Source organism: Kocuria sp. UBA5001, assembly GCF_002398425.1.
GTDB lineage: Bacteria > Actinomycetota > Actinomycetes > Actinomycetales > Micrococcaceae > Kocuria > Kocuria salsicia.
This window is the reverse complement of sequence record NZ_DGYR01000012.1, coordinates 1-56,949: the sequence shown is the minus strand read 5'-3', so window position 1 is coordinate 56,949 and position 56,949 is coordinate 1. Positions and strand designations below refer to the sequence as shown.

General features: G+C 70.9%; 50 protein-coding genes and 1 pseudogene (1 of these 51 only partly in view). 14 read left to right on the top strand and 37 right to left on the bottom strand.

What is annotated here, in order from left to right; genetic code table 11:
• The 5 genes from B3G12_RS07400 to B3G12_RS07380 form a co-directional block, all read right to left on the bottom strand.
• Window positions 1-555: the 5' portion of a type 1 glutamine amidotransferase gene (locus tag B3G12_RS07400; RefSeq protein WP_144942870.1), read on the bottom strand. It extends 177 nt beyond the left edge of the window; only the first 555 of its 732 coding nucleotides appear in the window; it begins with the start codon at window positions 553-555; the stop codon falls past the left edge of the window.
• A 9-nt stretch (window positions 556-564) separates the two neighbouring features.
• On the bottom strand, window positions 565-1,878 hold the full coding sequence (locus B3G12_RS07395) for a Mur ligase family protein (protein ID WP_144942869.1): 1,314 nt from the start codon (window positions 1,876-1,878) through the stop codon (window positions 565-567).
• 51 nt (window positions 1,879-1,929) lie between these two features.
• The gene (locus B3G12_RS07390; protein WP_144942868.1) at window positions 1,930-2,502 is read right to left on the bottom strand and encodes an HIT family protein; all 573 of its coding nucleotides are present in this window, start codon (window positions 2,500-2,502) and stop codon (window positions 1,930-1,932) included.
• Window positions 2,499-4,733, bottom strand: coding sequence for a threonine--tRNA ligase (thrS, locus tag B3G12_RS07385; RefSeq protein ID WP_414672737.1), 2,235 nt, complete (start codon window positions 4,731-4,733; stop codon window positions 2,499-2,501). The genes B3G12_RS07390 and thrS overlap by 4 nt, the downstream gene beginning before the upstream one ends.
• Before the next feature lie 211 nt (window positions 4,734-4,944).
• Entirely contained in the window at window positions 4,945-5,823 is an 879-nt protein-coding gene (locus B3G12_RS07380) for a DUF2382 domain-containing protein (RefSeq protein WP_144942867.1), read from the bottom strand.
• 361 nt (window positions 5,824-6,184) lie between these two features.
• On the opposite strand from B3G12_RS07380, the gene B3G12_RS07375 reads away from it, so the two are divergent.
• From B3G12_RS07375 to B3G12_RS07365, 3 genes are all read left to right on the top strand, one after another.
• On the top strand, window positions 6,185-6,679 hold the full coding sequence (locus B3G12_RS07375) for an NfeD family protein (protein ID WP_144942866.1): 495 nt from the start codon (window positions 6,185-6,187) through the stop codon (window positions 6,677-6,679).
• Window positions 6,680-6,787: 108 nt separating this feature from the next.
• On the top strand, window positions 6,788-8,008 hold the full coding sequence (locus B3G12_RS07370; protein ID WP_244944797.1) for an SPFH domain-containing protein: 1,221 nt from the start codon (window positions 6,788-6,790) through the stop codon (window positions 8,006-8,008).
• A 116-nt stretch (window positions 8,009-8,124) separates the two neighbouring features.
• On the top strand, window positions 8,125-8,460 hold the full coding sequence (locus tag B3G12_RS07365; RefSeq protein ID WP_144942865.1) for an RNA polymerase-binding protein RbpA: 336 nt from the start codon (window positions 8,125-8,127) through the stop codon (window positions 8,458-8,460).
• A gap of 62 nt (window positions 8,461-8,522) precedes the next feature.
• Here B3G12_RS07365 and B3G12_RS07360 read toward each other — a convergent pair whose 3' ends face one another.
• The 15 genes and pseudogenes from B3G12_RS07360 to B3G12_RS07290 all read right to left on the bottom strand — a co-directional run bounded on the left by B3G12_RS07360 (window position 8,523) and on the right by B3G12_RS07290 (window position 27,133).
• The gene (locus B3G12_RS07360) at window positions 8,523-9,263 is read right to left on the bottom strand and encodes a polyprenol monophosphomannose synthase (RefSeq protein WP_144942864.1); all 741 of its coding nucleotides are present in this window, start codon (window positions 9,261-9,263) and stop codon (window positions 8,523-8,525) included.
• Between the two features lie 188 nt (window positions 9,264-9,451).
• Window positions 9,452-10,750: a hypothetical protein gene (locus B3G12_RS07355; RefSeq protein WP_145010792.1), complete on the bottom strand. Its 1,299-nt coding sequence runs from the start codon at window positions 10,748-10,750 to the stop codon at window positions 9,452-9,454.
• A gap of 43 nt (window positions 10,751-10,793) precedes the next feature.
• A complete protein-coding gene (locus B3G12_RS07350) occupies window positions 10,794-13,616 on the bottom strand; it encodes a DEAD/DEAH box helicase (protein ID WP_144942863.1) in 2,823 nt (940 codons plus the stop codon).
• Window positions 13,617-13,678: 62 nt separating this feature from the next.
• Complete coding sequence (gene tatC / locus B3G12_RS07345; RefSeq protein WP_144942947.1) at window positions 13,679-14,491, bottom strand: twin-arginine translocase subunit TatC; 813 nt, start codon at window positions 14,489-14,491, stop codon at window positions 13,679-13,681.
• Window positions 14,492-14,846: 355 nt separating this feature from the next.
• Window positions 14,847-15,092 (bottom strand): annotated as a pseudogene (tatA, locus tag B3G12_RS12455) (Sec-independent protein translocase subunit TatA); the annotation flags it as partial.
• Window positions 15,073-15,456, bottom strand: coding sequence for a hypothetical protein (locus tag B3G12_RS07335; RefSeq protein ID WP_144942861.1), 384 nt, complete (start codon window positions 15,454-15,456; stop codon window positions 15,073-15,075). The gene B3G12_RS07335 and the pseudogene tatA, both read right to left, overlap by 20 nt.
• A gap of 23 nt (window positions 15,457-15,479) precedes the next feature.
• Entirely contained in the window at window positions 15,480-17,657 is a 2,178-nt protein-coding gene (locus tag B3G12_RS07330) for a WYL domain-containing protein (RefSeq protein ID WP_290499828.1), read from the bottom strand.
• A complete protein-coding gene (locus tag B3G12_RS07325; RefSeq protein ID WP_126874796.1) occupies window positions 17,658-18,053 on the bottom strand; it encodes an FKBP-type peptidyl-prolyl cis-trans isomerase in 396 nt (131 codons plus the stop codon).
• A gap of 63 nt (window positions 18,054-18,116) precedes the next feature.
• A complete protein-coding gene (locus tag B3G12_RS07320; protein WP_222126497.1) occupies window positions 18,117-19,124 on the bottom strand; it encodes an FKBP-type peptidyl-prolyl cis-trans isomerase in 1,008 nt (335 codons plus the stop codon).
• Window positions 19,125-19,228: 104 nt separating this feature from the next.
• Window positions 19,229-20,638 carry a Pup--protein ligase gene (gene pafA / locus B3G12_RS07315; protein ID WP_145010795.1) on the bottom strand — a complete coding sequence of 470 codons (1,410 nt, stop codon included), beginning with the start codon at window positions 20,636-20,638 and terminating at the stop codon, window positions 19,229-19,231.
• Window positions 20,639-20,642: 4 nt separating this feature from the next.
• Window positions 20,643-20,849, bottom strand: coding sequence for a ubiquitin-like protein Pup (locus B3G12_RS07310; protein WP_055083727.1), 207 nt, complete (start codon window positions 20,847-20,849; stop codon window positions 20,643-20,645).
• A 150-nt stretch (window positions 20,850-20,999) separates the two neighbouring features.
• Window positions 21,000-22,667 carry a depupylase/deamidase Dop gene (gene dop, locus B3G12_RS07305; protein ID WP_290499827.1) on the bottom strand — a complete coding sequence of 556 codons (1,668 nt, stop codon included), beginning with the start codon at window positions 22,665-22,667 and terminating at the stop codon, window positions 21,000-21,002.
• On the bottom strand, window positions 22,664-24,523 hold the full coding sequence (gene arc / locus B3G12_RS07300; protein ID WP_290499826.1) for a proteasome ATPase: 1,860 nt from the start codon (window positions 24,521-24,523) through the stop codon (window positions 22,664-22,666). The genes dop and arc overlap by 4 nt, the downstream gene beginning before the upstream one ends.
• Entirely contained in the window at window positions 24,516-25,721 is a 1,206-nt protein-coding gene (locus B3G12_RS07295) for a tRNA (adenine-N1)-methyltransferase (protein ID WP_290499825.1), read from the bottom strand. Before B3G12_RS07295 ends, arc begins: the two co-directional genes overlap by 8 nt.
• A gap of 230 nt (window positions 25,722-25,951) precedes the next feature.
• Window positions 25,952-27,133, bottom strand: coding sequence for a site-2 protease family protein (locus B3G12_RS07290; protein ID WP_290499824.1), 1,182 nt, complete (start codon window positions 27,131-27,133; stop codon window positions 25,952-25,954).
• An 83-nt stretch (window positions 27,134-27,216) separates the two neighbouring features.
• Between B3G12_RS07290 and B3G12_RS07285 the strand changes: the two genes are divergently transcribed.
• Window positions 27,217-28,113, top strand: a complete 897-nt coding sequence (locus tag B3G12_RS07285; RefSeq protein WP_144942856.1) for a PAC2 family protein — start codon at window positions 27,217-27,219, stop codon at window positions 28,111-28,113.
• A 115-nt stretch (window positions 28,114-28,228) separates the two neighbouring features.
• On the opposite strand, the gene mshC is transcribed toward B3G12_RS07285, so the two are convergent.
• From mshC to B3G12_RS07270, 3 genes are all read right to left on the bottom strand, one after another.
• Entirely contained in the window at window positions 28,229-29,539 is a 1,311-nt protein-coding gene (mshC, locus tag B3G12_RS07280) for a cysteine--1-D-myo-inosityl 2-amino-2-deoxy-alpha-D-glucopyranoside ligase (RefSeq protein ID WP_290499823.1), read from the bottom strand.
• 125 nt (window positions 29,540-29,664) lie between these two features.
• Complete coding sequence (locus tag B3G12_RS07275) at window positions 29,665-30,498, bottom strand: undecaprenyl-diphosphate phosphatase (protein WP_290499822.1); 834 nt, start codon at window positions 30,496-30,498, stop codon at window positions 29,665-29,667.
• A 253-nt stretch (window positions 30,499-30,751) separates the two neighbouring features.
• Window positions 30,752-31,117 (bottom strand): primosomal protein, encoded by a 366-nt coding sequence (locus B3G12_RS07270; protein ID WP_144942853.1) that lies wholly within the window; start codon window positions 31,115-31,117, stop codon window positions 30,752-30,754.
• Window positions 31,118-31,157: 40 nt separating this feature from the next.
• Here B3G12_RS07270 and B3G12_RS07265 point away from each other — a divergent pair, with 40 nt between their 5' ends.
• Window positions 31,158-31,403 carry a DUF5703 family protein gene (locus tag B3G12_RS07265; protein WP_414672736.1) on the top strand — a complete coding sequence of 82 codons (246 nt, stop codon included), beginning with the start codon at window positions 31,158-31,160 and terminating at the stop codon, window positions 31,401-31,403.
• A 9-nt stretch (window positions 31,404-31,412) separates the two neighbouring features.
• Here B3G12_RS07265 and B3G12_RS07260 read toward each other — a convergent pair whose 3' ends face one another.
• On the bottom strand, window positions 31,413-32,597 hold the full coding sequence (locus B3G12_RS07260; protein ID WP_290499821.1) for an acyl-CoA dehydrogenase family protein: 1,185 nt from the start codon (window positions 32,595-32,597) through the stop codon (window positions 31,413-31,415).
• Between the two features lie 72 nt (window positions 32,598-32,669).
• Window positions 32,670-34,019, bottom strand: a complete 1,350-nt coding sequence (locus B3G12_RS07255; RefSeq protein WP_290499820.1) for a M20/M25/M40 family metallo-hydrolase — start codon at window positions 34,017-34,019, stop codon at window positions 32,670-32,672.
• Between the two features lie 141 nt (window positions 34,020-34,160).
• Between B3G12_RS07255 and B3G12_RS07250 the strand changes: the two genes are divergently transcribed.
• Window positions 34,161-34,664 (top strand): GNAT family N-acetyltransferase, encoded by a 504-nt coding sequence (locus B3G12_RS07250; protein WP_144942850.1) that lies wholly within the window; start codon window positions 34,161-34,163, stop codon window positions 34,662-34,664.
• An 88-nt stretch (window positions 34,665-34,752) separates the two neighbouring features.
• Here B3G12_RS07250 and B3G12_RS07245 read toward each other — a convergent pair whose 3' ends face one another.
• The 5 genes from B3G12_RS07245 to nrdF form a co-directional block, all read right to left on the bottom strand.
• The gene (locus B3G12_RS07245) at window positions 34,753-35,241 is read right to left on the bottom strand and encodes a pyridoxamine 5'-phosphate oxidase family protein (protein WP_290499819.1); all 489 of its coding nucleotides are present in this window, start codon (window positions 35,239-35,241) and stop codon (window positions 34,753-34,755) included.
• 130 nt (window positions 35,242-35,371) lie between these two features.
• A complete protein-coding gene (locus tag B3G12_RS07240) occupies window positions 35,372-36,193 on the bottom strand; it encodes an SOS response-associated peptidase (protein WP_145010801.1) in 822 nt (273 codons plus the stop codon).
• 25 nt (window positions 36,194-36,218) lie between these two features.
• On the bottom strand, window positions 36,219-36,947 hold the full coding sequence (locus B3G12_RS07235; RefSeq protein ID WP_290499818.1) for a lipoate--protein ligase family protein: 729 nt from the start codon (window positions 36,945-36,947) through the stop codon (window positions 36,219-36,221).
• 166 nt (window positions 36,948-37,113) lie between these two features.
• A complete protein-coding gene (locus B3G12_RS07230) occupies window positions 37,114-37,566 on the bottom strand; it encodes a hypothetical protein (protein ID WP_244944803.1) in 453 nt (150 codons plus the stop codon).
• 361 nt (window positions 37,567-37,927) lie between these two features.
• Window positions 37,928-38,908, bottom strand: a complete 981-nt coding sequence (gene nrdF, locus B3G12_RS07225; protein WP_144942847.1) for a class 1b ribonucleoside-diphosphate reductase subunit beta — start codon at window positions 38,906-38,908, stop codon at window positions 37,928-37,930.
• A gap of 289 nt (window positions 38,909-39,197) precedes the next feature.
• On the opposite strand from nrdF, the gene B3G12_RS07220 reads away from it, so the two are divergent.
• The gene (locus tag B3G12_RS07220) at window positions 39,198-39,380 is read left to right on the top strand and encodes an antitoxin (protein WP_290499817.1); all 183 of its coding nucleotides are present in this window, start codon (window positions 39,198-39,200) and stop codon (window positions 39,378-39,380) included.
• A gap of 126 nt (window positions 39,381-39,506) precedes the next feature.
• On the opposite strand, the gene zapE is transcribed toward B3G12_RS07220, so the two are convergent.
• Window positions 39,507-40,556 (bottom strand): cell division protein ZapE, encoded by a 1,050-nt coding sequence (gene zapE, locus B3G12_RS07215; RefSeq protein ID WP_290499816.1) that lies wholly within the window; start codon window positions 40,554-40,556, stop codon window positions 39,507-39,509.
• A gap of 278 nt (window positions 40,557-40,834) precedes the next feature.
• Here zapE and B3G12_RS07210 point away from each other — a divergent pair, with 278 nt between their 5' ends.
• Both B3G12_RS07210 and B3G12_RS07205 read left to right on the top strand, forming a co-directional pair.
• Complete coding sequence (locus B3G12_RS07210) at window positions 40,835-41,743, top strand: sulfurtransferase (RefSeq protein ID WP_144942844.1); 909 nt, start codon at window positions 40,835-40,837, stop codon at window positions 41,741-41,743.
• Window positions 41,740-42,186: a SufE family protein gene (locus B3G12_RS07205; RefSeq protein ID WP_290499815.1), complete on the top strand. Its 447-nt coding sequence runs from the start codon at window positions 41,740-41,742 to the stop codon at window positions 42,184-42,186. Before B3G12_RS07210 ends, B3G12_RS07205 begins: the two co-directional genes overlap by 4 nt.
• 216 nt (window positions 42,187-42,402) lie before the next feature.
• On the opposite strand, the gene B3G12_RS07200 is transcribed toward B3G12_RS07205, so the two are convergent.
• Entirely contained in the window at window positions 42,403-43,629 is a 1,227-nt protein-coding gene (locus tag B3G12_RS07200; protein WP_145010809.1) for an alpha/beta hydrolase family protein, read from the bottom strand.
• Window positions 43,630-43,719: 90 nt separating this feature from the next.
• Between B3G12_RS07200 and msrB the strand changes: the two genes are divergently transcribed.
• The 3 genes from msrB to B3G12_RS07185 all read left to right on the top strand — a co-directional run bounded on the left by msrB (window position 43,720) and on the right by B3G12_RS07185 (window position 46,325).
• The gene (gene msrB / locus B3G12_RS07195; RefSeq protein ID WP_414672735.1) at window positions 43,720-44,211 is read left to right on the top strand and encodes a peptide-methionine (R)-S-oxide reductase MsrB; all 492 of its coding nucleotides are present in this window, start codon (window positions 43,720-43,722) and stop codon (window positions 44,209-44,211) included.
• A 104-nt stretch (window positions 44,212-44,315) separates the two neighbouring features.
• The gene (locus B3G12_RS07190) at window positions 44,316-44,933 is read left to right on the top strand and encodes a DUF3000 domain-containing protein (protein ID WP_144942841.1); all 618 of its coding nucleotides are present in this window, start codon (window positions 44,316-44,318) and stop codon (window positions 44,931-44,933) included.
• A gap of 168 nt (window positions 44,934-45,101) precedes the next feature.
• Window positions 45,102-46,325, top strand: a complete 1,224-nt coding sequence (locus B3G12_RS07185; protein WP_362860653.1) for an HRDC domain-containing protein — start codon at window positions 45,102-45,104, stop codon at window positions 46,323-46,325.
• Between the two features lie 173 nt (window positions 46,326-46,498).
• Here B3G12_RS07185 and B3G12_RS07180 read toward each other — a convergent pair whose 3' ends face one another.
• Window positions 46,499-46,972 carry a YtxH domain-containing protein gene (locus tag B3G12_RS07180; RefSeq protein WP_290499814.1) on the bottom strand — a complete coding sequence of 158 codons (474 nt, stop codon included), beginning with the start codon at window positions 46,970-46,972 and terminating at the stop codon, window positions 46,499-46,501.
• 160 nt (window positions 46,973-47,132) lie between these two features.
• On the opposite strand from B3G12_RS07180, the gene B3G12_RS07175 reads away from it, so the two are divergent.
• A complete protein-coding gene (locus B3G12_RS07175) occupies window positions 47,133-47,618 on the top strand; it encodes a Rieske (2Fe-2S) protein (protein WP_144942838.1) in 486 nt (161 codons plus the stop codon).
• Between the two features lie 77 nt (window positions 47,619-47,695).
• Here B3G12_RS07175 and dxs read toward each other — a convergent pair whose 3' ends face one another.
• The 4 genes from dxs to B3G12_RS07155 all read right to left on the bottom strand — a co-directional run bounded on the left by dxs (window position 47,696) and on the right by B3G12_RS07155 (window position 56,271).
• On the bottom strand, window positions 47,696-49,708 hold the full coding sequence (gene dxs, locus B3G12_RS07170) for a 1-deoxy-D-xylulose-5-phosphate synthase (protein ID WP_145010818.1): 2,013 nt from the start codon (window positions 49,706-49,708) through the stop codon (window positions 47,696-47,698).
• A gap of 192 nt (window positions 49,709-49,900) precedes the next feature.
• Window positions 49,901-52,708: an aconitate hydratase AcnA gene (gene acnA, locus B3G12_RS07165; RefSeq protein ID WP_055084472.1), complete on the bottom strand. Its 2,808-nt coding sequence runs from the start codon at window positions 52,706-52,708 to the stop codon at window positions 49,901-49,903.
• A 174-nt stretch (window positions 52,709-52,882) separates the two neighbouring features.
• Window positions 52,883-54,301: a class I SAM-dependent RNA methyltransferase gene (locus tag B3G12_RS07160; protein WP_145010821.1), complete on the bottom strand. Its 1,419-nt coding sequence runs from the start codon at window positions 54,299-54,301 to the stop codon at window positions 52,883-52,885.
• The gene (locus tag B3G12_RS07155) at window positions 54,298-56,271 is read right to left on the bottom strand and encodes an APC family permease (protein ID WP_186366720.1); all 1,974 of its coding nucleotides are present in this window, start codon (window positions 56,269-56,271) and stop codon (window positions 54,298-54,300) included. Before B3G12_RS07155 ends, B3G12_RS07160 begins: the two co-directional genes overlap by 4 nt.
• 64 nt (window positions 56,272-56,335) lie before the next feature.
• Here B3G12_RS07155 and B3G12_RS07150 point away from each other — a divergent pair.
• Window positions 56,336-56,949: potassium channel family protein (locus tag B3G12_RS07150; protein ID WP_290499813.1), on the top strand; the 614-nt coding region annotated here is incomplete at its 3' end.

The window sequence follows — 56,949 nt, the reverse complement described above, 5'->3', positions numbered from 1 at the left end:
ACGGGCGCCCTCTGTGCCGTCCTGGCCGTCGTTTCCCGCCCCGGAGACGACCGCGGCGAGCGGTTGCTGGCCCGCGCCCAGGTGGGTCAGTCCGGAGTGGTTCTCGTAGCCGACGATGGTGCCCAGTTCCTGTGACTCGGTCACGATGTTGCCGATCAGGCGCTCGGGGCCCGCGACCGTCTCCAGGTCGAAAATCCCGATGCCCTGCAGGGTCTCTCCCCCGCCGGTGCGGAAGCTCTTCCCCAGGAGCTGGTACAGCCCGCAGATGGCGAGCATCGGCACACCGCGCTCCGCAGCGTCGTGCAGGTGCCCCGAGACGGCCGCGAGGTCCTCCGCCACGCGGAACTGTCCCGAGTCCTGCCCGCCGCCGCCCACGAAGAGGTCCGCCTGCTCCGGCCAGGGGTCACCGGGGTTGTGGTCGTGAACCTCCACTGCGAGCCCGTAGCGTTCGGCTCGGCGCTTGAGCGTGAGGGTGTTCCCCCAGTCACCGTAGATGTTCATGTCCCGGGGGTAGAGCTGCACGATGCGCAGCGGTTCTGTGCTGGTCTCTGGCACGGAGTCCTCCTAGATCGCGGCCACGTGAGTCATGCCGCCCAGGATCTTGCGCAGGGACAGCATGGCCGTGTAGGTGCAGAAGATGCGCATGGGACGGTCCCCCGACCCCGCGATGAAGTCCCGCAGGGCGGTCTCCAGGTCCGGCTCCACGGTGCCCACGGGCACGAGGTCGTAGTCCAGGCGCAGGGCCATGTCCCACGCGCGCACACCGGAGACCACGTCCACGCCGCCCTCGCGCAGCCGGTCGAAGTCCACGTCCCACAGCCAGGAGACGTCGCGGCCGTCCGCGTACTGGTCGTTGATCGCGATCATCGTCGCGTAGTCCTCGGCCGAGGCGGAGGCGAGGGAGAGCCGGAAGCCGGCGGGGTTCTTCACGAGCAGCAGCTGCAGGGGCTTGTCCTGGACCGTGATGGTCTCCCCGCGCCCGAACGCCGGGGTGACCTTGCCGAGCTCCGCCACCAGGGAAGCCGTGTCCGCGCGCTCGCCCAGCACCTGCAGGGCGAGTGCCAGCGCACCCGCCGCGTTGTACTGGTTGTAGACGCCGTAGAGGTCCACCGTGGCCTCGTAGGCCTTGCCGGCGACGTCGAGCTCAACGCTTCGAGCGTTGACGGCCTCGAGCACCACGTCCGCCCGCGGGCGCTCCGCCGAGGGAACGGCGCTGTCCTCGGCGCCCGGGTCCACCTGGCGCAGGCCGTCGCGCATGTCGTCGTCCGAGGGGAACATGGGACGCAGCGCGTCAGAGAGCCCGAACCAGCTCACCCCGGTGCCCTCCGGGAGGTCCTCGGCGAGCGAGGCGATCCGAGGGTCCTCCCGGTTCAGCACCACGGTCTCCGTGGTCGCGTGCGCCACCTGCCGCAGCATGCGCCGCGTGGTGTCGATCTCCCCGAAACGGTCCAGCTGGTCCCGCATGATGTTGAGCAGCAGGCTGGTCCGCGGACGGACCTGCTTCACGAAGTGCACCGCGTGGGCCTCGTCCAGCTCCAGGACGGCCACGTCCGCGTCCAGGCGGCCGAACGCGTCCATCTCGGCGAGCAGGGAGGCGGCCACGCCGCGCACGAAGTTGGAGCCGGTGCGGTTGGTGAACACCCGCAGCCCCTGCGAACGCAGCAGCTGCACGGCCATCTTGGTGGTGGTCGTCTTGCCGTTGGTGCCGCTGACCACCACCACTCCCAGGGGCAGCTTGGCGAGCTCCTCCGACACGAAGCGGGGGTGCAGCTTCTCCATGAACAGGCCGGGGAAGGCGGATCCGCCGCCGCGCAGGCTCGTGGCCCAGCGGACGCCCTGGCCGAGGGCACGTACAAGTGGTCTGGACATGGGCTCCATCCTAGTGAGCGGGCACGCTCGCCCGCGGTGCGGACCCGGGGGCCCGGTGGGTCAGTCCTCGGGCCAGGCGGCCGCGATGTCCTCGCGGGTGGATCCGAGGGTCTGGATCAGGGGTTTGGTGTGGGCGATCACCGGCATGAAGTTGGCGTCGCCGGTCCAGCGCGGCACCACGTGCTGGTGCAGGTGCGCGGACAGCGAGCCACCGGCGGCGGATCCCAGGTTGAGGCCCACGTTGAACGCGGCCGGCTGGGCGACGTCGCGGATCACCCGCACTGCGGTGCGGGTGAGCGTGTTCAGCTCCCACAGCTCCTCGTCCGTGAGCTCCTCGAGGTCCGCGACGTGCCGGTACGGGCACACGAGCACGTGCCCCGGGTTGTACGGGAACAGGTTGAGGACGGCGAAGCAGTGCTCCCCGCGGTGCACGATGAGGGACTCGTCGTCGGGGCGCCCGGGCGCCGCGCAGAACGGGCAGCCCGGTGGCTGCTCCACGGAGGTGTCCTCCCCCCGCACGTACGCGAGGCGGTGGGGGGTCCACAGCCGCTGGAAGCCGTCCGGCACGCCCGGGAGCTCGAAGTCGTCCCGGCCCACGCCCTGCTCGCCCGACGCCGGGCCCCGCCCGGTCACGGCTGCCCCGGCACGCCCGGCTCGCCGGTTTCCGTGCTCGCCCCGCCGGCGGCGGCACCGCGTGCGGTTGCCTTCCGGGACGAGGCCGACGCCGCGGCGTCCGCCGAATCCTCGACGACCGTCTCGGTCACGCGCACCTCGCCGCCACCGGAACCGTCTGCGGAGTCGTCCACCGCACCGGGCTGGGCGGGGGCCGTGGGGTCCGCGTTGACACGCTGTGCGATGTGACCGGAGATCAGCTCGACCGCCTCGTCCTGGGAGACGCCGTTGAACTGGGAGCCGTCGCGGAAGCGGAAGGAGACGGTGCCTGCCTCGGCGTCGTCCCCGCCGGCAATGACCACGAACGGGATCTTGTCCTTCGAGGCGGTGCGGATCTTCTTGGGGAAGCGGTCCGAGGAGGTGTCCACCTCGACGCGCACGCCCTTCTCCCGCAGCTTCTGCGCAAAGCCGTCCAGGTAGTCGTCGAACGCGTCCGCCACGGGGATCGCCCGCACCTGCACGGGAGACAGCCAGGCGGGGAACGCGCCGGCGTAGTGCTCCGTGAGCACGCCCATGAAGCGCTCCACGGAGCCGAAGAGCGCGCGGTGGATCATCACGGGGCGCTGGCGTGTGCCGTCCGAGGCCTGGTACTCCAGGTCGAAGCGCTCGGGGAGGTTGAAGTCCAGCTGAATGGTGGACATCTGCCACGTGCGCCCGATCGCGTCGCGTGCCTGCACCGAGATCTTGGGGCCGTAGAACGCGGCACCCGCCGGGTCCGGGACGAGCTCCAGGCCGGACTCCTCCGCCACCTCCTGCAGCGTGCGGGTGGCCTCCTCCCAGATCTCGTCCGAGCCCACGAACTTCTCCGGGTCCTTGGTGGAGAGCTCCAGGTAGAAGTCCTCCATGCCGTAGTCCTTGAGCAGCGAGAGCACGAAGTTCAGGGTGCTGGTCAGCTCGCCCTTCATCTGCTCGCGCGTGCAGTAGATGTGGGCGTCGTCCTGGGTCATGCCGCGCACGCGCGTCAGACCGTGAATCACACCGGACTTCTCGTAGCGGTAGACCGCCCCGAACTCGAAGAGCCGCAGGGGAAGCTCACGGTAGGAGCGCCCCCGGGAGCGGTAGATCAGGTTGTGCATGGGGCAGTTCATGGGCTTGAGGTAGTAGTCCTGGCCCGGCTTCATCAGCTCGCCGGTCTCGGGGTCCCGCTCCTCGTCCACGTGCATGGGAGGGAACATGCCGTCCCGGTACCAGTCCAGGTGCCCGGAGACCTCGTAGAGGTGGCCCTTGGTGATGTGCGGCGTGTAGACGAACTCGTAGCCGGCGCGCGCGTGGCGCTCCCGCGAGTAGTCCTCCATCTCCTTGCGGATGATCCCGCCCTTGGGGTGGAACACGGGCAGGCCCGAGCCGAGCTCGTCCGGGAAGGAGAACAGGTCCAGCTCCACGCCGAGCTTGCGGTGGTCGCGGCGCTCCGCCTCCGCCAGGCGGTCCTTGTAGGCCTTCAGCTCGTCCTTGGTGGGCCAGGCCGTGCCGTAGATGCGCTGCAGCTGCTTGTTGTTCTCGTTGCCGCGCCAGTAGGCGGCCGCGGAGCGCATCAGGGCGTAGCCGTTGCCGATGTGCTTGGTGTCCGGAAGGTGCGGACCGCGGCACAGGTCCTTCCAGACCGTCTCCCCGCTCTTGCGGTCCACGTTGTCGTAGATGGTCAGCTCGCCGCCGCCCACCTCCACGGAGGCGCCCTCGGCGGACTCGTCCACCGCGCCGGAGCCCGGCCCGCCGGCCAGGTCGATGAGCTCGAGCTTGTACGGCTCGTCCGCCATCTCCGCACGAGCCTCGGCCTCGGTGACGCTGCGGCGGCGGAAGATCTGGTTCTTGTTGACGATCTTCAGCATCGACTTCTCGAGCTTCTTGAGGTCCTCGGGCGTGAAGGGCTCCGCGACGTCGAAGTCGAAGTAGAAGCCGTCCGTGATGTACGGGCCGATCCCCAGCTTGGCGTCCGCGCGCAGCTCCTGGACGGCCTGCGCCATGACGTGCGCGGTGGAGTGCCGCAGCACCTCGAGGCCCTCCGGATCGCTGACGAGCACCCGCTCCACGACGTCCCCGTCCCGCAGGGGCGTGGCCAGGTCCTTGAGGTCACCGTTGATGTGCGCCACCACCACGTCGCGCTGCTGCGCGTAGAGGTCGGCGGCGGTGGTGCCCGGTTCCGCGGTGCGGGACTCGCCGTCCACGCTCAGCCGTAGTGAAGGGGCGTCCGTCATGGTGATTCTCCTCGTCAGGTGTCATGTGTGCCCGCCCGTACCTGGGGCGTGCCTCTCGCCGGGGACCGCTCTGGGCCGCCGACGACGCTGTCGATGCTACCGCTCCGCCGCGACCCGCACGAAGCGGGCCGGACACGGCTGTGCCCCGGACACGGGGTCCGGGGCACAGCCTGTGCTCACTGCTCGGGCGCGTCACTCACGCCGGTGCGGTTCAGCGGCGGGGCAGGTCGCCGTCGCGGCCGAGGTCGTCACGACCAGCGGCGTTGCGGTCGACGTCCGTCTCGACGTCCACCTGCTCCTTCTTCACGTCCGCCTCGACGTGCTGGGTCTCGCGGACGGTCTGCTTGTTCAGCCCGACCTCCTCGACGGCAACCGCCTCCTTCTCGACGACGGGGCGCTCCTCGTGCAGAGTGACGTCCACCTCTTCCTCGCCGATCACACCGTTGTCCACGCGGCCCTCGGTTCCGTTGAGCGGGGTGCGCTCCACGGTCACCTCTTCGCGCTCGACCGGAACGTCCACGGTCTCGTGGTCGGTGACCACGTACTTGCGCAGGCGGGCGTGGCCAGCTTCGCGCTCCTGGGTGCCCACGTTCAGGCGCTCCTCGTGGCGGACCACGGAGGCGTCCTCGCCAGCGACGGCGGCGCGGTCCTGGTCCACGGCAGCGCGGTCCTGGTCCCCGGCGGCGCGGTCGCGGTCGGCAACCACGGCATCGCGGTCGGCGACGTCGCCGTCACGGCGGTCGCGGCCCGCGGCGGCGGTGCCAGCGGTGCGGCCGTCGTCGTAGTTCAGCTCGTAGTAGCGGTACAGCTCCTCTTCCTCGGCCGGGGAGAGGTGCTGGTCGGCGTCGACCTTCGGAGCGTCCTTGATGACGTCCTTGGTGTAGGGCAGGACCACACGGTCGCCGTCCTGACGAGCGCCCTTCACAGGAACGAAGTTCTCTTTGGCGCCGAACAGACCGGTGTTGACGGTCAGGAACGTGGGCTCGCCCGAGTTGTCGTCCAGGAAGACCTGCTCGACCTTGCCGATCTTGTCACCGTCGGAACTGTAGGCCGTGCTGGACAGAATTGCATTCACGTCGAACGTGGTCATCGCATTAACTCCTCAGTAAGTCTCTGCTTGCAGCGCACGGTTTTGTGCGCTTCGTTAGGCCACCGCCCCCGCAGTGGGTGTGCGGTCCGGCTTCGTGACTCATATTACGACGTGGGCAACACGTCGCCACCGATTTCTCTCACGGGGAAACCGCCGCGCCGTTGCCGTGCGCCGCCGCCGCAGTGTAGTGGCCGACGTCGACGACGCGCCCTCCAGCGGCTCCCACCCGCTCCTCCGCGCGCCACCCCCGGCCCCGGGAGTGCCGTAGGGCACAATGGGACGGACCGAGTGGTGTGGATTCCCGGAGGGCGTCCGGGTGATTCACACGAAACGTCGACCCCGACGAGAACGGAGCCGCACCGTGTGGGAACCACTGGTCAACAACCCCTGGATCTTCTGGCTGATCGTCATGCTGGCCCTGGCCGCCATCGAGATGCTCACCCTGGACTTCCTGTTCCTGATGATGTCCCTGGCAGCGCTGGTCACCACCGTGGTGAGCCTGGTCGTGGACAGCTTCACCCTGCAGGTGGTGCTCTTCGCGGTGGTCTCGGTGCTGCTGATCTTCCTGATCCGCCCGCTCGCGCTGCGGCGGCTGAACCGTTCGACACCCACCACCCGCTCCAACGCCGAACGCCTGGTGGGGCTGCCCTGCACCGTGCTCGAGTCCGTGGGCCGGCACAGCGGCCTCGTCCGGCTGGAGGGTGACATCTGGACGGCCCGCTCGGACACCGAAACGCCCCTCGTCGAGGGCAGCAGCGTGTTCGTGCTGCGCATCGACGGAGCCACCGCGGTGGTCTCGGAAACTGCCCCGGCGGCCGTCGCCCCGGAAGGCCCGGGCCGCGGCGTCCACCCCTGAGCGGTGACGACGCCGCGCGGGCCGAGCGCGGCGTCGTCACCGGATCCCGGCACACGGGCACGGGCAAGGCCCGGCACCGCGTGCGGAACCCCCCGATGAAAGGTCCCCATGTCTGTCGTCATCCTCATCCTGCTGGTCGTGGTGGTGCTCGCCGCGGTCATCGCACTGGTCAAGGCGGTGCGGATCATCCCGCAGTCGCGCGCCGGCATCGTCGAGCGCCTGGGCAAGTACCAGGCCACCCTGAACCCCGGTCTGCACTTCCTGATCCCCTTCATCGACCGGCTGCTGCCCCTGATCGACCTGCGTGAACAGGTGGTGCCGTTCCCGGCGCAGTCCGTGATCACCGAGGACAACCTGGTGGTGGGCATCGACACCGTGGTCTACTTCCAGGTCACCGATCCGCGCGCGGCCACCTACGAGATCACCAACTACATCCAGGCCGTGGACGAGCTCACGAGCGCCACGCTGCGCAACGTGGTGGGCGGGCTGAACCTCGAGGAGACGCTGACCTCGCGCGACAAGATCAACGCCGAGCTGCGCGGCGTGCTGGACTCCACCACCGGGCGCTGGGGCATCCGGATCTCCCGCGTTGACATCAAGGAGATCACTCCCCCGCCGTCCATCCAGGACTCCATGGAGAAGCAGATGCGCGCCGAGCGTGACCGCCGCGCGGCCATCCTCACAGCCGAGGGCGAGAAGCAGTCCCAGATCCTCACCGCCGAGGGCTCGCGCCAGGCCTCGGTGCTCTCCGCCGAGGGTGACGCCAAGGCCGCGATCCTGCGGGCGGACGGCGAGGCCCAGGCCATCGCGAAGGTCTTCGACTCCATCCACCGCGCCAAGCCCACCCAGAAGCTGCTCGCGTACCAGTACATCCAGACGCTGCCCAAGGTCGCCGAGGGCTCTGCCAACAAGGTGTGGATGATCCCCGCCGAGCTCACCGGTGCGCTGCGCGGTGTGGGCTCCTACCTCAACCCCGGGGGCTCCGACGCCCCGGACTCGGACGCCGACGACGAGCCGGTGCTCCCCCGCGACCTCCCCGAGGACGAGCCGATCGTCGCGCACGAGACCGTGAAGGTCACGGAGAAGGACCTCGAGCCGGACCTGAAGCTCACCGACCCGAGGGACTTCGAGATGCCGGACTCCCCCTACTCGTCCCCGATCGCCCAGCAGGCCGCCGATCCGCACGTGGACGAAGTGGGCGTCACCGGCGTCGTCGAGGGCGCCACGGACGCGGCCCGCGACGGCGAGCCGGGCACTCGGCACGCGCAGCACCGGGACGAGCCCGGCCAGCCGGAGGATCCCGGGAACCCCGGGAATGAAAACCGCTGACGGCCCGTTGTGCTCACGGAAGAGGAGTCGGGACCGCGCGGTGACACGCGCGGACGCGGGACGCCGAGGTGCGCCCCGCGGGACCCGGCCGAGCGGACGGCAGGAAGGATCGTTGCGTGAGTGATCGCAGCCTACGAGGGATGCGCCTGGGCTCCCAGTCCATGGAGACCGAGTCCGGTGTGGAGCCCGCACCGCGCCAGCGCGTGGAGTACCGCACCGCGGACGGCGAGTCCGTGTCCGTGATGTTTGCCGCGGAGGCGGAGATCCCCCCGGTGTGGACCACGAAGACCGGTCAGGAAGCCATCCTGGTCAACGGCGAGAAGCCCGAGAACCCCAACGAGAAGCACCAGCGCTCCCACTGGGACATGCTGCTGGAGCGGCGCAGCGTGGAGGAGCTCGAGGAGACCCTCGCCCAGCGCCTGGAGTTCTACAAGGAGCAGCACGCTCTCTGAGAATCCCGCGTTCACGACAGTGGCCCCCGTCCTCGGACGGGGGCCACTGTCGTGTGCGGGGGTCAGCGGCCGATGCCGAGCTTTCCCGCCAGGGTCTTGGCGCGCGCCGTGAGACCCCACTTGGCCACGCTGGTGGCGGCCTCGATGGTGACGTCGTTGCTCATCTTGGACACGCCCTCCTCACGCTCCACGAACGTGATGGGAACCTCCACGATGGTGAAGCCGAGCTGCTCGGCCCGCCACGCGAGGTCGATCTGGAAGCAGTAGCCGCGGGACTGCACGGAGTCGAGGTCCAGCGCCCGCAGGGTGGTGTCCCGGTAGGCGCGGAAGCCGCCGGTGATGTCGTGGATCGAGGTGCCGAGCAGCACGCGGGAGTAGAGATTGCCGCCGCGGGAGATGAGCTGGCGCTGCAGGGGCCAGTTCTCGGTGCGGCCACCGGGCACGTAGCGGGAGCCGACGGCCATGTCAGCGCCCCGCTCGATGGCGTCCAGCAGCAGGGGAAGCTGCTCCGGCTGGTGGGAGCAGTCCGCGTCCATCTCCACCAGAACGTCGTAGCCGTGCTCCAGACCCCATGCGAAGCCCGCGAGGTACGCCGGGCCGAGGCCCTCCTTGGCGGTGCGGTGCAGCACGTGGATGTTGCCGTCCTGTGCCGCGAACTCGTCGGCCATCCGACCGGTGCCGTCCGGGCTGTTGTCGTCCGTGATCAGGACGTGGGCGTCCGGCACCGCGGCGCGCAGCCGGGCGATGACCGTGGGCAGCGACTCGCGCTCGTTGTACGTGGGGATGATGGTGAGAACTCGCACCGGGCGTCCTTTCATGCCGATGGGGCTCGGGCGACGGAGCCCGAACAGACCACTGGGCAGGCCCATCCGCCTTCGGACCAGACGGGGCACTCGGCCTCGTTCTGTTTTCTAAGGACGGATGGACCCACCCGGCAGTAAGAACTCAGTCTAACCTCAGCGGACGCAAGGTCCAAGGTGAAAACACCCCGTCAGGGGCGCGGCTCCTCCCCGCTCACCAGGGTGCCCGCGACCATCGTCGCCTCGCACAGCGGCAGCCGGGAGTCGTCCAGGGAGGGCAGCACGGGCGTCCTCGCGCGCGGATCCGTGCTCCAGGACGCCCCGGTGCCCTGGGCCTGCTGCACCATGACCGACTCGGCGTCCCACACGGCCAGGGTGGCCTCCGCCCCGGGTGCGAGCTGGCCCGCCAGCGGTGCGCCCCCGGCCTGAGCGCGCCACGCGCCGCGCGTCAGCGCCAGGAAGGCCGCGCGCGCGGAGGTCCGCAGCCGTTCCTGCGGGGCGTCGAGGGCGGCCTTCACCGCGGTCCAGGGGTTCTCCGCGTCCGTCGTCAGCGTCACGGGGACCCCGGCGCGGGCGAGATCTCGAAGCGGCGCCTGCCCGGCACGGCACGAGACGGTGCAGGCGAGGCTCGCCAGGCGTTCGCACTGCGCGTCGTCGAGGTCGGCCACGCCCACGATGCGGTGGCCCCGTGCCCGGAAGGGCCGCTCCCCCACCTCGGCGCGGGCCGCCTCGGCGGCGGAGAGCACCCGGTCCAGGAGCACCGCGCCGGTGGACGCGGCGGGGGTGGCCGCCTGGGCGTCGGCAGCGGTGCTGGCCGGGACGGAGGCGGTGGCGGTGGCGGTGGCGGCAGCATCACCGGCATCGGTATCGGCACTCGCACTGGCACTGGCACCGTCCGCGGCTGCTTCGGCGGTGGATGCGGCGTCCGGCAGGGGCGAGGGGAGCACGAGCACCGCCTGAAGGCCCGCGCGGGTGCAGGCGACGAGGTGGCGTCGCACCGCGTCCTCGGGCGTGTCCTCGCGCACGGCGAGCCCCAGCGCCGGAGACGGCAGGGACGCCGGGTCGACGTCCCCCGTCAGGGCCTCTTCCCGCACGAGGACGGGCAGGGCGTGCATGCCGTCCTCGCGGATCCGCCGCACCGCCTCCGCGAGTTCCCCGGGATCTGTTCCCAGCACCTCGACGGCGCCGTAGCCGTCCCGCGCGCGTGGCAGCCGCGCGGCGTCGTCGTCGTCGGATCCTGACACGCTCGACTGCCCCCGGAGCGATGCGAGGTCCCCGAGCAGGTGGTGCGCCACGAACGCGGGGGTGACCACGGCGGCCCGCAGGTCCCCGAGGACGGCGTTCGAACCCGCGATGCCGCGGGCGGCGTCGTCGGAGCCCACCCACGCGACGGTGGGACCGTCCACGAGCAGGGCGGTGGCGAACGGGTCCGCGGGCGAGTAGACCGACCCGTTGACCCACACCCGCTGACCGGGCTGAGCAGAGTTCACGTGACTCCTTCCGTGGCGGCGGCAGTGGCCGCCGCGACTGTTCCTACTGTTCGAAGACGCTGTACTCGACCACGCCGCGGCGCACCGACTCGATGGCCTCGTGGGCGGTCTCGCGCAGCTGGGGGTCGATTCCTGCGACGCTGCGCAGCTGGTCCAGGACGTCGATGGTCTGCTTGGCCCAGCGCACGAAGTCCCCGGCGGCGAGGTCGGTGCCCGTGAGGGTCCGCGTGAGCGTGGCGCCGCGCGCCCACCGGTGCATGGCCTCCACGAGACCCAGCTCGGGGGCGCCCGTGACCGGCAGCCGGTGCTCGGCCTCCTGGGCGCTGAGCACGGACCAGTTCTCCAGCAGGACCTGGACGGCGGCCTCCATGTGCGCGGTGGGCAGGTGGGGGCGCGAGCCCTGGTCCTCGCGGCGCGGCTGGTAGACGAGCGCAGTCATCACACCGGCGAGGCCGGGCGCGTCCAGCCCGTCCAGGAAGCCCTCCCGCAGGGACAGGGCGAGCAGCAGGTCCCGCTCGCCGTAGAGCCGCCGCAGCTGCTCGCCGGCGGGGGTGGGCCGCAGGTGCCCTGACTCGTCCGGTTCGAGGTACTCGAAGTGGGTGAGCACCGCGCACACGCGGTCGAACGTGGCCGCGATGCTGCCGGTGCGCCCGGCGATCTGCTTGCGCAGTCCCTGGGTGTCCTTCTCCAGCTTCCACGCGCGCTCCGCCCAGCGGGCGTGCTGCTCGCGGTCCGAGCAGCCGTGGCACGGGTGGGCACGCAGCCTGCGCCGCAGCTCCTCGATGCGGTGGTCCCGCGCGGAGGTGCCGCGGTCGAAGCGGATCGTGTGCCCGCCCGAGCCGCTGCGCGCCGGCCGGTGCTCGCGCAGCGCGGCGCGCACCGTGGCCGCGAGGTCCTTGCGCTCCTGGGGCGACTTGCCGGAGAAGTGCTTGGGGATCTTGATCCGGGACTCCGGCGCCAGGGAGCCGTCGAGGTCGTTCACGCCCACGCGGCGCAGCTTGCCGTCCACGGTGAGGATGTGCGGGCGCGGGTCGAACGGGTGCGCGTCCTCCCGCAGCACCACGGCCCACCCGGCGTTGCGCCCGTGCGGGATCTCGACGACGTCGCCGGGCAGCAGGTCCTGCAGGGATGCCGCGGCGTCGTTGCGCTGGCGCGCCGAGCGGGACTTGCTCGCGGACTTCTCCTCCCCGGCGAGCTCACGCCGCAGCTCGGCGTACTGCGAGAAGTCCCCCAGGTGGCAGGACATGGCCTCGCGGTAGGCCTCCAGCGTCTTCTCCTGCGAGCGCACCCGCTTGGCGATCCCCACCACGGAGCGGTCCGCCTGGAACTGCGCGAAGGAGGTCTCGAGGATCGAGCGCGAGCGCTTGGCGCCGTAGCGCGCGATCAGGTTGGTGGACATGTTGTACGTGGGCCGGAAGCTCGAGTTCAGGGGGTAGGTGCGCGTGGAGGCCAGGCCGGCGACGGCCTGGGGGTTCATGCCGTCGCGCCACAGCACCACGGCGTGGCCCTCGACGTCGATCCCCCGCCGTCCCGCGCGGCCCGTGAGCTGGGTGTACTCGCCGGGGGTGATGTCCACGCGGGCCTCGCCGTTGAACTTGTCGAGGCGCTCGAGCACCACCGAGCGGGCGGGCATGTTGATCCCCAGCGCGAGCGTCTCCGTGGCGAAGACCGCCTTGAGGAGCCCCTCCGCGAAGAGCTGCTCGACGACCTCCTTGAAGACCGGCAGCATCCCGGCGTGGTGGGCGGAGATGCCCCGGACGAGGCCCTCGTACCAGTCCTCGTAGTTCAGGGCCGCGAGGTCCGCGGTGGACATGTGCGCGGTGGCCTCCGCGGCGAACGCGCGGATGGTGCGCTGCTCCTGCGGGGTGGTCAGCCACAGGTCCGCGGCCACGCACTGGCCCACGGCGGCGTCGCACCCGGCCCGGGAGAAGATGAAGGTGATGGCCGGCAGCAGGGCCTCCGCGTCCAGGCGGCGCAGCAGCTGCGGGCGGGAGACCCGGTCCTGGCGCGCGGGGCGCGAGTCCTGGGGACGGCCGCGGCGGCGGTTGCGGTGGCCCGGCCCGCGACCGCCGGAACGACCACCGCGCGGGTGCTGCGCGCGGAACAGGCGCAGCAGCTCGGGGTTGACCTCGGGCTCGTCCCGGTGCTTGTCCGAGCGGCGCTGGGCGGCCTCCTCCACGGTCGTGTCGTCAACGAAGAGGTCCATCAGCTGCGGCCCCACCTGCACGTGCTGCCACAGCGGCACGGGGCGGTGCTCGGAGACCACCACGTCCGTGCTGCCCCGGACGTCGTCCAGCCACGCACCGAACTCCTCCGCGTTGGAGACCGTGGCGGACAGCGAGGCCAGCTGCACGTAGTCAGGGAGGTGGATGATGACCTCCTCCCACACCGCGCCCCGGAAGCGGTCCGCGAGGTAGTGCACCTCGTCCATGACCACGAAACCCAGGTTGGTGAGGGTGGAGGAGCCCCCGTAGAGCATGTTGCGCAGCACCTCGGTGGTCATCACCACCACGTCCGCCTCCGAGTTCACGGACGTGTCCCCGGTGAGCAGTCCCACCCGCTCCGGGCCCCAGCGCCGCGAGAACTCGTGGAACTTCTGGTTGCTCAGCGCCTTGATGGGAGTGGTGTAGAACGCCTTGCGCCCCGTGGCCAGGGCGAGGTGGATGGCGAACTCCCCCACGACCGTCTTGCCCGCGCCCGTGGGCGCGGCGACGAGCACGCCGTGACCCTGTTCGAGCGCGCGGCAGCCCTCCGTCTGGAAGGGGTCCAGCTCGAAGTCGAGGGTCTGCTCGAACGCCGAGAGCTCAGTGCCTGCGTGGGCCGCGCGTGCCTTGGCGGCCATGTACCGATCGGCGGGGGAAGACATGGTGCCAGCCTACGCGGTGCCTCCGACACCCTGTCCGGGCCGTCGCGGACCGGTGATCGGGCTCACTTCTCCGCGGCGGTGCTGCCCATCGAGCGCAGGGCCTCCGCGGAGGTCCCCCGGTCCGCGCTCGCGCCGGTGGCGGCCGCCTGCTTCGCGGCCTTCTTCGCCCGACGGCGGTCCAGGTAGAGGCACAGCGCCACCGCCACGAAGAACAGGACGAGCAGCGGGATGGCCAGGTAGAGCATGGTCATGGGATCCGGCCCGGGGGCGGCCATCGCGGAGATCACGAGCACGATCACCACCACCACGCGCCAGGACTTGAGCACCGTGCGCCCGGACAGCAGGCCCATCATGTTGAGCCCCACGAGCAGCACGGGCACCACGCACGAGAATCCGAAGGTCAGGATCAGCTGCAGGAAGAACCGCAGGTAGACGCTGGCCTCCACGAAGTTCGCGCCGCCCTCCGGGGTGAACGCGGTCAGGGCGTAGACGGCCGCAGGCAGCGCGGTCACGGCCATGGCGCAGCCACCCAGGAACAGTGGGATGGCCGCGGCCAGGAACCCCAGGGCATAGCGCCGCTCGTTCTTGTGCAGCGCTGGAGTGATGAACGCCCACAACTGGTACAGCCACACGGGCGAGGCGAAGATCAGTCCGAGCACCAGGGCCACCTCGACCATGATGTTGAACGAGCCGCCCACCGACGAGTAGTTGATGGTTGCCGTGCGCCCGGACTCGGCGAGGCGCTGCAGCGGCGCGGTGATGTACTGCATGAACGGCTCGTAGGCCATGAAGCCGAGCACCGCGCACAGCACCGTGGCCACGGCGGACTTGATGAGCCGGTTGCGCAGCTCCCGCAGGTGCTCCTTCAGCGCCATCTCCGCCTGGGGGTTGCGACGCCGCGACGTCGCTTTCCTGCGCTGCCTGCGTTCCCGGCGTGCGGAGGCACCCGCGGTCCCGGTCTCGGGAGTGGACATGGCTCACTGGCCTCTCTGACGGGCGTGCCCCTCGCACGGGACGGGGCCGAGCCGACGGGCTCGGCCCCGGATCACGCGAGGGCTGACGGACTGCTGCCGCTCAGGCGGTGGGCCGCTGGTTCTGGTCCACGACCGGCGCCCCCTGGACGGGCTGCACCGGAGCCGCGGACTGGACCGGGGCGGGCTGGGTGGCCGTGGGCTGCTGCACGGTCGGCTGGGCCGCGGGCTGCGCCACGGTGGGCTGCTGGGCGGGGGCCTGGGCGGTGGCGCCCTGCTGCGCTGTGGCACCGGCCACCGGTTGGCCGTTGGCCACGGGCTGGCCGTTGACCGTCACGTTGGGGTCGTCGTCGTGCTTCATCTCCTTGACCTCGGACTTGAAGATGCGCATGGACTGGCCGAGGCTGCGGGCCATGCCAGGCAGCTTGGGCGCCCCGAAGAGCAGGAGGATGACCACGAGGATCAAAATGATGGTGATGGGGCTGTCAGCCAGACGACCGAACATGGTGGAGTCCTTTCGTTTCTGCCCGGCGCACGTCCCGGTAGCTCTGGGGCTGTCCCAGTGCCTCCCGACGCTGCATCCTGCGGATGAGCCGAGCGGTCTGTCGTTGGTCGCGGCCGCTGCGGTACGCGGCGCGGGTCTCGTCCACCGGGGTGAACAGGGCGGAGGGGGCGGGGGTGCGCAGCGGCGTGGACTGCCCCTGGGCCGCGGCGTTCCAGCGGACGGAGAAGTCCTCGGCGGTGCGCTCGAGGTCGTCCAGGGCGGGCAGCACCTGACCGCGCAGGGTCCGGTAGAGCAGCCATCCGATGAACGCCGCGCTGCTCAGGACCAGCACGGTCCACAGCAGGACCCACATCCACCAGAGCATGCTGCCAGTATAGGCGGGTCAGCCTAGGTGCGGGCTGTGCCGCTGCTGTCGAGCCACTGTTCCACGGCGGCCACGGCCTCCGGCGGGGAGACCACGCCCACGTGTCCCGCGTGGCGTGTCACCAGGGAGCACAGCGCGTCCAGCGTGGGGAAGTCCACCTCTGCCGCCACGAACTCCGGAAGCGGCCGCGGACCCCGTGCCGTGCGCGGACGGGCGGGCTCGCGCGCGCCGTGGGCCGCGGCGTCGTCGTCCGCTCCCCCGGCCCCTGGCCCCCCTGTGGCCGGGGCGGGAACCTCGACCTCAACGTGCCGCTTGGCGTGGTAGTGCTCCACGATCCACCGGCCGCGGCGGTCCGTGACCACCACGGCCTGCACGGGGCGGCGCTTGGCCGGCTGGATGCTCGAGCGCACCTCGGACTCCATCCGGGGGTGCACCTCTGCCTCCCCGGCGTCCTCGCAGCCCACGATCCGGTCCGTGCGGAACGTGCGCGGCGCGTTGGCCTGCAGGCACCACCCGCGCAGGTACTGGTGGCCGTCCGAGAAGATCATCCGCACCGGGTCCACGAGCCGCTCGGTGACCTCGTCCCGCGAGGTCACGAGGTAGCGCAGCCGCACGCGGCGCCCGTCCGCGATGGCGGCCCGCAGCCCGGTGACGAGCTCGCTGTCCCGGGGCTCCGAAACAGCGTCGGCGTCCGGAACGTCCAGCGCGTCCGCGAGCGGCAGGGCGTCCGCGGCGGTGGCGACCTTGCGCATGGCAGAGCGCACCACGCGGCTGTCACCGCCGGGAACCGCCTGCAGGGTCTGCAGCCCCATGAGCAGCGCGCTCGCCTCGGGCACGGTGAGCCGCACGGGCTCCGAGAGCTCCTGGGCGTTGCCCAGGTAGATGTGGCCGTCGTCCCAGGAGGCGTCGATCAACTGATCCGGGAGGTGGCCGGGGCGTCCGCACACGAACAGGGTCTGCAGGTCGTTGACCAGCTCCGCGTCCGTGATGCCGAAGTGCCGTGCGGTCTCCTCCAGCTCCGCACCCTGGTGCGCGTAGACGTGGCGCACGATGTGCAGCAGCCGCGCGAGGTGCTGCTCCGTGCTGGCCTTGGCCGCACCGTGGCGGCGCTGCTTGCCCCACTGCACCTGCACCCCGGACATCCGCGCCTGGAACGCGCGCGCGTCCTCGAGCCGCCGGGCCACGGCGTCCGCGACCGCCACCTGGGTGTCCTTGCCCACCGTCCCGTCCGGGTCCGCTCCCGTGGCCGGTTCGCGGGGCACGACGGCGTCCGGTCCGGCCGCGCACACGTGCTCCGCCGCGGACTCGGTGTCGTGCACCGCGAGCTGCACGGCGTCGTAGCCCTCGGGGGCCCGCCACGCGGGCGAGTCGGACGGAGCGGCAATGCGGCGCAGCAGCTGGCCCGCGCCCTGGCGGACGTGGACCACCACGCACAGCTGCGGCGGCTGGCTGACCATGCGCGCGAGCTGACCGCCCATGGAGAAGTCCCTGGGCGGCTCGAACGTCTCGCGCGTGGTCTCCACCTCGGAGATGATGCGGGAGAGCCGGAACGTGCGCTGTGCACGCCGGTCCGTGTCCCAGCCCGCGAGGTACCAGGCTCCGTAGCGGGAGCCCACGCCCCACGGCTGCACCGTGCGCTGGGAGAACGCCCCGGTGCGGTCCACGTAGTCGAAGCGCACCGTGCGGTGCGCAAGCACTGCCGAGAGCAGCGGCTCGAAGGCGGGGTCCGCCACGGCCACGGTGGGCTGCAGGTCCCGGCCCGGCGCCGCCTCGCCGCTGAGCGCCGGTTCGAGCTTGTCGAGGGCGCGGCGTGCGAGCCGGTCCTGGGCAGCGTCGTTCCACGCGTCCGCCGCGACGGCGAGCACCGCGGACTCCTCCGCGCTGAACCGCACCCGGGGCAACCGGTACGAGCCCCGGGGCACGCGGTAGCGGGGGGTGAGCTGCGCGTCCGAGGCCCAGGGGTCGTCGTCCGGGATCTCCTCCACCGGGTACCCGAGTGAGCGCAGGTGCGCCTTGTCGCGCTCGAACATGCGCTCGAACGCGTCCTGATTTCCGGCGCGGTCGTAACCGGGCACGATCCCGCGCAGCTGCTCACGGGTGTACCCGGACTCGCGGTCGAGCAGCGCGATCAGCAGGTTGAGGAGCCGCTCGGCGGACGCCGTGGTGGAACGGCGCGCCGAGGGTCCCGCGGAGGGCGCCATTCAGCGGACGTCGAGCAGGTCCACCACGAAGATCAGGGACTCGTCCGGGCCGATCGCGGCGCCGGCGCCGCGCGAGCCGTACGCCAGCTCGGAGGGGATCTCCAGCCGACGCCGACCACCCACCTTCATGCCCAGCAGACCCTGGTCCCAGCCCTGGATGACCTGTCCCACGCCCACCGTGAAGCCCAGCGGCTCACCGCGGTTCCAGGAGGCGTCGAACTCCTCGCCGCCCGAGTACGTGACACCCACGTAGTGGCACGAGACCGTGTCCCCGACCTTCGCCTCCCGGCCGGTGCCCTGGATCTCGTCCACGATCCGCAGCTCGGTGGGAACCGGGTCCTGGGGGAAGTCGATCTCCGGCTTGGAACGATCAAGCTTGCGCTGTCCGAATGACACGGGCTCTACCTTTCGTCGTGGGCCCCGGGCGGGGCCGTGCCGAGCACACAGTGTAGCCGTGTCTCACTTGCCGGACGCAGAGGACTCCGGGCTCGCGCTCGGCGCCGTGGACGCACCGGGGGTGGCGCTCGCCGAGGCCTGCGGGCTCGCGGTCTCCGTCTTCGGGGTGGGTGTGGTGCCGAGGATGTCCACCACGAACACGAGCGCGCCCGCGGGGTACTGGGAGTCCTTGCCGAGCTCCTTCTCCGTGCCGTAGGCCTTGTCGGTGGGTATCACCAGCTCCACGCGCGAGCCCACCTTCTGGCCCTTCAGACCCTCCTTCCAGCCGGCGATCACACCGTTGAGGGGGAAGGAGGCCGGGGTGCCCTTCTCGTAGGAGGAGTCGAAGGACTTCCCGTCCGCCCAGCGCACGCCCACATAGTTCGCGATCACGGTGTCCGACTCCTTGACCGTGTCACCGTCCCCCTCGATCAGCACGTCCGTCTTCAGCTCCTTGGGCTCGCTGCCGGAGGGCTTGGCGATCGTGGGGGTGCCCTTGTCGTCCTGCGTGACGTTGGGCATGCCCTTGGAGGGGGTCTTCATCTTCTCGTTGAGCGGCGGCATGATCTTCTTGGTCACCTGGTAGACCTCCACCGAGGTGGAGTCGTCCCCCTCGGAGGCCGCGCCGCTGGTCTTGGGAGAGCTGTACGCGATGATCTCCCCCTCCTTGGCCTTCGTCAGGGCGTCGTACATCTGCGGCAGGGAGTCCTTGAGCTCGTCGTTGACGGTCAGCACCTGTCCGGCACCCTGACTGTAGGTGTCCCCCAGCGAGGAACCATCCGAGCCCTTGTACAGGGCCGCCTGCAGCATGATGCTGTCGCCGGCGTGGATCTCCTCACCGTCCCCCTCCTTCAGGACCTTGGTCTGCGCGTCGTCCACCTTCAGGGGGGTCTCGAAGGACACCGACGGCGCGGTGCCCTCCGAGGGGTCTGCGGACAGTTCCACGGAGTCCCAGCCCGAGCCCCCGCCGCAGCCGGTCAGCAGCAGGGACAGGGCGAGCGCGGCGGTGCCGGCGGGGATGATCTTTCGCACGAGGGGGTGACCTTTCGTCATCGGGGTGCTGGCTCGGGGCCAATGTAGAGGGCCCGCGTGGGCCGCGGCTGGGAGAGTCCCCGGAACACTGCGGGCGGGTGGGGTCAGGCGCGTCCGGAGGTGATCTCCGCGATCAGCCCCTCGACGTCCGGCTGGGTGGTGGCGAAGGGGTCCTTGCACATGACCGTGCTCTGCTGGTGCTCCCCGTTGAGCTTCAGGTGCACCCAGTCCACGGTGGTGCTGACCCCGGCGTCGTGGGCCGCGGCCACGAACCGCCCGCGCATCTGCGCCCGGGTGGGAGGGCCTTCGACGACGGCGCGCTCGACGTCCTGCGGGGTCACGAACGTCTCCACGGCACCGCGGCGCTCCAGCATGTGGAAGAGTCCGTGGCGCGCGGAGGTGTCGTGGTAGGCGAGGTCCAACTGCGCCATGCGGGGGTGGGACCAGTCCATCCCGTGGGCGCTCGCGTAGGAGTCCAGCAGCTTCTTCTTGATGGCCCAGTCCAGCTCGCGGTCCACCAGCGCGCTGTCCTGCTCCTCGACGGCCCGCAGCCCGCGGTCCCACAGACCGAGGACCCAGTCGAGGCGGTCGTGGTGCGCGCCGTGGCGCTGCACGAACCGGGTGACCTCCTCAAGGTACTCGCGCTGCAGTTCGATCGCCGAGCGGTGGCCCCCCGCGGCCAGCTCCAGCGGTGCCAAACCGGTGAGGTCGTGGGAGACCTGCCGCAGGGCGGCGGCCGGGTCCGCGAGCGTGCGGTCCGGCAGGATCTGGCCCGCCTCGATCATCCGCAGCACCGCGTCCGTGATGCCGATCTTCAGCGCCGTGGTGGTCTGGGACATGGACGAGTCGCCCGTGATGACGTGCAGCCGGCGGTAGCGCTCGGCGTCCGCGTGCGGTTCGTCCCGGGTGTTGATCATGGGGCGGGAGCGGGTGGTGGCCGAGGACGACCCCTCCCACACGTGGTCCGCCCGCTGGGAGAACGAGTAGCCGGGGCGCCCGTCCCCCAGGGCCAGGGAGCCGAAGGACGGCGGCCCGTCCGGGTGCACCCGGCCCGCGCCCACGAGGATCTGCCGCGTGACCAGCAGCGGCAGCAGGTGCTGGACCAGCCGGGAGAACTCCGTGCGGCGGGCAATCATGTAGTTCTCGTGCGAGCCGAACGAGTTGCCTGCGGAGTCCGCGTTGTTCTTGAACAGGTGCACCGTGCCGCCCACGCCCTCGGCGTCCAGGCTCTCCTGCAGCTGGGCGCGCAGGTCGTCCACGATCCGTTCGCCGGCGGCGTCCTGGGCGACGACGTCCTGCAGGGTCGCAGCCTCTGCCGTCGCGTACTCGGGGTGGGAGCCCACGTCCAGGTACAGGCGCCCGCCGTTAGGCAGGAACACGTTGGAGGCCCGCCCCCACGCGAGCACCGGTGCGAACAGCCGCCGCGCCGTCTCGTCCGCACCCAGGGGACGGCCCTGCGGTGCGCTGTGGGTCAGTCCGAACTCGGTCTCGATCCCGTAGATGCGCCGTTCCACGCCGTCACTGACCGCCCTTCTGGACGAAGCCCTTCACGAAGGCCTCGGCGTTGGTCTCGAGCACGCCGTCGATCTCGGCGAGCAGGTCGTCCGTGCCCCGGGTGTCGTGCTGGGCCTGGGCGGCCCCGGACGACGGCGGGGTGGCCGGCGCGGGTGCGTCCGGCTCCTCCTCGCGGCGGGACCCCGTGCCGAAGATGCGTTCCTGTGCCATGTCTCCTCCTGTGTGCCCGGGATTCGTTCACCCGGACGTGTCCGTTCGTGTCTGCGTGCGTCTCTTGTCCGGTGGTGCGTGTGCCCGCGTGCCACCCGGCCTGCCGGTGGTCGCTCGTGCGGCCGCGCCGTCCCTGTGAGCGGCACCGGGTCAGTCGGTGCCGCTGCCTGTGACCAGTCCGGGGCGGTGCCGGGCCACCTGGGCCACCCACTGCTCGGCGTCCGGGGCGGTGAACCAGTCTCCGCTCACCTTCCGGGTGAGGTCCCCGGGCTCGGGCATCGCGATCCGTGCGCCGCGGCGCACCCCGGGGAAGCTCACGCTCACGGTGTCCCACCCCACCCCGGCCATTGCCTCCGGATAGGTGGCCACTGCGGTGCCGCGGAACCACGCGCGGGTGTCCACGGGAGGGGTGTCCGCGGCGTCGACGATCCGGGCGTGGTCCACGAGGGTGCGGATCCGCCCGCCCGCCGCGAGCCGGTGGTAGAGGCCCTTGTCTGGCCGGACGTCCGCGTACTGCAGGTCGATGGCGAGCAGCCGCGGGTCGTCCCAGGACATCGCGTCCCGGCGGCGGTAGGCCTGCAGCAGGGCGTACTTGGCGGCCCAGTCCAGGCGGTCGGCCAGCTGGGCCGGGTCCGCGGCGAGGCCCGTCAGCACCTCGTCCCACAGTTCGAGCACCTGCGCGGTGTCCGGGTCCAGTCCGTCCGGGGCGAGCTCGGTCTCCAGCTCCAGGGCCGCCCGGTGGTACTCGCGCTGCAGCTGCACGCCCGTGAGCTCGCGGCCGTCGCGCAGGGGCACGGTCGTGGCCAGGGACGGGTCGTGGCTGATGCTCTGCAGGGCGGCCACGGGGTCCACGAGGTCCAGTTCCGGGACACGGTCGTGCTCCACGAGGTTCAGGACGAGCGAGGTGGCACCGAACTTCAGCAGGGTGGCCGTGTGGGAGAGGTTGGCGTCTCCGATGATCACGTGCAGCCGGCGGTAGCGGGCGTCGTCCGCGTGCGGTTCGTCCCGGGTGTTGACGATCGGCCGGTGGATGGTGGTCTCCAGCCCCACGGTGCGCTCGAAGAAGTCCGCGCGCTGGCTGAGCTGGAACCCGGGCCGGGAGCCGTCCGTGCCGATCCCCACGCGTCCGGCCCCGCAGACCACCTGGCGGGACGCGAAGAACGGCAGCAGCGCCGCGGTGATCCGCTCGAACGGGACGTCTCTGGAGACCGTGTAGTTCTCGTGGGCCCCGTAGGAGACGGACTTGTTGTCCGTGTTGTTCTTGTAGAGGTTCACGGGCGCGCCCTGCCCGGAACCCGCGGCGAGGAAGTCCACAGCCCGGTGCGCCACCACGTCCCCCGCGGCGTCCCATGTGAGGGCGTCGAGCGGGTTCGTGACCTCCGGGGAGGAGTACTCCGGGTGGGAGTGGTCCACGTAGACCCGCGCGCCGTTGGGGATCACGGTGTTCATGACCACCCGGCGCCAGTCCATGTCCTCCGCGTACAGCGCGGACTCCTGGATGGCCTCGGCTGCGATCTCCTCGGCCGTGAGCTCCGGGGCGGTGTCCGTGAGCTGCGACGGGTGGGCCGCTTCCCGGTCCATCGTGAAGCCGCGGGCGTCCGTGAGCGGGGCCTCCGAGCCGTAGTTCCACGCCGTGCCGAGCGGGGCGTTCTGCGATCCCGCACCCTGCTGGTTGGCAGCCGAGCGGTGCTGGCGGGCCACCCAGGCGGCGTAGCCGGTCACCACGCGCGTCGAGAGCACCGTGGGGTTGGCCCCCGGCTCGCCCTGGGCCAGCACGCCGAACTCCGTCTCGCTGCCCATGATCCTGCGCACCGTCACCGCGCGCCACCGCGCAGCGCACCGGCACCGGTCGCTGAACCGGCGGCGGAACTGTCAGCCGAACCGACCGCTGAGCCCGTGCCGGAGCCAGTTTCCGATCCGGTGGACCCATCAGTCGAGGACGCGGTCGAGGATGCTGACGCGAGCGCGCCCTGCTCCGTGGCATCACCCTGCACCGGGGTGTGCCGCACGATCCGCACGTCCTGGAACGTGTCCGCGCGGCGTCCCGTGAGCCGGGCCCAGTCCTCGGCGTCCCCCGTGTTCGGCAGGTCCTGCTGCTCGTGGAACTCCTCGTCCACCGCACGCACCAGGTGCTCAGCGGTGAGCCCGCGCCGCCCGGTGGTGAGAAGGGTCTTGATCGCCTGCTTCTTGGCGCGGTCCACCACGTTGCGGATCACCGCGCCGGATGCGTAGTCCGCGAAGTAGAGGGTCTCCTGCGAACCGTCCTTGTGAGTGATCGTGAGGAACTCCGTGTCCGGCACCCGCGCGTACATGCGCTCCACGGCGGCCCGGACCAGCTCCTCCGCGGCGGCCGCGCGGGAACCGGCGCGGGCGACGTCGTCCTCCCGCAGCGGGAGGTCCTCGGTGACGTAGAGGGAGAAGATTTCGCGGGCGCTCTCGCGGTCCGGACGGTCGATGCGGATCTTCACGTCCAGGCGTCCGGGGCGCAGCACGGCGGGGTCGATCATGTCCTCACGGTTGGTGGCACCCACGACCATGACGTTGTCGAGCTTCTCCACGCCGTCGATCTCCGTGAGCAGCTGCGGCACGATCGTGGTCTCCACGTCCGAGGAGAGCCCCGAGCCGCGGACCCGGAACAACGAGTCCATCTCGTCGAAGAACACGACCACGGGCACGCCCCGGGCCGCCTGCTCGCGCGCGTTGGCGAAGATCGAGCGGATCTGCCGCTCCGTCTCCCCCACGTACTTGTCCAGCAGCTCGGGGCCCTTGATGTTCAGGAAGTACCCCTCGGCCCGCGAGCGCCCGGCCTTCGCGGCGCTGCGCTCGGCGAGGGAGCGGGCCACGGCCTTGGCGATCAGTGTCTTGCCGTTGCCCGGGGGCCCGTAGAGCAGGATGCCCTTGGGCGGGTGCAGGCCGTGCTCGCGGAAGATCTCGGGGTGGATGTGGGGCAGCTCCACGGCGTCGCGGATGGCCTCGATCTGGGGGCCCAGCCCGCCGACGTCCGAGTAGCTGACGTCCGGGACCTCCTCCAGCACGAGCTGCTCGACGTCCGTGCGGGCCACGGGCTCCAGGGCGAAGCCGGTGCGGTGGTCCACGGTGACGGCGTCGCCGGGTTTTGGGCGCTCGCGGCGCAGCCTGCCGGAGAGCAGCAGCACGCGCTCCTCGTCCGAGCGGCCCACAGTGAGGACGCGGTCGTGGTCCACCACTTCCTTGACGGTGGCGACCTCCCCGGTGCGCTCGTAGTCGAGCACCGCGACCACCACGTAGTTCTCGTTGAGCAGCACCCCGAGGCCGGGTTCGCACGCGCCCAGAGAGACGAGGGGGCTCAGTGCCACGCGCATCCGACGCCCGGCCGCGAGCACGTCCACGGTGGGTCCGGTGACCACGGGGCCGTCCCCGGTGGCCTCTCCCACCGGCTGCCTGCCGTGGTTGACCTGCAGGATCGTGGCGAACGTGGCGGGCGGCTCGGCCTCCGCAGCCAGGGTCTTCTTGAGCGTCACGATCTCCTGGCGGGACGCGTTGAGCAGCCGCACCAGCTTCTCGTTCTGCGAACCCAGGGCGCTGAGCTGCTTGTCGAGGTTGCGCTTCTGGTCCCGCAGCATGGCCATCTGCCGCTGCACGATCTCCTCCGACGAGCGCTGGGGCCGCTGCTGCGGGTGGGGTGCCTCAGACATGACGCTCCTCGTCCAGCCGCTCACCGGCCACGGTCGGGTGCGCGGCCGAGGCGCCCTGGGTGTCCTGGGTGCTCGAGGTGTCTGGGGACGACGACGCGCTTTCCGTGGCGTCGTCGCTGGCGGTCACCACTGGGTGCCTGTCCGACTCCGCGCGACCCTCGGAGATCTCGCGGTCCGCGCGGGCGGCGTGCTGGGCCAAAGACGTTGCGTCGCGCCCGGCGCGACGGAGCTTCTTGTCGGAGACCACGCGCTCGCCCAGGGCCACCGGGGTCCAGGCCTGCAGGTCCTCCTCGGTGTACTCGCTCTTCGATGCGCGCCGCTTCGGCGCGAGCCGGGGCGAGCCGTCGGCAAGGCGGCGGGACTGGATCAGGAAACCGGTGTGGGCGACCATGCGGTGGTCCGGGCGCACCGCGAGCCCTTCCACGTGCCAGCCTCGAACCATGGTCTCGGAGGCCTCGGGCTCGGTGAAGCGCCCGTCAGCGCGCATGGCCTCGGCCACGCGGGAGAGCTGCGGCACGGTGGCGACGTAGCAGATCACCACACCACCGGGTGCTATCGCGGTGGCCACGGCGTCCAGGCACTCCCACGGTGCGAGCATGTCCAGCACCACGCGGTCCACGGAGCCCGGCTCCTCGTTCTCCCCGAGCTCCTCGGCGAGGTCGCCCATGCTCAGGTGCCACGCGGGGTGCGGGCCGCCGAACATGGTCTCGATGTTCCCGCGCGCGATCTCAGCGAACTCCTCGCGGCGCTCGAAGGAGCGCACGTGGCCCTCGTCCCCCACTGCCCGCAGCAGCGAGATGGTGAGGGCGCCGGAGCCCACGCCGGCCTCGACCACGCGCGCCCCGGGGAAGATGTCCGCCATCGCCACGATCTGCCCGGCGTCCTTCGGGTACACCACGGCGGCTCCGCGCGGCATGGACAGCACGAAGTCCTTGAGCAGGGGGCGCAGCGCCTGGTACTGGATGCCCGAGGTGTTGGTCACCACCGTGCCCTCCGGCCGCCCGACCAGCAGGTCGTGGCCGAGGACCCCGCGGTGGGTGTGGTGCTCCCCTCCATCCACCAGGGTGATGGTGGTCATCTTCCCGCTCTCGTCCGTGAGCTGGACGCGCTCACCGGAGCGGAACGGACCGCGCCGGTTGGCGGCGCCGCGCACCGGGGCGGGGGTCACGGGGATGTCTCGGGGCTGCTGCTGGGTCATCTGCTCACTTTCACACCTGCTCGACGATGACGGCGGGTGCCGCCCGTCCTCGGCCCGCCGCACTGCCGTGCCGGGGCCTCTTCTCATTCTCTCACCGTACCCACACCGCTACCACCGGGGACGACGCCGCCCGCGCGCTGGCGGGGCCGCCGTCGCCTCGTAGCGGGCCGGGGTGGGGTGGAGAGGGGGCACTGCCGAGACCACGCCCGCCGGGATCCCGTCCGCAGAGGTCAGCGGTGCAGCGCGTGGCGCACGAGGTCCTCGTGGTGCACGACCCCCGTGACCGGGGCGACGTCGTCGGCCACCCACACCCACTGCAGCCGCCCGGCCTCCAGCTGCCGCGCGAGTTCGCCACCGGGGGTCCGCGGGGCGACCACCGCGTCCGCCGGGTACCACTGACACACGTCCCCCAGTGCCACGCGGGAGCGCTCCGGCAGCGGCACGCGGGCCGCGAGTGCGGGGTCGAGCACGCCGAGGGTGCCCCGGGCCGCGTCCCGGGCGACCACGTCCGGCGTCCAGCCGCGGTAGTCGTCCCCGGTGGCCGCCGTGACGGTGGCGTCAACGAGCGAGAGTGGGGTGGCGGGCGTGAACTCCATGGCGGGGCGGGCGATCTCCTCCGCCCGCACGGAGTCGAGCCGACCCATCAGCCGCGCCTGCCGCAGTGCCTGGCCGGCACCCGCGACGATGAATGTGACGACGAGCAGCGAGACCACGAGCACGGCGGGCTGGCGCCACTGCTGCGTCCACGCGAGCCACAGCACCAGCAGCGCGGCGATCCCCCGTCCGCACCACGCGGACACGGCCGTGCCCCGCCACTCGGAGCCGGTCACCGTCCACACCACGGCCTCGACCACCCGGCCGCCGTCCAGGGGCAGGCCCGGCAGGAGGTTGAACAGTCCGAGCACCCAGTTCGCGATCACGAGCAGCTGCGCGAGTGCCCACCAGGGCCCGGTGGCCCCGGCCGGTGCGGCAGCGAGCAGGACCTCGCCGAGGACCGCGAGCGCCACGTTGGCCAGCGGGCCGGCGAGGGAGACCAGAGCGGTGGGCAGGGGTCGGGTGCGCACGGTGCCGAACGTGGTGTGACCGCCCATCAGGGTGAGCACGATCCGGTCCACGGGCCACCCGGCGCGTCGCCCGGCGGCCGCGTGCGCGAGCTCGTGTGCGAGCACGCTCACCGCCAGGCCCACGGCGAAGCCCAGCGCCACCACGAGGTTCAGCCACCCGAGGTCCGGGTACACCCGCCACAGCACCGGGCCGTACATCACCACGGTCAGGCCCGCGATCAGGAACCACGAGCGGTCCAGACGGACCTCCACGCCGAGCACCCGGCCCAGGCGGACCCCGCGAGAGCGGCGCGGGCGCCCCGCGGGTGAGGAGGCGGCGTCGGGGGCGGGGAAGCGGGGATCGGCCATGGTGCACATGGTAAGTGGGCCACCCGGCACCGGGCTGGGTGGCCGTCGTGGAACCGCCGGGACGGGCGCCGTACAGTGGAGCGGTGAGCACATCGCACAGCAATGCGGAGCAACCCGGCACCGGTCCCTTCGGAGTGGTGCGTGACGGTCGGGAGCAGGAGACCGTCACGGTCCTCATCGCCGCGTTCGAGGGCTGGAACGACGCCGGGGACGCCGCAACCGACTCTCTGAAGCTGATCCGCGAGCACCTCGGGGCCAAGGAGGTCTTCGAGGTCGAGTCGGACGACTACTACGACTACCAGTACTCGCGGCCCATCATCCGGCGTTCACTGACCGGGGAGCAGAAGCTGCACTGGCCCAGCACCCGGCTGACGAAGGCGAGCGTGGCGGGCACGAACCTCGACGTGGTCCTGCTGCACGGCTGGGAGCCGTCCTACCGGTGGCGGACCTTCACGGCGGAGCTCATCGAGCAGGCCACCGCACTGGACGTGGACTTCGTGATCATGCTGGGCTCCCTGCTCGCGGACGTCCCCCACACGCGCCCCATCCCCGTGACTCTGACCTCGGACACCGAGGAGTTGCGGGAGGAGCTCGAGATCGAGGCACCCCAGTACGAGGGCCCCACGGGCATCGTGGGGGTGCTCTCCCACATGGCCGCCCTCGCGGGCTTCCCCACGCTGAGCATGTGGGCCGCCGTGCCGCACTACGTGGCGCACTCGCCCTCCCCGAAGGCCCAGCTCGCGTTGCTGCGCCAGCTGGAGGACCTGCTCGGCATGTCGTTGCCCCTGGAGCCGGTGGTCGAGGATGCCGAGGCGTGGGAGCGCGGCGTGGACGAGCTCGCCTCCGAGGACCCGGAAGTCGCGGACTACGTCCGGCAGCTCGAGGAGGCCAAGGACACCGTGGACCTCCCGGAGGCCACCGGGGACGCGATCGCGCGCGAGTTCGAGCGCTACCTGCGCCGCCGCGACGACCGCAAATGACCCGGCCCCGCGGTCACTCGCCCGTCACCACGGGGGCACACACCGCGCCGGGCACGGAGGAGGGCCCACGGACACCCTGTTCGGGGTGACCGTGGGCCCTCCTCCCACCGGGTCCTCAGAGGACGACGCCGAGCAGCGCGTCGAGCGTGTCCCGCACCAGCTGCGCGTCCTCCGCGGACGACTCGGAGCCGCGCTGGGCGGCTCCGCCCAGATTCCGGGCCGCCCACGCGTCCACGGCGAGCAGCGCCGCGGGAGCGTCGAGATCCTCGGCCAGTGCCGCACGCACGGCCTCCAGCAGTGCCTGGGCCCCGGCCGTCTCCGGCTTCGCGGCGGCCTCCCGCCAGCGGACCAGACGGCGCTTCGAGTCCTCCAGCAGCTCGTCCGTCCAGAACCAGTCTGTGCGGTAGTGGTTCGAGAGGATCGCGACACGGATGGCGGCCGGGTCCACGCCCTGCTGCCGCAGGGTCGAGACGAGCACCAGGTTGCCCTTGGACTTGGACATCTTCTCGCCGTCCAGCCCCACCATGGCGGTGTGCACGTAGTGCTGAGCCATCGGTTCGCTGGACAGCGCGTAAGCGTGCCCCGCGCCCATGTCGTGGTGCGGGAACGCGAGGTCCGAGCCACCACCCTGCACCGTGAACGGCGTGGGCAGGTACTTCAGCGCGATCACGCTGCACTCGATGTGCCACCCCGGGCGGCCACGGCCCAGGGACGCACCGTCCCACGAGGGCTCCCCCGGGCGCTCAACGCGCCACAGCAACGGGTCCAGGGCGTCGCGCTTGCCCGTGCGATCCGGGTCCCCGCCGTGGTCCGCGAACAGGGGCATCATCTGCCCGCGGTCCATGCGGCACGTGCTGCCCACCACCCAGGCGTCCGGGTCGTCCTCGCGCAGGCGCCCCGCGGCGGCGACGTCGAAGTAGACGTCCCCGGCGGGTGCCGGCTGCCCGTCCTGGCCGGTGCCCGCAGGCACCCGGTAGGCCAGCCCGCGCTCCACGAGCCGCTCGACGGCGGGCACGATCCACTCCACGGCCTCGGTGGCACCCACGTAGTGCTCCGGAGCGAGGACGTTCAGCGCGGCCATGTCCGTGCGGAACAGCTGCGTCTGTGACTCGGCCAACTCACGCCAGTCCACGCCCGTGGCGATCGCGCGCTCCAGCAGGGGGTCGTCCACGTCCGTGACGTTCTGCACGTAGTCCACGGGGTACCCGGCGTCGCGCCAGGCACGGTAGAGCAGGTCGAACGTGACGTACGTGGCGGCATGGCCCATGTGGGTCGCGTCGTACGGAGTGATCCCGCACACGTAGAGCCCCGCGCGGTCCCCCAGCGGCGCCACCGCCTCCGTGCGTCCGGTACTCGTGTCGTGCACCCGCGGGACGGAGGACGTCCCGGGCAGTTCCGGGACCGGGCGGCTGGGCCAAGACTTCATGTTCACCTTCGGTAGGAGGAGCTGACGGTACTCACGATCGCAACGGGCCCCGCCGGTGCGCTATTCCCCGGGACACGGGGAGCCACTCGCCGGGGCCGGTCGCCACGGCGGGTGCCCGGGCAGGATCAGGCGTTGATCAGGCCCGTGCCGAGCAGCACGAACACCACGGCACCCAGCAGCACGCGGTACCACACGAACAGGTTGTAGCTGCGCTCGGAGATGTAGTGCATGAACCAGCCGATGATCAGGTAGCCCACCGCGAACGCAATGACGGTGGCCACGGTCGTCTGGCCCATGGTGTAGACCCCGCCGGCCTCCTTACCGCTGACCGCCTTGTAGAGCTGGTAGAGCCCGGAGGAGAACACGGCGGGGATCGCCAGCAGGAACGCGTAGCGCGCGGCGGCAGCTCGCGTGTAGCCCATCAGCAGACCGGCGGTGATGGTTCCGCCGGAGCGGGAGACTCCCGGGATCAGCGCGAGCGCCTGCGCGAAGCCGTAGCCCACGGCGTGCTTGAGGGTCAGGTCCTCCAGGCTGCGCTCCTGCTTGCCCACCCGGTCTGCGATGGCCAGGAAGAGACCGAAGACGACGAGCATCGTGGCCGTGATCCACAGTGAACGGAACTGCGTCTCGATGTAGTCCTGCAGCAGCAGGCCGAGCACCGCAATGGGCAACGAGCCCAGGATGATGAACCACCCCATGCGGGCGTCCGGATCGCTGCGGTCCACCCTGCCGGTCAGCGACAGCGCCCACCGCTTGATGATGCGCACGATGTCCCGCCAGAAGAAGATGATCACAGCGGTCTCCGTGCCCAGCTGCGTGATCGCGGTGAAGGTTGCACCGGGGTCCGCGCCGTTCGGCAGGAACTCGCCCACGATCCGCAGGTGCGCGGAGGAGGAGACGGGGAGGAATTCTGTCAGGCCCTGCACCAGGCCCAGGATTATCGCTTCGATCCAGTTCACGCGACAACTGTACGGCACCCCCTCCGGGCCTCCCCCGCCACCGGCCTGAGAGCACTCTGGGCACCCACCGCGCGCCCGATCCGCACGCTGGATCCACGCCGAGGTCACAGGTGCGGGTCACAGGCCACGGGCGTCACAGTCGGCGGCGTGGCCGCGACGTCATCGGCGGGAACCCCGGGTGTCTTCCTGGGGGAAACGCACGAGGGCCCCCACCAGCGGTGGGGGCCCTCGTCGATCCGGTGTGCCGGTCGCGTCAGCGGCGCTCGCGCGACCCGTTGGAGGAGTCTGCGGAGGAGTCGTCGTCCTCGTCGTAGTCGTCCTCGTCCACGAGGTCCTCGTCCAGCATCTCGTTGTCCTCGAGGAGGTCGTCCTCCTCGTCGTCATCGTCCTCGTCGTAGTCATCGTCCGAGTCGTCGTCGTCCGCGAAGACGGTGAGGGGGGTGACCTCGTCGTAGGCGTCGTAGAGCGCCTCCTCGTAGGCCTCGAACGAGTTCGCGATGGCCAGGTAGGCCCCGTCCACCGAGGGGTCGTCGTCCGAGCGGCGGTTGGCCGCGGCGGCGAGGTGTTCTTCGAGGGCGTTGACGAGAGATTGCAGGGCGGCGCGGGGATCGGTGCTCATGGTGTAGACGTTAGCCGGTATCGGAGCAGAATGGGTAGCGATGAAAGAACAACGTCTGAAGCACAGTTCGGTGTCCGGCCACCCCACCATGACCGGACGCGACGAGCGCTACGAGTACCTCTCGCTGACCGTGGCGCCCCGCGAGAAGATTGCCGAGGCCCGGACCCGCGTCAAGGAGCACGCGGAGTACGGCAAGTGGGAGCTGATGCGCTCCGCGGTGCTCTACGGGGGTGCCCGGCGCTACGTGATGCGCCGGCGCATCATGCGCGTGGATCGCACGCTCTGACTCGGGGCCTCACTCGCAGACGGGCCCGAGCAGGGAGGTGGCCGTGGCGGCGAGCACCGACTCCGGGTCCGAGGGGTGGTACAGCCCCGCGAGCACGTCCCGGTAGAGGCGTTCCAGCTCCGTGCCGCTGCGGTACTGGGACCCTCCGGAGGCGCGCAGGACAAGGTCCACGACCTCCCGGGCGGACTCGGTGGCACGGTGCTTGACGCCCGAGAAGAGGATGAACCAGCGCGCGCCGTGTCCGGGGTCTCGTTCGGACCCCAGGGCGTCCACGTCCGCCGCGAGCTGCCGCAGCTGCAGCTCCACCCCGTCGCGCAGCACCCCGGCCCGAGCGATGTGGCGGCGGATGTCCGGATCGTCCGAGTACGGGGCGCCCTTGGCGAGCGAGCGGCGGGCGGTGGTGATCTCGACCGCCACCTGGATGGCCCGGTCCGCAATGCCCGTGTAGACGGCCGCCAGCAGCAGCTCGAAGCACCCGAAGATCCCCCACACCACCGGGTCCGGGTTCGGCCCCACCGGCGTGGTGGTCAGCAGGTCCTCCCGCCGCAGCAGGGCACCGTCCAGCACGGTGGTGCAGGACTGCGAGCCCCGCATGCCCAGGGCGTCCCAGTCCTGGCGGACCTCCACGCCGGGCACCTCGGTGGTGTGCTCTGCCCGGGTGAGGAAGCCGACGACGAGCCGCGCGGCGTCGTCGTCCCGCTCCGTGCGCGCGTGGACCAGAAGGCGCGTCCACCGCGGGGACAGGGACGTGAAGATCTTGGTGCCGTAGAGCCGCCAGCCCTCGGGGGCGTCGTGCGCGCGGGTCGTGGCGTCGAAGAGCACGGAGTCGTTTCCGGCCTCCGAGATGCCGAACGCGAAGACCTCCCCGGCCACCGCATCCTCGAAGATCCGCCGGGCGCGCTCGTCCCCGCGCAGGTGCAGGGTGTAGCCGATCCCCACGACGACGTGGTGCATGTTGATGCCCAGGGCCGTGGCCGGCGCCGCGGTGGCGAGCCGACGCTGGGCCGCCACGGCCTGCTCCAGTGTGAAGCCCAGCCCGCCGAACTCCGTGGGCACGAGCATCCGCAGGTACCCGGCCTCCCGCAGGGCCTCGAAGTCCTCGTCGAAGAAACGGTTCTCGCGGTCCACCGCGCCCGCCCGGCCCCGGATCTGATCGATCAGCTCGTCCGGCAGCAGTTCGGTGACGGCGTTCATCTCAGGCTCTTTCCATGGGGTGCGTTCGGGACGCGGTGGTTGAACGGTGCAGGGGAGGCGACGCCGCGCGGCTCAGTAGCTGCGCAGCAGCCGGTCGAGCACGCGGGAGCCGAATTCGAGCGAGGACACCGGAACCCGCTCGTCCACACCGTGGAACATGCCCGTGAAGTCCAGCTCCGGGGGCAGCTGCAGGGGCACGAAGCCGTAACCGGTGATGCCCAGACGGGACAGGGACTTGTTGTCCGTGCCGGCGCCGAGCATGTAGGGCAGCACCACGGCGTCCGGGTCCTCCGCGCTCAACGCGTCCACCATGGCGTCCACCACGGTGCCGGAGAACGGGACCTCCAGGCCGATGTCCTCGAACTCGGTCTCGATGCGCACCCTGTCTCCCGCGAGCTCCTGCAGCTTGGCGCGCACGTACTCCTCCTGCTCCGGCAGGAAGCGGACGTCCACCGAGCCCTGGGCGGAGCCGGGGATCACGTTCGTCTTGTAGCCGCCGTCCAGGCGGGTGGGGTTCGAGGTGTTCTGCAGGGTGGCACCCACGAACCGTGAGACCGCCCCGAGCTCCTTCAGCAGCCGCTGGGGGTTCTGGGGGTCGAACTCCACCCCCGTGAGCTCGGTGACCTCGTCCAGGAACGCGCGGGTGGTCTTGGTCAGCTCCACGGGCCACGTGAACTCGCCGATGTTCGCCATCGCCCGCGAGAGGTGGGTGACCGCGTTGTCCTCGTGCAGCCCCGAGCCGTGGCCCGCCTGACCCTCCGCAACCAGCCGCAGCCACATGAAGCCCTTCTCCGCCGTCTGCAGCAGGTACGCCCGGCGCCCGCCGATGTCGGCGGAGAAGCCACCCACCTCGCTCAGGGCGTCCGTGACGCCGTCGAAGACCTCCGGGTGCTCCTGGACCATGTACTTGGAGCCGTAGCGCATGCCGGCCTCCTCGTCCGCGAAGAACCCGAAGACGATGTCCCGCTTCGGCCGCGTTCCGGTGCGGCGCATGTGGCGCAGCACCGAGAGCATCATGGCGTCCATGTCCTTCATGTCCACGGCGCCGCGGCCCCAGATCATGCCGTCCCTGACCTCCGCCGCGAACGGGTCCACGAACCAGTCCTGGGCCATGGCGGGCACCACGTCCAGGTGGCCGTGCACGAGCAGCGCGTCCGCGCCGGGGTCCGAGCCCTCGAGGCGGGTGAAGACGTTTGCGCGGCCGGGGGCGGACTCGAAGTACTGGGCCTCCAGGCCCACCTCCTCGATCAGCCCGGCCACGTACTCGGCGGCCGCACGCTCGCCCTCCGCCTCCCCGCTCGCGTAGTTGGAGGTGTCGAAGCGGATCAGTTCCCGGCAGATCCGGGCGGTCTCCCCCTCGGGAGAGGAACCGCCTGCGGGGGTGGCGTCCGCTGCCGAGGGTGCTCCGGTGTGCTCGCTCATGGTCCTCGTCTCTCGTTGCTGTCTCTCGCCGCCGCGGTGGGTCTGCACCCCACGGTAGTCCCCGCGTGGACTTGCAGGGGTTCTCCGCTACTCTGAATGACGGATGCACCCGTGTTCACTCCTGACCCGTGGAAGGCCGTCATGACTGGAAACATCACACTGATCGCCCGCACCGCGCCCGGTTCCCGCGAGGTCACGGCCACGAGCCGCGCCGTGACGGAGGCGGACACCGCGGAGCTCACCCGCCTGTTCCTGGAGGCCTACGGTTCCAAGATCTCCGGCACCGCCGAGGATGCCGAGCGCATGATCCGCGGCGCATTCCAGGGAGACTTCGGCCCGTTCCTGAGCCGGGAGTCGCAACTGATCGAGGACGAGAACGGCACCCCCGTGGCCGCCGCCGTGGTGCTGGAGCGGCGCAAGGACCGCACTCTCCCGGACGTCCCCTACCTCTTCGAGCTCTTCACGGCCTCCTCCCACCGCCGCCGCGGCTACGCGGAGCAGCTCGTGCGCCAGGTCATGGCTTCGCTGCACGAGAGCGGTTACGAGGAGGTCTGCGTGCGCATCCCGGAGGACAACGCCGCCGCGCTCGCCCTGTACCTCACGCTGGACTTCAACCGCTGGACCCCCGAGCAGGACGAGTTCTAGTCCGCTCCCTGCCTGGCACGCGCCCGGGTCGCGACGTTGTAGCCCACAACGGTGGCCCGGGCGTCCTCGTGTCCGGCGCAGACCCTGGTCAGCGCAGGTCGAGGTCCGCGGCCAGCGGCGGCTGGTGCGTGGTGTCCGTGCGGGACGCCCAGCGCACGGTGACCTCCACGACCCGAAGGTTCTCCGGGTCCCGGGTGTCCGTGGAGCCGGGGTGCTGGGCGGCGAGCGCCTCCGTGGCCGGGGCGGCGTCGGAGCCCTCCAGGACCCGCGCCTCGCCCTCGAGCTGGACCTCGTGGGCTCCGTCCTGCACCAGGACCATGGACACGCGGGGGTCCGAGGTGATGTTGGTGAACTTGCGGGACTGCGCGTTGGTGCCGAAGACGATCTTCCCGGCATCCGTGGCCGCGACGAGCACGTAGGCGGACTCCGGGGCTCCCGTGCCGCTGTTGCTCGCGACCACTGCCCCACCGGTGCCACGGACGAAGTCCACCAGCCATCGTGCGTCCTCGGTCAGGGTGTTGCCCAGTTCCACCATCGTCGTCCCCCGGTGCTCGTGAGTGTGCGGTGGTTCTCCCACCACGTCCCACTGTAGGGGCGGGCGTCGGAGCCGTCACGGGGTGCCGCGCCGGGCGGTGGTGTCAGAAGCGTGGTGCCAGTGGTGAGGTGTCGGCGATGCGGCCTCGTGCCGTGCGGTCAGGGCTGTAGCGTCACAGCAGGGTGTCGAGGGGTTCCACCAACCGGGGGCCCGTTGAGGAGACCGATCCCACCTCCGTGGTCACGGGGTGCATCTGCCACTCTGCGGCGACCCCCAGCGACTCGGCGACGGCCCGCTCCACGAGCGCCGCGGCGTGCGCCTTGTCCTTCCCCGGCGCGATCCACTCGCGCGCAAAGTCCCGGGTCATGCCCATCGGAAGCCGGTTGTGCAGCGCACCGAGCTGCGCCAGGTGGGGGTTCTCGTCCCCCGGGGATGGTGCCTCGCGCGTGAGAATCGAGCACGAGAGCAGCCAGTGCCCCGCGGCGCCGTCGCCCCCGGCGTTCCTCCCGGCCCGTGTCTGTCCCTCGCGCACCGCGTCCGACGCGTGCTCCGGGATGCGCCACCACTCGTAGATCCCGGCAAACCAGATCTCGGACCCGTCCTCGGGATGGACGAAGTACGGCTGCTTGCGCCCCTTCCCCGTCTCCGGGGCCTTCCACTCGTAGTACCCGTCCGCGGGAATCGCGCACCGGCGGGCGGCCACGGCGGAACGGAACGATGGTTTCTCGGTGACCGTCTCGGAGCGGGCGTTGAACATCTTGGAGCCGATTGAGATCTCCTTGGCCCACGAGGGGACCAGACCCCACCGCGCCGCGTGCAGCTCCGCGACCAGCTGCCCGTCCTCGGACAGGCGCTCCAGCAGGACGGGCACGGTGTGGGTGGGGGCCACGTTCCAACTGGGCCCCACGGCGTCGCCCACCGAGTCGTCCACCCGGGCGTCGAAGGGCAGGGCCAGCTGGCCCGGGGTCCTCGCGATCACATAGCGGCCGCACATGGTGTGCTCCTTTCCTGATGGGCGCTCACCGTTCGCCGCCTCCGACGACCCGCCCGTAGCCCATGTAGGCGGAGTAGCGGCCGTAGACGTCGAGCAGCGCCTCCTCGACCTCGGCCACGGTGGTCCCGGGCCGGACGTCTGCCACGCACCCGGCAGTGCTCGGCTCCCACGGCACGTCGAGTGCGGCGTACACGTCCTCCAGCACTGCGCGCAGCGGTTCGGCCTCCTCGACCACGAGCACCGTGGAGAAGTACCAGGCCCCGGCCACCACGCGCTGGGCGGTGCCAGCGAGTTTGACGGGGCGCCGGGGGTCCTCGGCCGTGCCCGGCGCGTGCACGCTGTACTCCCCCGCGCAGTACTCCCCCGGGATCTCTCCCACCTGGGCAGGGACCTCGAGTTCCTCGAGCGCCGCCACGACCATGTCCCCGAACAGCCGGTAGCGGTCCTGGATGCCGGTCTTCGGGTCCGGGTCCGGTTCCACGTGGTCGATCACGAGGCAACCCCCGTGGTAGGCGGCCGCGCGGCCGCCCACGCGGCGCACGAGCGGGGTGAACGCGGCGTCGACGGCGGCCTGGCGGGCGTGCGCGAACCCCGGGTTGAGCTCGTCCCGCCGCCCGAATGCCACGGTGGGGCGCGGCTGGTAGACGCGCAGCACCGGTTCGGTGACGCCCCCGCGGGCCGCGTCGAGGATGGCGAGCGCACGGCGGTAGTCCTGCTCCGCGCCCAGGGATTCGCGCTGACGTATGAGTTTCATGCTGGCGCCAACTCTAGTCCAGGGAGGCAACGCCCAGACGGCGGTCCAGCACGGGCTCGACCTTGAACGCCGCGGACGGCACACCGGTGTTCTCACCGAACCTCGCGCACGACTCAGATCCCGCACACGCTCCCACACGCGGCGGGGCGCGACGACGCCGAGCGCTTCAGACGCCGGACGGAGCCAACTGCTCCCGGGACCGCTGTGCTCCGGTTCCCTGGGTGGCGGGCTGCTGCTGGGCCGGGGCCGCCACGCGCGGAACCGCGGTCGCCGGACCGTGGGCCGCCGCGGCGACGAGCGCGGTCTTCAGCAGGTGCGGGTCGTCGAGCAGGTCACGGGACTGGTTGAGCGAAGCGAGCACCGTACACGTCATGGTCACGCCTCCGCGCGGGACGAAACGGTTGACGCGGCGCACGGCCGCGTTCCAGCGCCTGCGCTGGTCCCGGGTGAGCTCGTGGCCCCCCAGCTCGTCGAGCCAGGCGCGGGCGCCCACGAACACGCGGGTGACGAGCTCGCGCTCGAACGCCTCCACGGATCCGGTACCACCCATCACCCTGTTCAATGCCGTGAGTTCCGCGACGGACACCGCCGCCTTCACGGTTGCTGCAGCACGAGTCATGTCCTTCAAGCCCCCTGTGAAGATCTCTTCCACGGTGGCGGCGCGCGCCGCCACCCCGGTTGTCGATCGTGCCCCCATGAACCTCACGATCCCCCCGGATCGGCTGCGAGTTCACGGGGAACCTCCCCTTGTGCTCCCAGTCTAGGACTGCGCGCGAGGCGGTTACAGTCGCACATTGGGGGACGTGGGATACACCTGTCCCCGGGTGTGAAGCGGCGGTGCGGTGCGCAATGGCAACGCGACGTCGACGCCCCCCCGGACCGCACGCCACTTCAGGAACGCGCCAGGCCCGGGACCCGCGCGTCGTGCGGATCCCGGGCCCGGTGGCGCCCGCGTGTCAGCTCAGGGTCTCAGGGGCGGCTCAGAAGTCCCAGTCCTCGTCCTCCGTGTTCACGGCCTTTCCGATCACATACGAGGAGCCGGAGCCGGAGAAGAAGTCGTGGTTCTCGTCCGCGTTCGGGGACAGCGAGGAGAGGATTGCCGGGGAGACGTCCGTCATCTCGCGGGGGAACAGCGCTTCGTAGCCCAGGTTGTTCAGCGCCTTGTTGGCGTTGTAGTGCAGGAACTTCTTGACGTCCTCGGTCCACCCCACGGAGTCGTAGAGGGCCTCCGCGTAGGCCACTTCGTTTTCGTAGAGCTCGTCCAGCAGATCGTAGGTGTAGTCCTTGAGCTCCTGCTGACGCTCCGGGGTCTCCTGCAGCAGACCCTTCTGGTACTTGTAGCCGATGTAGTAGCCGTGCACGGCCTCGTCGCGGATGATCAGGCGGATCAGGTCCGCGGTGTTCGTCAGCTTGGCGTGCGAGGAGAAGTACATGGGCAGGTAGAAGCCCGAGTAGAAGAGGAAGGACTCCAGCAGCGTGGAGGCAACCTTCTTCTTCAGGGGGTCCTCCCCCTTGTAGTAGCTCAGCACGATCTCGGCCTTGCGCTGCAGGTACTCGTTCTCACGGGACCAGCGGAACGCCTCGTCGATCTGCTTCATGGAGGACAGCGTGGAGAAGATGGACGAGTAGGACTTTGCGTGCACCGACTCCATGAACGCGATGTTGGTGTACACCGCCTCCTCGTGCAGCGTCTTGGCGTCGGGGATGAGCGAGACGGCGCCCACGGTGCCCTGGATGGTGTCCAGCAGTGTCAGGCCCGTGAACACCTTCATGGTCAGGTCCTGCTCCTCGGCGGTGAGGGTCTTCCAGGACTGGACGTCGTTGGACAGCGGCACCTTCTCGGGGAGCCAGAAGTTGCTGGTCAGGCGGTCCCAGACCTCGGTGTCCTTCTCGTCCTGAACCCGATTCCAGTTGATGGCCTCTGCCGGGTGGCGGAGCAGTTCGACCTGTTCGGTGGTCATGGCGGCGCAGACTCCTTCGTAGCTGACTGTGCCCCGGTACGCACGTGGGAAGACTGCCCCGCGGTGTCGTTACCACATGGGGTTGGCGGGGGCCGTGCCAGGGGATCTCCCAGGTTACTCCACCCGCGCGCGGACCCTGCCGCGTTTCCGTCGACGGTGCCGGGGCTGTTTTCTGAGGGCGAACGACCCCCCCCCCCGTGGGTCTTCCCTGTGGCGCCCACTGCCGTGCAGGATGAGTGACATGCCGACCCGGTACCGGGCTGGTGACTCAAGCGAAAGGAATCAGATCATGCCTGATCTCGGAGGACTCGCGGACAAGGCCAAGGATCTGGCCGGAGGCCACCAGGACAAGGTCAACGAGGGTATCGACAAGGCCGGAGACGCCGTCGACGACAAGACCGGCGGCAAGTTGGAGGGCCAGGTCGACCAGGGCCAGGACGCCGTGCGCGACCACTTGGGGGGCAACGAGTAGTCGTTCCCCCTACAGACCACGACAGCGCCCCGTCCACTTCGGTGGAGGGGGCGCTGTTCTTCGTGCGGGCCTCTCCCAAGAGTCTTCTCGCGCCGGTCACTCGGCGTCCCGCAGCCGTGCGGGGCCTCAGGCCTCGTCGGCCTCGCGGGCAAGGGCGGTGAGACGGGAGACCGCGCGGTAGTACTTCTTCTGGTACCCGCCGGCCATCATCTCCTCGGTGAAGACCTGGTCGAACGGGACGCCCGTGGAGAGGATGGGCAGGTCCCGGTCGTAGAGGCGGTCGGCGAGCACCACGAAGCGCAGCGCCACGGCCTGCTGGTCGATCGTGCGCACCCCGCGCCACGCCATGGCGTCCAGGTCTTGGATCAGCGCCCGGTAGCGGGAGGGGTGCACACGGGAGAGCTGGTCCACGAGCGCCTCGAAGTCGTCCAGCGCCACCCGCTTGCCCGGGAAGTGCTGCTCGATCGCGGTGTCGAGCGCGGCGTCGTCGGCCAGGGGCGACGGTGCCTGGGGCAGACCGCGGTGGCGGTAGTCCTCGCCGTCCACCCGGACCACCTCGAACTGCGAGGAGAGCACCTGGATCTCGCGCTGGAAGTCCTGCGCCGCGAAACGCCCCTCCCCCAGCGACCCCGGCAGCGTGTTTGACGTCGCGGCGAGCTTCACACCGGCATCCGCGAGCTCGCGCATCAGCCGGGACATCAGCACAGTGTCCCCGGGGTCGTCCAGCTCGAACTCGTCGATGCACACGAGCGAGTACTCCTTCAGGGCGTCCACCGTACGGCGGAACGTCAGCGCACCCACGAGGTTGGTGTACTCCACGAACGTGCCGAACGCCTTGGGCCCGGGCACCGCGTGCCACAGGGACGCGAGCAGGTGGGTCTTGCCCACGCCGAACCCGCCGTCCAGGTAGATGCCCTGTGCCGCGGTCGATGCCTTGGAGCCGCCGAAGAGCTTCGAGAAGAACCCGCCGCCACCCTGGCTGCCGCGCCCCGAGACGCCCGCGGCGAAGGCCTTTAGCTTCTGCACCGCCTCCGCCTGGGTGGGCTGGGAGGGGTCCGGGCGGTAGGTGTCGAAGGAGACTTCACCGAAGCGCTCAGAGGGCCGGAAGCCGTCGAGCAGTTCTTCGGCCGAGACCCGCGGGTTGCGGTCGACCAGGTGTTCGATCTGAGTGCTCACGTTCCGGGACCTCCCGACCTGCTCCCCCGCGCACCCCGGGCTCGGGGTCCTGCAGGCAGCTGGTCCTGTGCATAGACGGTTGGCGGGAGCGCTGGCACGCACCCCCTTCTGCCCCCGATGCTACCGGTCAGCCCGTGGTGAACACGGCCCGGGCTGTGACGGGGCAGTCACTGCCCGGTATGCACGTGCCGCGGGCTCCCCACTACGCTGGAGGCAGGAAGACGGGTGGTCCGCCGTGGGCCGCAACCGTGACAGCGCCAGGACAAGGAGAGGTTTCAATGGCTGTAGGAGCAGAGCAGAACAAGGCGTTCGCACAGTACGCGCACCCGCAGCGGCTGGTGTCCACCGAGTGGGTGGCCGAGAACGTCGGGGCCCCGGGCGTCGTCGTCGTCGAGTCGGACGAGGACGTCCTGCTGTACGAGACCGGGCACGTCCCCGGTGCCGTGAAGATCGACTGGCACACAGACCTCAACGAGCCGGACACGCGCGACTACGTGGACGGAGAGCAGTTCGCCGAGCTGATGTCCCGCAAGGGCATCAGCCGCGACGACACCGTGGTGATCTACGGGGACAAGTCCAACTGGTGGGCCGCCTACGCCCTGTGGGTCTTCACCCTCTTCGGCCACCCGGACGTCCGTCTCATGGACGGTGGCCGCGACAAGTGGATCGCCGAGGGCCGTGAGCTGACCACGGACGCCACCGAGGTCACCCAGGCCGAGTACCCCGTGGTCGAGCGGAACGACGCCCCCGTCCGCGCGTACCGCGAGGACGTTCTGGCCGCGCTCGGCACCACTCCACTGATCGACGTCCGCTCCCCCCAGGAGTACACGGGCGAGCGCACCCACATGCCGGACTACCCCCAGGAGGGCACGCTGCGCGGCGGGCACATCCCCACTGCGGCCTCCGTCCCCTGGGCCCGTGCCGCCGCCGAGGACGGCACGTTCAAGTCCCGTGCGGAGCTCGAGGCCATCTACCGGGACGAGGTGGGCCTGCAGCCGGGCGACGACGTGATCGCGTACTGCCGCATCGGCGAGCGATCCTCCCACACCTGGTTTGTGCTCACCCACCTGCTGGGTTACGAGAACGTGCGCAACTACGACGGCTCCTGGACCGAGTGGGGCAACGCCGTGCGCGTTCCCGTGGCCCAGGGCGAGGAGCGCGGCGAGGCCCCGGGGTCTTCCCTGTGAGCGCGCAGGACCTTCCGGAGCAGCTGGCAGAGCTCGTGAGAGAGTTCAACGAGGTCCCGGATCCGGACAAGCTGCAGCTGCTGCTCGAGTTCTCACGCTCCCTGCCCGAGCTGCCCGACCGTCTGGGTGAGCACCCCGAGGAGCTGGAGCAGGTCACCGAGTGCCAGTCGCCCCTGTTCCTCGCGGTCGAGGTGGGCGACGGCGACGACGCCCCGGTCAGCCTCTTCTTCTCGGCCCCGGCCGAGGCACCCACCACCCGGGGCTTTGCCTCGATCCTGCACGCGGGCCTCAACGGCCTGCCTGCGGCCCAGGTGCTCGAGGTCCCGGACGACCTCCCGGAGCGCTTCGGGCTGACCCGGCTCGTGTCCCCCCTGCGCATGCGGGGGATGTCCGCAATGCTTGGGCGCATCAAGCGCCAGATCCAGGCACGCCAGGCGGTCTGAGCCAGCCTCACGAAACGCGCGGTGCCCGGGACGTCGGTGCCGGGCACCGCGCTCGTGTCGTCCCAGGGTTCTCCACCGCCCGCCGTCGCCCCCCGTGCCTCGTCCGACCCGGTCTCTCGACCGTCTGGTCCGACGACGCCGCACCCCGGTCCGTGGCGCGACCGACCCGAGTGCCGAGCGCTCTGCCGCCCGGAGGACCGTGCGCTCGCGACGGGATCAGCGCCGCGGGGCGAGCCGTGACGGGAGCCAGTCCTGGATCGCCCGCTCATAGCGCTTGCGCTCGATGTTCCACTCCTTGGTGTGCCGCGCGCCGGTGAAGCCCACGAAGTCCACGAGCGGGCTCAGGTCCGCAAGCTTCACGGACCCCGCCACGGGCACCACCTCGTCGTCCGTGGAGTGCAGGATGAGGGTGGGCGTGTCGATGTCCTCCCAGCGGGAGAGCCAGTCGAGGGCGTGCAGGTCCAGGGGTGCCGCGAGCCCGGTGATGCGCGGGCCCAGCCGGTGGGAGATCATGTCCGCGGCCATCCGCCCCACGCGCCGGGGCACCCGGTGCACCTTTGTCTGGTGGGCCAGCAGCTCGTACCAGTCCACCACGGGTCCGGTGAGCACGAGGGCGCGCAGCCGGTCACGGTACTCGGTGAGCTCAGCGGTGCGCAGCACAATGGCCCCGCCCATGGACCAGCCGAAGAGCACGATCTCCGTGGCCCCGTGCTCCAGCGCGTAGCGGATCCCGGCCTGGACGTCCTCCCACTCGGTGAAGCCCAGCCCGTAGCGGTGGTCCGGAGTGGCGGGCGCGTCACCGTCGTTGCGGTAGGACAGCAGCAGACTGTGCAGCCCGAGCCTGCGGGCCACCCGGGCGCCACGGATGCACTCAGCGCGCTGGGCCCCCCGGCCGTGGACCATCACGGCCCACGTGCCGGTGCGGGCGGCGTCGCCCCCCTTCGCGGGCACGAACCACGCCGGCGCGTCCCCCAGTGGGGTGGGAATCTGCACCTCCTCGTACGGCAGGCCCGCGTCCGACGGCCGGGCATAGACCGTGCCGGTCCACCAGCCCCGAGCGCCCACCGTGAGCTCGCCGCTGTACACGCGCTCCACCAGGCGGGTCACGGTGCCGCCGGTCTGTCGCACCACGAAGCCGATCCGGGCGAGGCCCCGGCCCTCGTCGAAGCGCAGCGCGTAGGTCCCTGCGACGCGGGTGTCCGGCGTGGCCGGCAGGGTCACGAGGTCCCGGCCCGAGTTAGCGTCCTTCTCGATCTTGAGCACCGTGACGTTGCCGGGACGGGTGGAGGGGGTCACCACGTGGCGGGCGACGAGTGCGGCCACGCCGCCGGACAGCGCGAAGGTGGCCGACGCCGCGCCCACACTGGCCGCGGCGCCCACGAGTGCGCCGTGGCGCCACGCGCGCGCGTCCGTGCCGGGGCGGGGAGAGGTCTCGGAAGCCATGGCGTCATTGTGGCACGCGGGCATAACGGCGACGGCTCCGTCGTTGGACACCACGGGAAGAAATGACACCGAGTAGCAGGAGGCACCACCGTGGATCCCCGGACCCAGCAGCACGACACCGACGGCCGAGGCGAGGACCGGGCCCTGAGCCCCGAGGCCGCCGCCGCCCGCACCGACGCGCAGTGGCGCCAGGTACTCAACCCCGTGGAGTACCAGGTGCTGCGCCAGGCGGGCACCGAACGTCCCCACACCGGCGAGTACGTGGACACCACCACCGAGGGGGTGTATGAGTGCCGCGCGTGCGGCGCGGAGCTGTTCCGCTCCGAGACCAAGTTCGCCTCCCACTGCGGCTGGCCCTCGTTCTTCGCGCCGCTGGCCGAGGACCGGGTGCGCTACATCGAGGACACCACCATGGGCATGAAGCGCGTGGAGGTCCGTTGCGCCACCTGCGACTCCCACCTGGGCCACGTCTTCGAGGGCGAGGGCTACGGCACGCCCACGGACCTGCGGTACTGCATGAACTCCGTGTCGCTGCGCCTGGTTCCCGCTGAGGCAGCCGAGGGTTCGGACGCGACGGTGTGAGACCACGCCGTCGTGAGCGGGACTGCCCGGTCTCGGGCCGACATGCGGGCGCGACACGACGCCAAAGACGCTGCGTTTCGTAACGCTGTGGTTACTGTGACGTTGTGGGAGCGGTAACCGAGTTGAACAGCACTCCGGACGTGTTCCGCGCGGTCGTGCAGGCTCTCGAGAGCGCCCGCTTCCGCCCGGAGGTCGCGCTCAGCCGGATCGCCCCGCCGCGCGGTCTCGCCCCCCACGCCATCTCCTTCGCCGCCGAGGTGGGACACGGCCTGCACCGCCGCCTCACCAACCCGGAGGAACCCCGCACCGCCCGCGAGGCACCGGCCTCCGGACGGTTCGTCGTGCTCTACGACGAGTCCTGTCCCCAGCCGTGGCAGGGACCGTTCCGGATCGTGAGCTGGTTCCGCTCCCGCCTGGACGCAGAGATGGGCCGCGACGAGCTCCTCCCGGACGTGAGCTGGTCCTGGCTCACGGACACCCTGGGAGAGCACGGTGCGCGGTTCACCGCCGAGGGCGGCACCGCCGCACGCACCGTCGAACGCCACTACGGCAGCCTGACCGAGCAGGCGGACGTGGCCCAGGTGGAGGTCAGAGCCTCCTGGACGCCCGTCCAGCACGGAGGCCCCCAGCACTGGGCACACACGCACCTCAACGCGTGGGCCCAGGTGCTGTGCACCGCCGCGGGGCTCCCGCCGCACCACGAGGGCGTCACCTACCTGTAGGTCCGCCCCGCACCCATCCGACCCGGCCGCGGAGAACCCCGCGACCCCCGATCCGCCGTTCGAGGACCACCCATCAGCAGCAACGCCAACGATCCCTCACCCGCCCGCGAACCGGGACCGCCCGAGATCGTGGTGCCCGGCTTCGAGCACTTCGACATTCCAGCGACCGTGCATCTCAACGGACCCGCGGACGGTCTGCCGCGCGTTGTCGACACCGCCCGTGGCCTCGCCCGGGCCGCCGAGCAGCTCGCGGTCGCCACCGGGCCGGTGGCCGTGGACACCGAGCGCGCCTCCGGCTTCCGCTACGGTCAGCGCGCGTTCCTCGTGCAGCTGCGCAGGGAAGGCGCGGGCACCATCCTCATCGACCCCGAAGCCGTGGGGTCCCTCGCCAGCGTGGACGAGGCCCTGCGCGGCGTCGAGTGGGTTCTGCACGCGGCCACCCAGGACATGCCGTGCCTGGCCGAGCTGGACATGCGACCCGACCGGCTCTTCGACACCGAGCTCGGCGGGCGTCTGCTCGGGCTGCGGAAAGTGGGCCTGGCCTCGATGACCGAGGAGCTGCTCGGGTTCACGCTGTCCAAGGAGCACTCCGCGGTGGACTGGTCGCGCCGCCCGCTGCCCGTGGACTGGCTGAACTACGCCGCGCTGGACGTCGAGGTCCTGGTGCAGCTGCGCTGGGCCACCGAGGAGCGGCTGTCCCAGGCCGGGAAGCTGGACTGGGCGCTCGAGGAGTTCGAGCACGTCCGCACCGCTCCCCCGCCGCCCCCGCGCCAGGACCCGTGGCGCCGCACGCACGGCATGGGCAACGTGCGCGGACGGCGCAAGCTCACGGCGCTGCGCAACCTGTGGCAGGCTCGGGAGACCCTGGCCCGCCACAAGGACCTTGCGCCCACACGGCTGCTGCCCGACTCCGCACTCGTGGCCGCCGCCAACGCGATGCCCCGCACGGTGCCCCAGCTGCTGGGGACACCCGGCTTCCACGGGCGCCAGGCGGAGCGGGAGGCCACCCGGTGGCTCACCGCCGTTCAGGAGGCGAGGCTCGCGGAGGAACCCGTGCCCGCCACCGTCCCCTCGAACACCCTGCCACCGGTCAAGGCCTGGGAGACCAAACGCCCGGAGGCCGCCGCGCGGCTCGCGGTGGTCAAGCCGGCCGTCGCGCACCTCGCGGAGGAGCTGGGCCTCCCCACGGAGAACCTGCTGACGCCGGAGCACCTGCGCCGCTTCTGCTGGCAGCCCCCGCGCTCCACGTCCGACGACGCCGTGGCGGAGCGGTTGCGCGAGCTCGGTGCCCGTGAGTGGCAGATCCGGCACGTTGCCCCCGTGATCGGTGCCGAGTGGCGAACCCTGCGCTCCCAACGGCGCTCTGAGAAGTCGGCGGAAGCGCAGGACTGAGCCTGCTCCGCGGTGTTCCGGCGCCATGGCCTCGCCGTTCGGCTCCCGGCACGGCAGTGGCCGCACTCCCCTGTGGGTGTGCGGCCACTGCATTTTCACGTGTTGCCACGCGGTCTCACCGAGGCCCCGCGGGAGCCTTCACGTCACTGTCCGCGGACGGCCCCGTGGGCGGGTCAGTTCTTCATGTCCTTGGCATCCGGCGCCGGGTGGGCCGGCTTCATGTCCACCTCGTCCTCGGTGGTCGCGGGCTTGGGCAGCTCGGTCTCGGAGTCCTTCGAGGACTTCTCCTGAGCCTTGTCCTTGACCTCCTGAGCCTTCTGCTGCGCGGTCTGGGAACCCTGGGCGGCCTTGTCCTTGACGGTGGCCGCACCCTCCTGGGCCTTGTCCTTGACCGCGGCGGCACCGTCCGAGGCCTTCGCGCCCACGGTCTCGGCGGCCTTCTGGGCGCTCTCCGCGAGCTTCTCGCCCACTACGGGCACCTCGGACTTGACCCAGTCCGTGCCCTCGGAGACCTTGGACTGGACCTTCGGATCGTTCCAGGTGTTCAGGGCGCTCTCGCGCAGGGACTCGTAGCTCTTCCGCCCGGACGCGGAGCCGACCACGAAGCCGATCCCGAAACCGGCCACAAATGCAAGACGCTTGATCATGGGGCGTTCCTTCCGTTCACGCGGGTCGAGGGGACTCGGCCCGATCCTGATCACCATGGTACTGACAGTTCCCCCCCGCAAGGGCCCCCGCGCCGCTGCAAATCCACCGGACTGTGCAGATCTAGGATGGACGCGTCCGCGCACGAGGAGGAGCACCACCATGACCGCAGCCCACCGCCACCACGACGGCAGCGACCAGCAGGAGTTCGGCGAGGAGGCTCCTCCCGTGGCCTCCCGACGCCGCGTGGTCGGCGCGGCGGGGCTCGCCGCCGTGGGCGCCGCGGCCCTGAGTGCGTGTGGTTCCGGATCCGGCGGCGGCTCGAACGCCGCGGAAGCTCCCGCGGCTCCGGCCACCCCCACGGACGTGGCCGCGACCGAGGACATCCCGGTCGGCACGGGTGTGAAGGTGGACAAGGACGGTGTCCAGGCCGTGGTCGCCCAGCCCACCAAGGGAACCTTCACAGCGTTCTCCCCCGTGTGTCCGCACCAGGGCTGTCAGGTCAACCCGTCCGGGGACACCTACGTGTGCCCGTGCCACAGTTCCGTGTTCGACGTGCGCAGCGGTGACGTCACCGCGGGACCCGCCACCACCGGGCTGACGTCCTACCCGGTCTCGGTCCGCAACGGTCGAGTGGTGATCGGCTGAGCGCCGCACCCCAGTCGTGGCGGCATGTCCCAGTCCTGGCGATGCACCCTGGTCCCGGGGCCGTGTCCTGGCCCGCCCTAGTCCTGGCGGCGCGTCTCGGCGGCCGTCCCGCGGGGCGCGGCAGCGGCGTCGTCGGCCACGGGGCGGGCGTAGGGCACCTTGGTGCCCAGCACGGACGCGAGAGTGTCCTGGGCAATCCGCTGGGCGGTGACGCCCGTGCGCTGCAGGATCTGGTCCCTGCTCGCGTGATCGAGGAACTCCGTGGGCAGGCCCACCTCGTTCAGGGCCGTGTCGACACCGCGGGCGCGCATCTTCTGACGGATCAGGGAACCAATGCCCCCGGAGCGCACACCGTCCTCGATGACCACCACGATCCTGTGTGCCGCCGCGGTGTCCACCACGGACTCGGCCACGGGGAGCACCCAGCGGGGATCGAGCACCGTGGAGGACACGCCGTGCGCCGCGAGCCGCTCGGAGACCTCCAGCGCCGTGGTGCACATGGCGCCCACACCCACCAGAAGCACGTCCCGGTCGCGGCCGTCCGCCCCGGTGCCCTCCCCGTTGCGCGCCAGGACGTCCACGCCGTCGTCGAAGCGTTCGAGGGCGGGCAGGGGCTGGCCCACCGCGCCCTTCGGGTAGCGCACGACAGTGGGGGCATCGTCGACAGCCACCGCCTCTCGCAGCTCCTCAACCATCGTGGCCTCGTCCCGGGGTGCGGCCAGGTGCAGGCCGGGAACGATCTGCAGCAGCGCGAGATCCCACATGCCGTGGTGGCTGGGGCCGTCCGGGCCCGTGACGCCCGCGCGGTCCAGGACCACGGTCACGCCGGCGCGGTGCAGCGCGACGTCCATGAGCAGCTGGTCGAAGCCGCGGTTGAGGAACGTGGCGTAGAGGCCCACCACCGGGTGCAGACCGCTGAAGGCCATGCCCGCGGCCATCGTCAGGGCGTGCTGCTCAGCAATCCCCACGTCCACCACGCGCTCGGGGTGCGCGGCCTGCATCTTCTGCAGGCCCATGGGAATGAGCATGGCACCGGTGACGCCCACGACGTCCTCGCGCTCGTCCGCGATCCTCGCGATCTCGTCCCGGAAGACATGTGTCCAGGTGCGGGCGGTGGACGTGCCCTCGGGCTTGCCCGTGGCGGGGTCGATGATGGGCACGGAGTGGAACTGGTCGTTCTCGTCCAGGCGCGCGGGCAGGTAGCCGTGACCCTTCTCCGTGATGGCGTGGACGATCACCGGGCCGCCGTAGTTGCGGGCGTTGGTCAACGCCTGCTCCATGGCCTGCTGGTCGTGGCCGTCCACAGGACCCACGTACTTCATGCCGAGGTCCTCGAAGATCCCCTGCTGGACCACTACGTCCTTGATGCCCTGCTTCATGCCGTGCAGCCCGCGGTAGACGGCCTGGCCCAGGTGCCCCGACCCCGAGAGCAGCTGCCGGGCCTTCTCGAGGGTCTGCTCGTAGCGGCGGTCCGTTCGCATCGCGTCCACGCCCTGCTGCACGCTGGCCTGCAGCTCCTTGAGGTGGTTCGCAAAACCGCCCACGGTCGGGGCGTAGGAGCGGCCGTTGTCGTTGACTACGATCACCACCTTGCGGTGGCGGTCGGAGGCGATGTTGTTGACCGCCTCCCACGCCATGCCACCGGTCAGGGCACCGTCGCCGATTACCGCCACGGCGTGTCTGTCCTGCTGTCCCGTGAGCGCGTACCCGCGGGAGATTCCGTCCGCCCAGGACAGGGACGACGACGCGTGGGAGGACTCCACGATGTCGTGCTGCGACTCGACCCGGGATGGATAGCCCGCCAGCCCGCCCTGCTGGCGCAGCGTGGAAAAGTCCTGGCGGCCCGTGAGCAGCTTGTGCACGTAGGACTGGTGCCCGGTGTCGAAGACGATCGAGTCCTTCGGGGAGGAGAACACCCGGTGCACGGCCAGGGTGAGCTCGACAACGCCCAGGTTGGGTCCCAGGTGCCCGCCCGTCGCGGAGACGTGGGTGATCAGGAACGCCCGGATTTCCTCGGCCAGCTGCGCCATGGCCGCGGCGTCCAGGCCCTTCAGGTCCTCGGGTCCCTCGATGCTCTCCAGAAGCGTCATGGCCTGCTCTCCGTGGGTGTCTCGTGGTGCTCGGGCCCGGGGAACGGGCGAGCGGCCCGCCGGGGCTCACCCATGGGCCCGAAATGCTCCGTCCGATCCTACTCGCCCGCCCCGCGGGTGCGTGAACGGGCAGACGCCGCCGGCCGGTGACCTGAAGGTCACCGGCCGGCGGCGTTCTCGTGCTGGCAGCGCCTACTTGGCGATCTGACGCAGCACGTACTGCAGGATGCCGCCGTTGCGGTAGTAGTCGGCCTCACCCGGGGTGTCGATGCGCAGCACGGCGTCGAACTCCACGGTGGAGCCGTCCTCCTTCGCGGCGGTGACCTTCAGGGTCTTGGGGGTGGTGCCGTCGTTGAGGGCGGTCACCCCTTCGATCGAGAAGGTTTCTGTGCCGTCCAGGCCCAGCGAGTCGGCGGACTCGCCCTCGGGGAACTGCAGGGGCAGCACGCCCATGCCGATCAGGTTGGAGCGGTGGATGCGCTCGTAGGACTGCGCGATCACCGCGCGGACGCCGAGCAGCGAGGTGCCCTTTGCCGCCCAGTCGCGCGAGGAGCCGGAACCGTACTCCTTGCCGCCGAGCACCACCAGAGGCACGCCGGCCTCCTGGTAGTTCATCGCGGCGTCGTACACTGCGGCCTGGGGGCCGCCGTCCTGGGTGAAGTCGCGGGTGAAGCCGCCCTCCACGCCGTCCAGGAGCTGGTTCTTGATGCGGATGTTCGCAAACGTGCCGCGGATCATGACCTCGTGGTTGCCACGGCGGGAGCCGTAGGAGTTGAAGTCCTTGCGCGCCACGCCGTGCTCGATCAGGTAGCGGCCCGCGGGGGTGTCGCTCTTGAACGAACCGGCCGGGGAGATGTGGTCCGTGGTCACGGAGTCGCCCAGCTTGAGCAGCACGCGCGCACCCTCGATGTCCTTCACCGGGGTGGGCTCCATGCTCATGCCCTCGAAGTACGGTGGCTTGCGCACGTAGGTGGACTCGGGATCCCACTGGAACACGTCACCCGTGGGGGTGTCGAGGTTCCGCCAGCGTTCGTCGCCGTCGAAGATCGTGCTGTACTCGCGGTCGAACATCTCCGTGTCGATCGAGGCGTCGATGATCTTCTGGACCTCGGTGGGGTCCGGCCAGATGTCCTTGAGGAACACGTCCTTGCCATCCGCGTCCTGTCCCAGGGGCTCCTTCTCGAAGTCGAAGTCCATGGTCCCGGCCAGGGCGTAGGCGATGACCAGCGGCGGGGACGCCAGGTAGTTCATCTTCACGTCCGGGTTGATGCGGCCCTCGAAGTTGCGGTTGCCGGAGAGCACCGACGTGACCGAGAGGTCGTTGTCCTGGATGGCCTGGGAAATCTCGGACTCGAGCGGACCCGAGTTGCCGATGCACGTGGTGCAGCCGTAGCCCACGATGTAGAAGCCCAGCTCCTCCAGAGCGGGAACCAGACCGGACTTCTCGTAGTACTCGGTGACCACGCGGGAGCCGGGGGCGATCGAGGTCTTGACCCACGGCTTGGCCTTCAGACCCTTCTCCGTGGCGTTGCGCGCCAGCACGGCCGCCGCCATCATCACGGAGGGGTTGGAGGTGTTGGTGCACGAGGTGATCGAGGCGATCGACACGGCACCGTGGTCCAGCTCGAACTCGCGGCCGTCCGGCATGGACACGGGCACCGGGTTCTCCACGCGCTCGCGCAGCTGTTCGGCGGTGGTGGAACGGGGCTCGTGCTCCGGATCCTGCTCCTCCGAGGCGTCGTGCGAGGGGGCGTCCGAGGCCGGGAAGGACTCCACCACGTTGGCGTCCACCTCCACGTTCTCGTCCCGCACCACGTAGTTCACGAGGTCTTCGCGGAACTGCTCCTTGGAGCGGGTCAACTCAATGCGGTCCTGGGGGCGCTTCGGGCCGGAGATGGAGGGCACCACGGTGGAGAGGTCCAGCTCCAGGTACTCGGAGTAGCTGACCTCCTTGGCGGGGTCGTACCACATGCCCTGCTCCTTGGTGTACGCCTCGATCAAGGCGATCTGCTCCTCGGAGCGGCCCGTGAGCTCGAGGTAGTCAAGGGTGACCTGATCGATCGGGAAGATCGCGGCCGTGGAGCCGAACTCCGGGGACATGTTGCCGATCGTGGCGCGGTTGGCCAGCGGCACGGCCGCGACGCCCTCGCCGTAGAACTCCACGAACTTGCCCACCACACCGTGCTCGCGCAGCATCTCGGTGATCGTCAGCACCACGTCTGTGGCGGTGGCCCCCGCGGGAATCTCGCCGGTCAGCTTGAAGCCCACCACGCGCGGGATCAGCATGGAGATGGGCTGGCCCAGCATGGCCGCCTCGGCCTCGATGCCGCCCACCCCCCAGCCGAGCACACCGATGCCGTTCTCCATGGTGGTGTGGGAGTCGGTGCCCACGCAGGTGTCCGGGTACGCGCGCACGGTACCGTCCACCTCACGGGTCATCACCACGCGCGCCAGGTTCTCGATGTTGACCTGGTGCACGATGCCCATTCCGGGCGGCACCACCTTGAAGTCGTTGAACGCGGTCTGGCCCCAGCGAAGGAACTGGTAGCGCTCACCGTTGCGCTCGTACTCGATGTCCATGTTGCGCTCGATCGCATCTGCGGAGCCGAACGCGTCGATCTGCACGGAGTGGTCGATGACCAGCTCGGCAGGTGCCAGCGGGTTCACGCGGGAGGCGTCGCCGCCGAGGTCCGCGACGGCCTCGCGCATGGTGGCGAGGTCGACGATGCAGGGCACACCGGTGAAGTCCTGCATGATCACGCGACCAGGGGTGAACTGGATCTCCGTGTCAGGCTGGGCGTTGGGGTCCCAGTTGCCGAGCGCCTCGATGTGCTTGCTCGTGACGTTCGCACCGTCCTCGGTGCGCAGCAGGTTCTCGAGCAGGACCTTCAGGCTGTAGGGGAGCTTCTGTGCTCCCTCCACGGCGTTCAGTCGGAAAATTTCGTAGTCGGTGCCCTTGACGTTCAGTACGCCCTTGGCTCCAAAGCTGTCCACAGTCATGGTGTGGAACTCCTCTCGCCACCGTTGGTTTCGTTCGAGGCCCACGGCACACCACGGTGCACCGCACGCGAGGAACGGTCCCTGCCAGTGTAGCCCGTGCGGCACCGCTGACACCGCCAGCGCGGCGCGTGCCGCGGATGCTGGATGTACGCGGGTTCACACCGCGGGCGGAGTTCAGCCGTCGCGGCGCAGCAGCGCCACGGCCTCCACGTGGTGCGTGTTGGGATAGAGGTCGAAGGCCTCCACCCCGTCCACGCGCCAGCCCCGGCGGCGCAGCCTGCCGAGGTCCCGACCCAGCGCGGCAGGGTCGCACGCCACGTAGACGATGCGCCGCGGGGCGGCGTGGTCCACCGCGGCGAGCACGTCCTTGGCGGCACCGGCCCGCGGCGGGTCCATGATGACCACGTCCGGCCGCGCGGGTGCCGGCCCACCGGGGCGCATCGACATCGCACGCCCGCGCCCGCGCCGCTGCCCGCCGCGGCCCTGGGAGCCACGCCCGGTGAGCACCCGGGCGACGTCGCCTCGCACCGTGTTCACGTGCGGCGCGTCCGCAAGGTTGCGGGCGGCGTCGGCGGAGGTTACCGGGGAGCCCTCGACGGCGAGCACGCTGCCCGTCTCCCCCACGGCCCGCGCGGCCACCGCTGTGAACAGTCCCGCGCCGCTGTAGAGGTCCCACACCGCATCCCCCGGGGCGAGCTGTGCGGCGTCGAGGACCGCGCGCACGAGCGTGGTCGGGGCCTGCCGGTGGATCTGCCAGAAGCCCGTGGGGCTCACCTGCCACGAGAACTCCCCGCCGGCCTCCGGCACGCTGAGGGTTTCCACGCTGTGACCCGCACCGGTCCACACGCCTACGTCGCGGTGGTCGGCCGTGCGCGCGGTGACGGCCACCCCGTGCTGCTCGCCCCACGGAGCCAGCTGGGCCCGCAGCGCGTCGATCTGCTCCTGGGCGGCGTCCCCGTGCAAGCTCACGTGCAGCAACGGCCCGCTGCCGGATGGTGCGGCCACGTCCACGCGCTCGGCGCCCTCGTAGCGCAGGTCCCACGGTGCGAGCGCCCGCAGAGCGTCCGTGGCCAGGGGCATGTCAGTGACGGGAACGAGCTCGCCGCTGCGGTGCGGGTGCATGCCGGGCGAGCCGTCCGGGGCCACGTCCAGGTGCAGGCGGGTGCGCCAGCCGGTGCCGTCGGGGGTCTCCCCCGCCACGGCCCGCACGTGCCCGTCCCACTCGAGTCCGGCGAGGTGCGAGAGCTGCTCGGCGACCACGCTCGTCTTCAGCGCACGCTGCGTGGCCAGGTCCGCGTGGCCGAACTCGGCCCCGCCCAACGGGCTGGTGCCCGCGGCGGCTGCCAGCACGGCGTCGGCCTGGGACCACACGTGGGTGTCGCGGCGCCCGGGGACGGGTTCCAGAACCTCGACGACGTCCCCGCGCCAGAAGGAGGCGGCGGGCTCGTGGTCCGTGAGGCGCACGCGGACCAGTTCACCGGGCAGGCCGTGGCGGACGAAGACCACGCGGCCCTCGTCCGTGCGCGCCACCACGTGCCCGCCGTGGGCGACGGCGCCGAGGCGCAGCACGAGGGGGGCGGGAGCGTCGGTCATCTGCTGTTCTCCGTGAGTTGAAGTTCGCGCACCGATTCGAGGTGCCAGGGCACGGAGGCGATCATGACTCCGCGTTCGTAGTGCAGCCGGGTCCGCAGCGGACGGATGGCCTGGTTGTGCAGGAAGCGTTCCCAGCCGCGGCCCACCACGTACTCGGGCAGGTACACGATCACGAGGTCACGCGGGGACTTGCGCCGGATGCCCCGGATGTGGGCGATCACCGGGCCCACGGTGTCGCGGTACGGGGAGGCGAGCACGGTGATGGGCACGGGGATCTCGAGGGACTCCCACTGGCCCACGATCTGCGCGGTGCGGGAGCGGTCCGTGTCCACCACCACGGCCTCGAGGCTCGAGGGCCGGGACGCGCGCGCGTAGCTCAGGGCGCGCACTACCGGCTTGCGCACGGAGGTGACCACAATGATCGAGTGCACGCGCGAGGGCAGGGCGCGGATGGGGGTGTCCGGGCCGACCTCCAGCTCGGCGTCCACCGCGCGGTAGTGGTGGGCGATGGCGCGCATGAAGACCGTGGTCAGGGCGATCGCCCCGATCGTCAGCCACGCGCCCTGCGCGAGCTTGGTCACCAGCACCACCACGAAGACAGCGGCGCAAGCGACGAGCGCGACTACCGCGACGGTCAGCCGCAGCGCGAACTCGCGGTGAATGACCTCCACCGTGCGCAGCCGGCGCCCGCGCAGCCAGTGCCGCACCATGCCGGCCTGCGTGAGGGTGAAGGCGAAGAACGCACCCACCACGTAGAGCTGGATCAGGGCGTTGACGTTGGCCCCGAAGACCAGGGTGAACGCGGCAGCCACGACGGAGAGCAGGATGATCCCGTTGGTGAATGCGAACCGGTCCCCGCGGCTCTGCAGCTGGCGGGGCAGCAGGGCGGCGGAGGCCAGCCGGGAGGCCAGCACGGGGAAACCCGAGTAGGCGGTGTTCGCGGCCATGAACAGCACGCCCACTGTCACGAGCACGAGCACCACGAACCACAGCGAGTCCACGCCCGCAACCGCCTGCGCGATCTGGCCGAGGATCGGCACCTGGTAGAAGTCCCCGCTCGGCGTGTGGCCGTGGATCAGCAGCTGCCGCGCGGGGTCCATCACGACCACCGCGCCGGTGCGCCACGTCAGGTACATCACGCCCAGCAGCAGGGCCGCGGACAGTGCCCCCAGCACCGCAAGGGTCCGGGCGGCGTTGCGCGCCTTGGGCTTGCGGAAGTAGGGCACGGAGTGGGTGATCGTCTCCACACCGGTCACGGCCACCGCGCCGGAGGAGAAAGCGCGCAACACCAGCATGGCTCCGGCCAGGCCCGTCAACCCGGCGTCCGCGCCGGTGGCGGGCAGCACGTCGTAGCCCGCCGACGGCGCGGGGTCCAGCGTTCCGGCCACGTCCTGGACCACGCCGGCCACGACCAGCACGAGCACCACGGCCACGAAAGCATACGTGGGCACGGACGAGGCGCGTCCCATGAACTTGAGCCCGCGCAGGTTCAGCAGTCCCACCAGCGCGATCCCGCCGACGGCCACGGCCGTCTGGTGGCCCACGAGCCACGGCACTGCCGCGGCCAGGTACTGTGCGGCGGCCGCCATGGACACGGCCACCACGAGCGTGTAGTCCACCATCAACGCTGCACCCACGGCTGCCCCGGCCGGGCGCCCCAGGTTCTTGGACGCGATCTCGAAGTCCGCACCGCCCGAGGGGTAGGCCTGCACGTTCTGGCGGTACGCGGTGATGACCACTGCGAGCACCACCAGCACCACGAGCCCCACCCACGGCGAGACCGCAATCGCGGCGCTGCCGGCGAGCGCGAGGGTCAGGACGATCTCGTCCGGTGCGTACGCCACGGAGGACAGCGCGTCCGAGGCGAACACGGGCAGGGCCGTGCCCTTGGAGAGCACCGTGCCCGCGGCGCGCTCGTTGTGGATCGGCTTGCCCACCAGCGCGCGGCGGACGAATTGGGACACATACACGAAGGAACACGCTAGTCCCTCGGCCGGGCCTTGTCCCGCGCCGCGGCGTCCTATGCTGTGCCCCATGGCGCATTTCGTGATCATGGGTGTGGGCCGGGTGGGTATCACCCTGGCGCACGCCCTTGAGGACTCAGGACACACCGTGGCGGTGATCGACCAGGACGACCGCGCGTTCCGCAAGCTGCGCCCCTCGTTCAGTGGCAAGAAGATCACGGGCCACGGCTTCGACCGGGACGTGCTGCGCCGCGCCGGGATCACGGACGCATACGCGTTCGCGGCGGTCTCCAGCGGGGACAACTCCAACATCATCGCCGCGCGCGTGGCCCGGGAGACCTTCAAGGTCAAGCACGTGGTGGCGCGGATCTACGACCCCACGCGCGCCGAGTTCTACCAGCGCATGGGGATCCCCACCGTGGCCTCCGTGCGGTGGAGCGCGGACCAGGTGCTGCGCCGGATCCTGCCCGAGCACGCCATCACCGGGGACTTCCGCGAGGCCTCCGGGCGGCTGCAGCTCGGCGAGCTGCCGCTGGACGACTCCTGGTCCGGGCTGCACCTGGACCGCATCGAGGAAGCCGCCGGGGTCCGGGTCGCCTTCGTCACACGCTTCGGGGAGGGCATCCTGCCCGCGAGCGACACCAGCTACCAGCAGGGGGACATCGTGCACGCCATGATGCGCGT

What these genes read in the sequence shown, in the direction of transcription:
- B3G12_RS07210 (WP_144942844.1), top strand. Translation starts at nt 40,835, where the DNA reads ATGGCTGTAGGAGCAGAGCAGAACAAGGCGTTCGCACAGTACGCGCAC.
- B3G12_RS07175 (WP_144942838.1), top strand. Translation starts at nt 47,133, where the DNA reads ATGACCGCAGCCCACCGCCACCACGACGGCAGCGACCAGCAGGAGTTC.
- B3G12_RS07310 (WP_055083727.1), bottom strand. Translation starts at nt 20,849, where the DNA reads ATGGCACAGGAACGCATCTTCGGCACGGGGTCCCGCCGCGAGGAGGAG.
- tatC (WP_144942947.1), bottom strand. Translation starts at nt 14,491, where the DNA reads ATGGCGCTGAAGGAGCACCTGCGGGAGCTGCGCAACCGGCTCATCAAG.
- B3G12_RS07295 (WP_290499825.1), bottom strand. Translation starts at nt 25,721, where the DNA reads ATGACCCAGCAGCAGCCCCGAGACATCCCCGTGACCCCCGCCCCGGTG.
- B3G12_RS07350 (WP_144942863.1), bottom strand. Translation starts at nt 13,616, where the DNA reads ATGTCTTCCCCCGCCGATCGGTACATGGCCGCCAAGGCACGCGCGGCC.
- B3G12_RS07180 (WP_290499814.1), bottom strand. Translation starts at nt 46,972, where the DNA reads ATGATCAAGCGTCTTGCATTTGTGGCCGGTTTCGGGATCGGCTTCGTG.
- nrdF (WP_144942847.1), bottom strand. Translation starts at nt 38,908, where the DNA reads ATGACCACCGAACAGGTCGAACTGCTCCGCCACCCGGCAGAGGCCATC.
- mshC (WP_290499823.1), bottom strand. Translation starts at nt 29,539, where the DNA reads ATGAAGTCTTGGCCCAGCCGCCCGGTCCCGGAACTGCCCGGGACGTCC.
- B3G12_RS07335 (WP_144942861.1), bottom strand. Translation starts at nt 15,456, where the DNA reads ATGCTCTGGTGGATGTGGGTCCTGCTGTGGACCGTGCTGGTCCTGAGC.
- B3G12_RS07220 (WP_290499817.1), top strand. Translation starts at nt 39,198, where the DNA reads ATGCCTGATCTCGGAGGACTCGCGGACAAGGCCAAGGATCTGGCCGGA.
- B3G12_RS07290 (WP_290499824.1), bottom strand. Translation starts at nt 27,133, where the DNA reads ATGGCCGATCCCCGCTTCCCCGCCCCCGACGCCGCCTCCTCACCCGCG.
- B3G12_RS07230 (WP_244944803.1), bottom strand. Translation starts at nt 37,566, where the DNA reads ATGACTCGTGCTGCAGCAACCGTGAAGGCGGCGGTGTCCGTCGCGGAA.
- arc (WP_290499826.1), bottom strand. Translation starts at nt 24,523, where the DNA reads ATGTCTGAGGCACCCCACCCGCAGCAGCGGCCCCAGCGCTCGTCGGAG.
- acnA (WP_055084472.1), bottom strand. Translation starts at nt 52,708, where the DNA reads ATGACTGTGGACAGCTTTGGAGCCAAGGGCGTACTGAACGTCAAGGGC.
- B3G12_RS07270 (WP_144942853.1), bottom strand. Translation starts at nt 31,117, where the DNA reads ATGAGCACCGATCCCCGCGCCGCCCTGCAATCTCTCGTCAACGCCCTC.
- B3G12_RS07250 (WP_144942850.1), top strand. Translation starts at nt 34,161, where the DNA reads ATGACTGGAAACATCACACTGATCGCCCGCACCGCGCCCGGTTCCCGC.
- dxs (WP_145010818.1), bottom strand. Translation starts at nt 49,708, where the DNA reads ATGACGCTTCTGGAGAGCATCGAGGGACCCGAGGACCTGAAGGGCCTG.
- B3G12_RS07330 (WP_290499828.1), bottom strand. Translation starts at nt 17,657, where the DNA reads ATGGCGCCCTCCGCGGGACCCTCGGCGCGCCGTTCCACCACGGCGTCC.
- B3G12_RS07265 (WP_414672736.1), top strand. Translation starts at nt 31,158, where the DNA reads ATGAAAGAACAACGTCTGAAGCACAGTTCGGTGTCCGGCCACCCCACC.
- B3G12_RS07370 (WP_244944797.1), top strand. Translation starts at nt 6,788, where the DNA reads ATGTCTGTCGTCATCCTCATCCTGCTGGTCGTGGTGGTGCTCGCCGCG.
- B3G12_RS07235 (WP_290499818.1), bottom strand. Translation starts at nt 36,947, where the DNA reads ATGAAACTCATACGTCAGCGCGAATCCCTGGGCGCGGAGCAGGACTAC.
- B3G12_RS07160 (WP_145010821.1), bottom strand. Translation starts at nt 54,301, where the DNA reads ATGACCGACGCTCCCGCCCCCCTCGTGCTGCGCCTCGGCGCCGTCGCC.
- B3G12_RS07255 (WP_290499820.1), bottom strand. Translation starts at nt 34,019, where the DNA reads ATGAGCGAGCACACCGGAGCACCCTCGGCAGCGGACGCCACCCCCGCA.
- B3G12_RS07395 (WP_144942869.1), bottom strand. Translation starts at nt 1,878, where the DNA reads ATGGAGCCCATGTCCAGACCACTTGTACGTGCCCTCGGCCAGGGCGTC.
- B3G12_RS07200 (WP_145010809.1), bottom strand. Translation starts at nt 43,629, where the DNA reads ATGGCTTCCGAGACCTCTCCCCGCCCCGGCACGGACGCGCGCGCGTGG.
- B3G12_RS07240 (WP_145010801.1), bottom strand. Translation starts at nt 36,193, where the DNA reads ATGTGCGGCCGCTATGTGATCGCGAGGACCCCGGGCCAGCTGGCCCTG.
- B3G12_RS07380 (WP_144942867.1), bottom strand. Translation starts at nt 5,823, where the DNA reads ATGACCACGTTCGACGTGAATGCAATTCTGTCCAGCACGGCCTACAGT.
- thrS (WP_414672737.1), bottom strand. Translation starts at nt 4,733, where the DNA reads ATGACGGACGCCCCTTCACTACGGCTGAGCGTGGACGGCGAGTCCCGC.
- B3G12_RS07260 (WP_290499821.1), bottom strand. Translation starts at nt 32,597, where the DNA reads ATGAACGCCGTCACCGAACTGCTGCCGGACGAGCTGATCGATCAGATC.